This is a genomic window from Tepidamorphus gemmatus, from assembly GCF_004346195.1.
GTDB lineage: Bacteria > Pseudomonadota > Alphaproteobacteria > Rhizobiales > Tepidamorphaceae > Tepidamorphus > Tepidamorphus gemmatus.
Window position 1 is genome coordinate 1 of record NZ_SMAK01000016.1, and the last position, 54,542, is coordinate 54,542.

At 69.7% G+C, this 54,542-nt stretch carries 58 protein-coding genes; 40 read left to right on the forward strand and 18 right to left on the reverse strand.

Annotation, left to right across the window (positions count from 1 at the left end; all coding sequences use genetic code 11):
* Window positions 1–183 precede the first annotated feature (183 nt).
* Window positions 184–396: a YgaP family membrane protein gene (locus EDC22_RS16770; RefSeq protein WP_132807833.1), complete on the forward strand. Its 213-nt coding sequence runs from the start codon at window positions 184–186 to the stop codon at window positions 394–396.
* Between the two features lie 4 nt (window positions 397–400).
* Here EDC22_RS16770 and EDC22_RS16775 read toward each other — a convergent pair whose 3' ends face one another.
* Complete coding sequence (locus EDC22_RS16775) at window positions 401–1,261, reverse strand: branched-chain amino acid aminotransferase (RefSeq protein WP_132807834.1); 861 nt, start codon at window positions 1,259–1,261, stop codon at window positions 401–403.
* Between the two features lie 320 nt (window positions 1,262–1,581).
* Here EDC22_RS16775 and EDC22_RS16780 point away from each other — a divergent pair, with 320 nt between their 5' ends.
* Together EDC22_RS16780 and EDC22_RS16785 are read left to right on the forward strand one after the other, a co-directional pair.
* Entirely contained in the window at window positions 1,582–2,031 is a 450-nt protein-coding gene (locus EDC22_RS16780) for a c-type cytochrome (RefSeq protein WP_132807835.1), read from the forward strand.
* A gap of 35 nt (window positions 2,032–2,066) precedes the next feature.
* Entirely contained in the window at window positions 2,067–2,966 is a 900-nt protein-coding gene (locus EDC22_RS16785; protein WP_132807836.1) for a c-type cytochrome, read from the forward strand.
* A gap of 211 nt (window positions 2,967–3,177) precedes the next feature.
* Here EDC22_RS16785 and scpA read toward each other — a convergent pair whose 3' ends face one another.
* The 4 genes from scpA to EDC22_RS16805 form a co-directional block, all read right to left on the reverse strand.
* Window positions 3,178–5,337, reverse strand: a complete 2,160-nt coding sequence (gene scpA, locus EDC22_RS16790; RefSeq protein WP_132807837.1) for a methylmalonyl-CoA mutase — start codon at window positions 5,335–5,337, stop codon at window positions 3,178–3,180.
* Complete coding sequence (locus EDC22_RS16795) at window positions 5,337–7,322, reverse strand: methylmalonyl-CoA mutase family protein (RefSeq protein WP_132807838.1); 1,986 nt, start codon at window positions 7,320–7,322, stop codon at window positions 5,337–5,339. Before EDC22_RS16795 ends, scpA begins: the two co-directional genes overlap by 1 nt.
* A 162-nt stretch (window positions 7,323–7,484) precedes the next feature.
* Entirely contained in the window at window positions 7,485–7,892 is a 408-nt protein-coding gene (locus EDC22_RS16800) for a DUF4332 domain-containing protein (RefSeq protein WP_132807839.1), read from the reverse strand.
* 41 nt (window positions 7,893–7,933) lie between these two features.
* Entirely contained in the window at window positions 7,934–8,281 is a 348-nt protein-coding gene (locus EDC22_RS16805) for a DUF2267 domain-containing protein (protein WP_132807840.1), read from the reverse strand.
* A 209-nt stretch (window positions 8,282–8,490) separates the two neighbouring features.
* Between EDC22_RS16805 and EDC22_RS16810 the strand changes: the two genes are divergently transcribed.
* The 3 genes from EDC22_RS16810 (at window position 8,491) to EDC22_RS16820 (ending at window position 12,125) form a co-directional block, all read left to right on the forward strand.
* On the forward strand, window positions 8,491–10,125 hold the full coding sequence (locus tag EDC22_RS16810; protein WP_132807841.1) for a helicase HerA-like domain-containing protein: 1,635 nt from the start codon (window positions 8,491–8,493) through the stop codon (window positions 10,123–10,125).
* A 127-nt stretch (window positions 10,126–10,252) separates the two neighbouring features.
* Complete coding sequence (locus EDC22_RS16815; protein WP_165926953.1) at window positions 10,253–10,678, forward strand: ANTAR domain-containing protein; 426 nt, start codon at window positions 10,253–10,255, stop codon at window positions 10,676–10,678.
* A gap of 52 nt (window positions 10,679–10,730) precedes the next feature.
* A complete protein-coding gene (locus EDC22_RS16820) occupies window positions 10,731–12,125 on the forward strand; it encodes a M20/M25/M40 family metallo-hydrolase (RefSeq protein WP_132807843.1) in 1,395 nt (464 codons plus the stop codon).
* Window positions 12,126–12,144: 19 nt separating this feature from the next.
* Here the strand turns inward: EDC22_RS16820 and EDC22_RS16825 are convergent, their stop codons facing one another.
* Window positions 12,145–12,717, reverse strand: coding sequence for a hypothetical protein (locus tag EDC22_RS16825; protein ID WP_132807844.1), 573 nt, complete (start codon window positions 12,715–12,717; stop codon window positions 12,145–12,147).
* Between the two features lie 242 nt (window positions 12,718–12,959).
* Here EDC22_RS16825 and EDC22_RS16830 point away from each other — a divergent pair, with 242 nt between their 5' ends.
* The 3 genes from EDC22_RS16830 to EDC22_RS16840 all read left to right on the forward strand — a co-directional run bounded on the left by EDC22_RS16830 (window position 12,960) and on the right by EDC22_RS16840 (window position 15,309).
* Window positions 12,960–13,505: a DUF1131 family protein gene (locus EDC22_RS16830; RefSeq protein WP_165926954.1), complete on the forward strand. Its 546-nt coding sequence runs from the start codon at window positions 12,960–12,962 to the stop codon at window positions 13,503–13,505.
* Window positions 13,506–13,626: 121 nt separating this feature from the next.
* Complete coding sequence (gene meaB, locus EDC22_RS16835) at window positions 13,627–14,646, forward strand: methylmalonyl Co-A mutase-associated GTPase MeaB (protein ID WP_245499816.1); 1,020 nt, start codon at window positions 13,627–13,629, stop codon at window positions 14,644–14,646.
* 3 nt (window positions 14,647–14,649) lie between these two features.
* A complete protein-coding gene (locus tag EDC22_RS16840) occupies window positions 14,650–15,309 on the forward strand; it encodes a pyroglutamyl-peptidase I (RefSeq protein ID WP_132807846.1) in 660 nt (219 codons plus the stop codon).
* 61 nt (window positions 15,310–15,370) lie between these two features.
* Here the strand turns inward: EDC22_RS16840 and EDC22_RS16845 are convergent, their stop codons facing one another.
* The 3 genes from EDC22_RS16845 to msrB form a co-directional block, all read right to left on the reverse strand.
* A complete protein-coding gene (locus EDC22_RS16845; RefSeq protein ID WP_132807847.1) occupies window positions 15,371–16,588 on the reverse strand; it encodes an acyl-CoA dehydrogenase in 1,218 nt (405 codons plus the stop codon).
* Between the two features lie 131 nt (window positions 16,589–16,719).
* A complete protein-coding gene (locus tag EDC22_RS16850; protein WP_132807848.1) occupies window positions 16,720–18,864 on the reverse strand; it encodes a S9 family peptidase in 2,145 nt (714 codons plus the stop codon).
* Complete coding sequence (msrB, locus tag EDC22_RS16855; RefSeq protein WP_132807849.1) at window positions 18,854–19,288, reverse strand: peptide-methionine (R)-S-oxide reductase MsrB; 435 nt, start codon at window positions 19,286–19,288, stop codon at window positions 18,854–18,856. Before msrB ends, EDC22_RS16850 begins: the two co-directional genes overlap by 11 nt.
* A 201-nt stretch (window positions 19,289–19,489) precedes the next feature.
* Here msrB and EDC22_RS16860 point away from each other — a divergent pair, with 201 nt between their 5' ends.
* From EDC22_RS16860 to EDC22_RS16910, 11 genes are all read left to right on the forward strand, one after another.
* Window positions 19,490–19,996, forward strand: a complete 507-nt coding sequence (locus tag EDC22_RS16860) for a Na+/H+ antiporter subunit E (protein WP_165926955.1) — start codon at window positions 19,490–19,492, stop codon at window positions 19,994–19,996.
* The gene (locus EDC22_RS16865; RefSeq protein WP_245499817.1) at window positions 19,993–20,286 is read left to right on the forward strand and encodes an MrpF/PhaF family protein; all 294 of its coding nucleotides are present in this window, start codon (window positions 19,993–19,995) and stop codon (window positions 20,284–20,286) included. Before EDC22_RS16860 ends, EDC22_RS16865 begins: the two co-directional genes overlap by 4 nt.
* A complete protein-coding gene (gene mnhG / locus EDC22_RS16870) occupies window positions 20,283–20,735 on the forward strand; it encodes a monovalent cation/H(+) antiporter subunit G (RefSeq protein WP_207903819.1) in 453 nt (150 codons plus the stop codon). Before EDC22_RS16865 ends, mnhG begins: the two co-directional genes overlap by 4 nt.
* On the forward strand, window positions 20,735–21,283 hold the full coding sequence (locus tag EDC22_RS16875; RefSeq protein WP_245499818.1) for a DUF4040 domain-containing protein: 549 nt from the start codon (window positions 20,735–20,737) through the stop codon (window positions 21,281–21,283). Before mnhG ends, EDC22_RS16875 begins: the two co-directional genes overlap by 1 nt.
* Window positions 21,284–21,286: 3 nt before the next feature.
* Window positions 21,287–21,703: a Na(+)/H(+) antiporter subunit B gene (locus EDC22_RS16880; protein WP_132807852.1), complete on the forward strand. Its 417-nt coding sequence runs from the start codon at window positions 21,287–21,289 to the stop codon at window positions 21,701–21,703.
* Window positions 21,700–22,071, forward strand: coding sequence for a cation:proton antiporter subunit C (locus EDC22_RS16885; RefSeq protein WP_132807853.1), 372 nt, complete (start codon window positions 21,700–21,702; stop codon window positions 22,069–22,071). Before EDC22_RS16880 ends, EDC22_RS16885 begins: the two co-directional genes overlap by 4 nt.
* 73 nt (window positions 22,072–22,144) lie before the next feature.
* The gene (locus tag EDC22_RS16890) at window positions 22,145–23,626 is read left to right on the forward strand and encodes a monovalent cation/H+ antiporter subunit D family protein (protein WP_207903821.1); all 1,482 of its coding nucleotides are present in this window, start codon (window positions 22,145–22,147) and stop codon (window positions 23,624–23,626) included.
* A complete protein-coding gene (locus EDC22_RS16895) occupies window positions 23,623–25,185 on the forward strand; it encodes a proton-conducting transporter transmembrane domain-containing protein (protein WP_132807854.1) in 1,563 nt (520 codons plus the stop codon). The genes EDC22_RS16890 and EDC22_RS16895 overlap by 4 nt, the downstream gene beginning before the upstream one ends.
* The gene (locus EDC22_RS16900; RefSeq protein WP_132807855.1) at window positions 25,182–25,451 is read left to right on the forward strand and encodes a hypothetical protein; all 270 of its coding nucleotides are present in this window, start codon (window positions 25,182–25,184) and stop codon (window positions 25,449–25,451) included. The genes EDC22_RS16895 and EDC22_RS16900 overlap by 4 nt, the downstream gene beginning before the upstream one ends.
* Entirely contained in the window at window positions 25,441–27,141 is a 1,701-nt protein-coding gene (locus EDC22_RS16905; protein WP_132807856.1) for a proton-conducting transporter transmembrane domain-containing protein, read from the forward strand. Before EDC22_RS16900 ends, EDC22_RS16905 begins: the two co-directional genes overlap by 11 nt.
* A gap of 300 nt (window positions 27,142–27,441) precedes the next feature.
* Complete coding sequence (locus EDC22_RS16910; RefSeq protein WP_132807857.1) at window positions 27,442–27,855, forward strand: Ros/MucR family transcriptional regulator; 414 nt, start codon at window positions 27,442–27,444, stop codon at window positions 27,853–27,855.
* A gap of 62 nt (window positions 27,856–27,917) precedes the next feature.
* Here EDC22_RS16910 and EDC22_RS16915 read toward each other — a convergent pair whose 3' ends face one another.
* Window positions 27,918–28,295, reverse strand: coding sequence for a DUF6477 family protein (locus tag EDC22_RS16915; protein WP_132807858.1), 378 nt, complete (start codon window positions 28,293–28,295; stop codon window positions 27,918–27,920).
* 191 nt (window positions 28,296–28,486) lie between these two features.
* Between EDC22_RS16915 and EDC22_RS16920 the strand changes: the two genes are divergently transcribed.
* Complete coding sequence (locus EDC22_RS16920; RefSeq protein WP_132807859.1) at window positions 28,487–28,855, forward strand: helix-turn-helix domain-containing protein; 369 nt, start codon at window positions 28,487–28,489, stop codon at window positions 28,853–28,855.
* Window positions 28,852–29,706: a DUF6456 domain-containing protein gene (locus tag EDC22_RS16925; protein WP_132807860.1), complete on the forward strand. Its 855-nt coding sequence runs from the start codon at window positions 28,852–28,854 to the stop codon at window positions 29,704–29,706. Before EDC22_RS16920 ends, EDC22_RS16925 begins: the two co-directional genes overlap by 4 nt.
* Before the next feature lie 15 nt (window positions 29,707–29,721).
* Here the strand turns inward: EDC22_RS16925 and EDC22_RS16930 are convergent, their stop codons facing one another.
* Both EDC22_RS16930 and EDC22_RS16935 read right to left on the reverse strand, forming a co-directional pair.
* Entirely contained in the window at window positions 29,722–30,174 is a 453-nt protein-coding gene (locus tag EDC22_RS16930) for a SufE family protein (RefSeq protein WP_132807861.1), read from the reverse strand.
* 82 nt (window positions 30,175–30,256) lie between these two features.
* The gene (locus EDC22_RS16935) at window positions 30,257–30,625 is read right to left on the reverse strand and encodes a DUF5330 domain-containing protein (protein WP_132807862.1); all 369 of its coding nucleotides are present in this window, start codon (window positions 30,623–30,625) and stop codon (window positions 30,257–30,259) included.
* A gap of 280 nt (window positions 30,626–30,905) precedes the next feature.
* On the opposite strand from EDC22_RS16935, the gene EDC22_RS16940 reads away from it, so the two are divergent.
* The 3 genes from EDC22_RS16940 to EDC22_RS16950 all read left to right on the forward strand — a co-directional run bounded on the left by EDC22_RS16940 (window position 30,906) and on the right by EDC22_RS16950 (window position 34,016).
* Window positions 30,906–32,729 carry a sensor histidine kinase gene (locus EDC22_RS16940; protein ID WP_165926956.1) on the forward strand — a complete coding sequence of 608 codons (1,824 nt, stop codon included), beginning with the start codon at window positions 30,906–30,908 and terminating at the stop codon, window positions 32,727–32,729.
* A 71-nt stretch (window positions 32,730–32,800) separates the two neighbouring features.
* On the forward strand, window positions 32,801–33,646 hold the full coding sequence (locus EDC22_RS16945) for a peptidoglycan-binding domain-containing protein (protein ID WP_165926957.1): 846 nt from the start codon (window positions 32,801–32,803) through the stop codon (window positions 33,644–33,646).
* Window positions 33,647–33,668: 22 nt separating this feature from the next.
* Entirely contained in the window at window positions 33,669–34,016 is a 348-nt protein-coding gene (locus tag EDC22_RS16950; protein ID WP_132807865.1) for a DUF1491 family protein, read from the forward strand.
* Between the two features lie 51 nt (window positions 34,017–34,067).
* Here EDC22_RS16950 and EDC22_RS16955 read toward each other — a convergent pair whose 3' ends face one another.
* Window positions 34,068–35,231, reverse strand: a complete 1,164-nt coding sequence (locus EDC22_RS16955; RefSeq protein ID WP_132807866.1) for a DUF2336 domain-containing protein — start codon at window positions 35,229–35,231, stop codon at window positions 34,068–34,070.
* A 161-nt stretch (window positions 35,232–35,392) separates the two neighbouring features.
* Here EDC22_RS16955 and EDC22_RS16960 point away from each other — a divergent pair, with 161 nt between their 5' ends.
* On the forward strand, window positions 35,393–35,590 hold the full coding sequence (locus tag EDC22_RS16960; RefSeq protein ID WP_132807867.1) for a hypothetical protein: 198 nt from the start codon (window positions 35,393–35,395) through the stop codon (window positions 35,588–35,590).
* 53 nt (window positions 35,591–35,643) lie between these two features.
* A complete protein-coding gene (locus EDC22_RS16965; RefSeq protein ID WP_132807868.1) occupies window positions 35,644–36,471 on the forward strand; it encodes a hypothetical protein in 828 nt (275 codons plus the stop codon).
* A 132-nt stretch (window positions 36,472–36,603) separates the two neighbouring features.
* Here the strand turns inward: EDC22_RS16965 and EDC22_RS16970 are convergent, their stop codons facing one another.
* Window positions 36,604–37,104: a YcgN family cysteine cluster protein gene (locus tag EDC22_RS16970; protein WP_132807869.1), complete on the reverse strand. Its 501-nt coding sequence runs from the start codon at window positions 37,102–37,104 to the stop codon at window positions 36,604–36,606.
* Window positions 37,105–37,194: 90 nt separating this feature from the next.
* Between EDC22_RS16970 and EDC22_RS16975 the strand changes: the two genes are divergently transcribed.
* Window positions 37,195–39,402, forward strand: coding sequence for a transglycosylase domain-containing protein (locus EDC22_RS16975; RefSeq protein ID WP_245499819.1), 2,208 nt, complete (start codon window positions 37,195–37,197; stop codon window positions 39,400–39,402).
* 519 nt (window positions 39,403–39,921) lie between these two features.
* Here the strand turns inward: EDC22_RS16975 and EDC22_RS16980 are convergent.
* Entirely contained in the window at window positions 39,922–40,719 is a 798-nt protein-coding gene (locus tag EDC22_RS16980) for a TetR/AcrR family transcriptional regulator (protein WP_132807871.1), read from the reverse strand.
* 402 nt (window positions 40,720–41,121) lie between these two features.
* Here EDC22_RS16980 and EDC22_RS16985 point away from each other — a divergent pair, with 402 nt between their 5' ends.
* Together EDC22_RS16985 and EDC22_RS16990 are read left to right on the forward strand one after the other, a co-directional pair.
* Complete coding sequence (locus EDC22_RS16985; RefSeq protein ID WP_132807872.1) at window positions 41,122–42,426, forward strand: phenylacetate--CoA ligase family protein; 1,305 nt, start codon at window positions 41,122–41,124, stop codon at window positions 42,424–42,426.
* On the forward strand, window positions 42,423–43,178 hold the full coding sequence (locus EDC22_RS16990; RefSeq protein ID WP_132807873.1) for an enoyl-CoA hydratase/isomerase family protein: 756 nt from the start codon (window positions 42,423–42,425) through the stop codon (window positions 43,176–43,178). The genes EDC22_RS16985 and EDC22_RS16990 overlap by 4 nt, the downstream gene beginning before the upstream one ends.
* Before the next feature lie 37 nt (window positions 43,179–43,215).
* On the opposite strand, the gene EDC22_RS16995 is transcribed toward EDC22_RS16990, so the two are convergent.
* Entirely contained in the window at window positions 43,216–44,490 is a 1,275-nt protein-coding gene (locus EDC22_RS16995) for an adenylate/guanylate cyclase domain-containing protein (protein WP_132807874.1), read from the reverse strand.
* A 179-nt stretch (window positions 44,491–44,669) separates the two neighbouring features.
* Complete coding sequence (gene rpsU, locus EDC22_RS17000) at window positions 44,670–44,912, reverse strand: 30S ribosomal protein S21 (protein WP_132807875.1); 243 nt, start codon at window positions 44,910–44,912, stop codon at window positions 44,670–44,672.
* 332 nt (window positions 44,913–45,244) lie between these two features.
* Between rpsU and EDC22_RS17005 the strand changes: the two genes are divergently transcribed.
* From EDC22_RS17005 to EDC22_RS18310, 3 genes are all read left to right on the forward strand, one after another.
* Window positions 45,245–45,823 (forward strand): DUF1214 domain-containing protein, encoded by a 579-nt coding sequence (locus EDC22_RS17005; RefSeq protein WP_132807876.1) that lies wholly within the window; start codon window positions 45,245–45,247, stop codon window positions 45,821–45,823.
* Complete coding sequence (locus EDC22_RS17010) at window positions 45,820–46,440, forward strand: DUF1254 domain-containing protein (protein ID WP_132807877.1); 621 nt, start codon at window positions 45,820–45,822, stop codon at window positions 46,438–46,440. The genes EDC22_RS17005 and EDC22_RS17010 overlap by 4 nt, the downstream gene beginning before the upstream one ends.
* Window positions 46,441–46,588: 148 nt before the next feature.
* A complete protein-coding gene (locus EDC22_RS18310) occupies window positions 46,589–46,948 on the forward strand; it encodes a DUF1127 domain-containing protein (RefSeq protein ID WP_425385541.1) in 360 nt (119 codons plus the stop codon).
* Window positions 46,949–47,621: 673 nt separating this feature from the next.
* On the opposite strand, the gene parA is transcribed toward EDC22_RS18310, so the two are convergent.
* The gene (gene parA, locus EDC22_RS17020) at window positions 47,622–48,257 is read right to left on the reverse strand and encodes a ParA family partition ATPase (protein WP_132807878.1); all 636 of its coding nucleotides are present in this window, start codon (window positions 48,255–48,257) and stop codon (window positions 47,622–47,624) included.
* A 337-nt stretch (window positions 48,258–48,594) separates the two neighbouring features.
* On the opposite strand from parA, the gene EDC22_RS17025 reads away from it, so the two are divergent.
* From EDC22_RS17025 to EDC22_RS17050, 7 genes are all read left to right on the forward strand, one after another.
* On the forward strand, window positions 48,595–48,897 hold the full coding sequence (locus EDC22_RS17025; protein ID WP_132807879.1) for an Rdx family protein: 303 nt from the start codon (window positions 48,595–48,597) through the stop codon (window positions 48,895–48,897).
* A gap of 282 nt (window positions 48,898–49,179) precedes the next feature.
* Window positions 49,180–49,815: a hypothetical protein gene (locus tag EDC22_RS18155; RefSeq protein WP_245499820.1), complete on the forward strand. Its 636-nt coding sequence runs from the start codon at window positions 49,180–49,182 to the stop codon at window positions 49,813–49,815.
* 13 nt (window positions 49,816–49,828) lie between these two features.
* Window positions 49,829–51,106, forward strand: coding sequence for a DNA-packaging protein (locus tag EDC22_RS17030; protein ID WP_483754798.1), 1,278 nt, complete (start codon window positions 49,829–49,831; stop codon window positions 51,104–51,106).
* 96 nt (window positions 51,107–51,202) lie between these two features.
* A complete protein-coding gene (locus EDC22_RS17035; protein ID WP_132807889.1) occupies window positions 51,203–52,387 on the forward strand; it encodes a phage portal protein in 1,185 nt (394 codons plus the stop codon).
* 81 nt (window positions 52,388–52,468) lie between these two features.
* Complete coding sequence (locus tag EDC22_RS17040; RefSeq protein ID WP_132807881.1) at window positions 52,469–52,666, forward strand: hypothetical protein; 198 nt, start codon at window positions 52,469–52,471, stop codon at window positions 52,664–52,666.
* Between the two features lie 189 nt (window positions 52,667–52,855).
* A complete protein-coding gene (locus EDC22_RS17045; RefSeq protein ID WP_132807882.1) occupies window positions 52,856–53,437 on the forward strand; it encodes a hypothetical protein in 582 nt (193 codons plus the stop codon).
* Window positions 53,438–53,833: 396 nt separating this feature from the next.
* A complete protein-coding gene (locus EDC22_RS17050; RefSeq protein ID WP_132807883.1) occupies window positions 53,834–54,418 on the forward strand; it encodes an HK97 family phage prohead protease in 585 nt (194 codons plus the stop codon).
* Window positions 54,419–54,542: the final 124 nt, after the last annotated feature.

The following is a 54,542-nucleotide window of genomic DNA, read 5'->3' on the forward strand; positions in this document are numbered from 1 at the left end:
GTGGAGCGCCAGAGCGAGGTCGCCGGTCAGATCTCCGAGACAATGCAGCGCGCCGCCGCCGAGGCAAGCCGCATCGGCGCCGCATGATCCGGCCGCGGACGACGCCGCCCGCCTGATCCGTTCTGCGCTTGTCGAGCCCGGCGCCCGACATATAGTATGATCCATATGTCGGAGGGCCTTGCCATGACCACCAATATCGGCGGCACGGATCGTGTCGTGCGCATCGTCGTCGGGCTCGCGCTGATCGCCTTCGCGCTGTTCGGCCCGGCGGACATCGCCTGGAAATGGATCGGATGGATCGGCGTCGTGCCGATCCTGACGGCGCTGGTCGGCTGGTGCCCGGCCTACTCGCTGGTCGGCCTGTCAACCTGTCCGACGAAGCCGCGGACCGAGTGAGCCGTCAGGACCGGCTGAGCGCCCAGTCCCAGTACAGCTGACGGGCGCGGCGGTAGATCGGCCCGGGCTGCAGGTCGCGCGCGTCGATGCGGCTGATCGGCAGCAGCTTGGCATAGTTCCCTGTCGAGAACAGCTCGTCGGCCTCGGTCAGGTCGCGGTAGGAAATGACCCGCTCGCGCACTTCGATGCCGTCCGCGCGCAACAGCGCGATAACCCGCTGGCGGGTGATGCCGTTGAGGAACGTCCCGTTCGGATAGGGTGTGTGGACGATACCGTCGCGGACCATCATCAGATTGGCGGTGGCGAGTTCGGCGACGTTGCCCATCGCGTCGAGCACCACCGCATTGTCAAAGCCGCGCGCCTTGGCCTCCATCAGCGCCTTGGCCGAGTTCGGATAGAGACAGGCGGCCTTGGCGTTGACCGGCGCCTGCTCGAGGGTCGGCCGCCTGTGGCTCGACAGCGTCACCGAGAAACCGGCATCGGCCGGCATCGGCACCTCGTAGATCGACAGGCAGAATCGGGTCGATTCGGGGAGCGGCGGTACACCGAAATAGCCGCCTTCCTCGGCCCAGTACATCGGCCGGATGTAGAGCGCGGCGTCGCGGGGAAACTTCGCCAGCCCCTCGCGGCAGAGGTCCAGCATCGCGGCGACACTCATCGTCGGCGTCAGACCCAGCGCCTCGGCGGAGGCGTTGACCCTGGCGCAATGCCGGTCGAGGTCGGGGGTTACTCCCTCGAAGGCGCGCGCGCCGTCGAACACGCACGACCCCAGCCACAGCGCGTGGCTGCGCGGACCGACCAGCGGTGGATTGCCTTCAAGCCAGTCGCCGTCGACAAAGGTCCAGGTCTTCGACCACTGCGCCATGCCATCCTCCCGCGTTCTAGGCCTATCGAAGTCCCTCCGGCCGCTCGCGTCAATCCGCTGTGCCGCCCTGGACTTCCGCCAGGCGACATCGCGCCGCGCGGCGGACCGTTGCTGTCACAGCAACAGTCCGTTCTGCTGATCGGTTGCAGTGCGCCAACAGCCCGGTCTGCCGGCCGGAGAGGATGCCGACGGGCTGACCCGCGCCGGATCGGCCGTTGAGCCTCACGTGCCTGTGAATTGAAGCGTGGCCGGCCTTTCCCGAAGGTCAGCGGTGCGAGCGCCGGGATGACCCCGCCCGGACGAGGCATCAAGGAGGAGTGATGAGCAAGCGAGCAGTATTCGTCGGGACGGCCCTCGCGGTCCTGATCGCGGCGACCGCCACCTGGGCGGCCATGGATCCGATCGCCACCCGCAAGGCGGTGATGAAGAACAACGGCGCCGCCATGGGCGCGCTGGCGGCGATGGCCAAGGGCGAGGCCGAGTTCGATGCCCGCGTCGCCAACCTCGCGGTGCGCACCCTCTACAACGGGTCGGCAGATATTCCCGGTCTGTTCCCTCCGGGCACCGAGACCGGCGGTGACACCGAGGCGCTGCCGGCCATCTGGTCGGATGCGGCCGGCTTTGCGGCAAAGGCCGAGGCGATGAACGCTGCGGCAGCGAAGTTGATCGCCAATCCGATCGAGGATCTGGCCGGCGTCCAGGCCGCGCTCGGCGCGCTCGGCCAGACCTGCCAGGGTTGCCACGAGACCTACCGGATGAAGAAGGGCTGACGGCGCCCGGTTCGGTCAGATCCCGCTTCCGTCAGATGCTGCGCCGCATCGTCCTGTCGCTGCTGGTGCTCGCCCTCGCGGGGGCGGGCGCCTTCTGGCTGATGACGATGCCGCGGGGTCTTGAGGCGGCCGACCTGCCGGACCACAGACCCGACGTCGAGAACGGCCGCTACATGTTCTTCGCCGGCGGCTGCGCTTCCTGTCATGCGGCGCCGGGCGAGGACGATCCGTTTCGTCTCGCCGGCGGACTGGCGCTGAAGTCGCCGTTCGGGACCTTCCATGCTCCGAACATTTCACCCGACCCGGTGCACGGTATCGGCGGCTGGACCGATTTCGAATTCGCCAACGCGATGATGCGCGGCATCGGGCCGGGCGGCGAGCATCTCTATCCGGCCTTCCCCTATACCTCGTATCAGCGCATGCGGCTGGAGGACGTCCTCGATCTGAAGGCCTTCATCGACACGCTCGATCCGGTCGCAACGGATGCGCCCGACCACGATCTGCCGTTTCCCTTCACGATTCGCCGCGGGCTGGGGCTGTGGAAGCTTCTCTATCTCGACGGCGAGCCATTCGTGCCCGATCCGGCCGCATCCGACGAGATCAACCGTGGCGCCTATCTGGTCCGGGGACCGGGCCATTGCGGCGAGTGCCACACCCCGCGCGACTGGCTGGGCGGCATGGATCCGGCGCGTTACCTGGCCGGCGGTCCGTCGCCTGAAGGGCAGGGGCGCATCCCCAACATCACGCCGAGCGCGGAGGGCATTGGCGCCTGGTCGGCCGGCGACATCGCCTATGCGCTCGAGACGGGCTTCACCCCGGAATTCGATTCGCTCGGCGGCTCGATGGCGCGGGTGGTGCGCAACACCGCCCGGCTGACTCCGGCCGACCGCGCCGCGATCGCCGCCTACCTGAAGAGCGTGCCGCCGCTGCCCTGACGACGCTGCCGCACGGACGCATCGTGCCGGCTGCGCAGGGCCGCATGGTGCGGGACGGCATGGTGCGGCCTTGGCGTGCCATCGCCGACGGCGAAGCCGATCCGGGATCGGATGGCCAGCAGCGTGGACCCCATGCCCGTCCTTCTCCCTGCGAATCCGGGATGACGGTCTCGGCGATGGCCGACCGCCACGCCATATCGGCCGGCCGGATCTATTCCGCTGCCGCTGCCGGAGCGTGGCCGAGCCTTCGGTTCAGGTCGTCGATCAACGATATCGCGGCTTCGGCGATGACCGTGCCCGGCGGAAAGATCGCCGCCGCACCGGCCTGCTTCAGCGCCTCGAAGTCCTGCGGCGGGATGACGCCGCCGACCACGATCATGATGTCGCCGCGGCCCTGGGCCTCGAGCTCCGCCCGCAGGGCGGGGACCAGCGTCAGGTGCCCGGCCGCCAGCGAGGAGACGCCGACGATGTGCACGTCATTCTCGACTGCCTGGCGTGCTGCCTCGGCCGGGGTTGCGAACAGCGGCCCGATATCGACGTCGAAGCCGAGATCGGCGAAGGCCGAGGCGATCACCTTCTGGCCGCGGTCGTGGCCGTCCTGTCCCATCTTAGCGATCAGGATGCGCGGCCGGCGGCCTTCGGCGCGCTCGAAGGCCGCGACCTTCGCCAGAACCCGCTGCACGGTCTCGTCCATCTGCCCGACCTCCTGCCGATAGACGCCGGAGATTGCCTTGATCTCCGCCTGATGGCGGCCCCAGACCTTTTCCAGCGCGCCCGAGATCTCGCCGACGGTCGCCATCGCGCGGGCGGCATCGACGGCGAGCGCCAGCAGGTTGCCGGTGCCGGTCTCGGCCGCCTTCGTCAGCGCCGCCAGCGCGGCATCGACCGCCGCCGGATCGCGCTCGCGGCGCAGCCGCTCGAGCTTCTCGATCTGGGCCCGGCGCACCGCCGAGTTGTCGACCTTGAGGATGTCGATCGGCGGCTCCGCATCGGGTCGCCAGCGGTTGACGCCGACCACCGTCTGGCGGCCGGAGTCGATGCGCGCCTGGGTGCGGGCGGCGGCCTCCTCGATTCTGAGCTTCGGCAGACCGGCCTCGATGGCACGCGCCATGCCGCCCATCGCCTCAACCTCGGCAATATGGGTCATCGCGCGGGCGGCGAGGTCGGCGGTCAGCCGCTCGACATGGAACGAACCGCCCCACGGGTCGATAACCCGGCAGGTTCCGGCCTCCTGCTGCAAGAGGATCTGGGTGTTGCGGGCGATCCGGGCCGAGAAGTCGGTCGGCAGCGCCAGCGCCTCGTCGAGCGCGTTGGTATGCAGCGACTGGGTGTGACCCTGCGTCGCCGCCATCGCCTCGATCATGGTGCGGGTGACATTGTTGAACACGTCCTGCGCGGTCAGGCTCCAGCCGGAGGTCTGGCAGTGGGTTCTGAGCGCGAGCGATCTGTCGTCCTGCGGCGCGAAGGGGCGGACCAGATTGGCCCAGATGAGCCGCGCGGCGCGCAGCTTGGCGATCTCCATGAAGTAGTTCATTCCGATCGCGAAGAAGAAGGACAGCCGCGGGGCGAAGCTGTCGATGCTCATGCCCGCCGCGACGCCGGCGCGCAGATACTCGACCCCGTCGGCAAGCGTATAGGCGAGTTCGAGATCGGCCGTCGCGCCGGCCTCCTGCATGTGATAGCCGGAGATCGAGATCGAGTTGAACTTCGGCATCCGCTCGGCGGTGAAGGCGAAGATGTCCGAGACGATCCGCATCGAGGGCTGCGGCGGATAGATGTAGGTGTTGCGGACCATGAACTCCTTGAGGATGTCGTTCTGGATGGTCCCCGACAGCTTCTCGGGCGGCACGCCCTGCTCCTCGGCGGCGACGATGTAGAGCGCCATCACCGGCAGCACCGCGCCGTTCATGGTCATCGACACGCTCATCTCGTCGAGCGGGATGTGGTCGAACAGCGTGCGCATGTCGTAGATCGAATCGATCGCCACCCCCGCCATGCCGACATCGCCGACAACGCGGGGATTGTCGGAATCATATCCCCGGTGGGTGGCCAGATCGAAGGCGATGGACAGACCCTTCTGCCCGGCGGCCAGATTGCGGCGGTAGAAGGCGTTCGACTCCTCCGCCGTCGAGAACCCGGCATACTGACGGATCGTCCACGGCCGGGTGACATACATGGTCGGGTAGGGGCCGCGCAGATAGGGTGCGATGCCCGGCCAGGAATCGAGGAAGTCGAGGCCGTCCCGGTCCTGCTCCCCGTAAACCGCTTTGATCGCGATGCCCTCGGGCGCCATCCATGGCTCGCGATCCGCACCGCCGCCGCTGACGCCTCGGGCAAAGTCGAGGGTGGTGAAATCCGGTATCCGCGTCATCACTGCCCATCCCGACCGTCAGTCCCGCCAAGGCCTAGACGTTCCTGTCCCCGCCGCAGGAAGGACAGGATATCACAGCCCGCGAAGACGAAGTCGTCGATCCCCGCTGCCCGCCATGCCGCCTCGTGCCCGCCCGGCCGCCCGGCCAGATACACCGCCTCGGCGCCGGCCGCCCGCAGAGCCTGCGCCAGCGATGCAGCGCCCGCGGCGTAGTCGGCGTCGGCCCCGCACAGGCAGGCGAGTCGCGCGCCGCTGGCCCGGAACGCCGCGACAGCCGCCGGCTCGTCGCCGTAGACATCGGCGCCCGCCACCTCGAAGCCGCCGGCCTCGAACATGTTGCGCGTCCAGCCTGCCCGTGCGGCAAAGGCCGACCGCTGGCCGAGCGTCGCAAGGAACACCGCCGGCCGGCGGCCGTCGCGGGCCAGCGCGGCATCGCTGCGGTCGCGCAGCTGCTCGAACGGCTCGGCAAGGCGCATCGCCGGCACGGGCTCGGTCCGCAGCCACGCGTCATCGGCACTGGCCATCAGGTCGGCCATGGTCGCCCCCTCGCTCACCGCGCGCACCATCGCGGCGAAGCGGACGCCCTTCGCGGGTGCCGGCAGGTCGATCGGCTCGCCCATGATCTGAAGCCCGTTCGCTGCGACCTTCAGGGTCGCGGCCTCCGCCTCGGTGAGGAGCGGATATTCCGACACCCCGGTGATCGGCTCGCGGCGCGTGGCGATGTCGGCGGCCCGGCTGTCGCGCGTCGCCATCACGCGGCGCTGGAAGTGGCCGGCCTTCAGGGATTCGATGATGCCGCCCTCGCGCTCGATCTGCTGGAAGCCGGCCCAGGCCGCCTCGGCCAGCGCGGTGGTCAACGCCTCGACATAGCCCGAACCCGCCGCAGGGTCGTCGACCCGGCCGAGCCCCGATTCCTCGATCAGCACCAGCTGGGTATTGCGGGCGATCCGCCGCGCCAGGGCATCGGGCAGTCCCAGCGCCTGGGTGAAGGGAAGCACGGTCACGGAATCCGCCCCGCCGAGCCCGGCGGCTGCGGCGGCGACGGCATTGCGCAGGATGTTCACCCAGGGATCGCGCCGGGTCAGCATCCGCCAGGCCGTCTCCGCATGGACCCGCGCCGGGCGCGGCGTGATCCCGCAGGCCTCCTCGATGCGTGCCCAGGCGAGCCGGAACGCGCGCAGCTTGGCGATGGTCGCGAACTGATCGACATCGGCAGCGAAGGCGAAGGTGACCAGGCGGCGGGCATCCTCAAGCCCGATGCCGCCCTCATCCAGCACCCTCAGGTGGTTGAGACCATCGGCCAGGACATAGGCGAGTTCCTGCGCCTCCGATCCGCCGCCGGCATGCACCGCGCGGCCGTCTGCAACCAGCGGTGCGATCGCCAGTCCCGCATCGCGCAGCCCATGCGCGATGTCGATCATCCGCGCATTGACGGTTTCGGTCCGGGCGGTGAGCCGGCCCATCGCCAGAAGGCCGTTGGCGGGATCGGACAGTACGCTGATGTCGACGGCGGCGGGGTCGATGCCAAGCCGGCCGACGAGCGCTGCAAGAAAGACAATCGCGGGCCGGCTCTCGTAGCCGCCGTCGAGCCGCAGGCGAATTCGGGAAAGGTCGATGCCGTCGAGCACCGTCTCGAGATCGGCGAGCGACTGGATCGGCACCCCGTAGCCGAAGCCGCCCGGCGCACCCGGCAGCAACAGCTCGAGACCGTCGGCACCGCCCTCCACATCGGCGCGGGCCAAGGCGTTGGCGGTCTCGAAATCGGGATGGTCGATGCGCTGGAAGACCGCCCAGCGACCATCCCGGCGATGGACGACGCTGCCTGCCGCGCGTTGCGGATAGAGCGGTTCGACCGCAATTCCGTCCCGCGTCCGTGACACGAGCACGCGCTCGAACGGCCGCCCTGCCAGAACCTTGTCCACCAGTCGGCGCCACTGCGCCTCGTCGCCGGGCGCAAATCCGGCGGTCAGCGAAACCTCACCCATCGACACGTCCTGAACACGACAGATCGTCCGCACTGCGGAGCCGGGGACTGAGTGCCACAGACCGCCGCGTTCGGCCAGCCCCATTAGCCCGTGTCGCATTCGGGCCGCAGCTGCCGGTCAGGTGCCGGCCGGACGTCCCGGATCGGCCCGGATCGGCCCGGATCAGTAGGTCAGCGCCGGCGGCAAGGCCTTGGCCTGCGCCACCCAGTCCTCGACCCGCTTCCGGCTCGGCAGCGCCCGCACCAGCCGGCGCGCGGCATTCACCTCGGCCATCTTCGCATGAAGGTTGTCGGGACGGCGGGTGCCCAGCTCCTTGACGGTGTCGACCCCGGCGGCTTCCAGGAGCTCGGAATATTCCTCGCCGATGCCCCTGATCCGCATCAGGTCGGCCATGTTGGCCCATTTCAGGATGCGGGTCTCGTCGATGCCGGCGGCTGCCGCGAGCGTCTTGCGGTCCTTCGGGCTCCTGGCCCGCTCCAGCAGGCGGGCTGTCGTGGCGACGCCGACATCCTTGAGCAACTTCGCGTATTTGGGACCTATTCCCTCGATCCTGGCGACCGGATAGGACATGGCTTCCCCCCTCGGGCAACGGCCGCGGGCGTGCGGCCGGTTCAGACGAACTGGCCGAGTCCCGGGATCGAGCCGACCACGTCATCGACGAGCTGGCTGCCGGCATGTTGCCGAGCGAACGCCACGAGCTCGCGCGTCACGGTCTGGATCTCGCCCATGTCGAGACCGGCATTGTTCAGGGCGTTGAAGGCTGCCATCGCGCCCATCATGCCGCCGAAGCCGCCGGGGCTCTCGATCGCCTCGGCGCCAGGCAGCTTGGCGAGCAGCTCCGCCACCTTGTCTGGCGGTCCGGCGTCCTTGAGGAAGCCGATGATGATCTCGACCGCGCGCCGTGCCGTCTGCTCGGAAATGCCCGCCGCCGCAACCAGGCGACCCACCAGTTCGTCCATCGTGTCCCGTCTCCCGACCACCGCTGCGGGGCTGCCCCTGCGGCCATGATGGCGTCGCCGGCCGGGCGCGGCCGGGTCGCCGGATCGTTCGACAGCCATAGTGCATTGCCGGCCGTAGGGTGACAAGCCGAGCCGGCGGTGCGTTGCGCCCGCCTGTCCGCCTACCTATAACGGCCGGACCGGCGGATGCGGTGCTGCGGAGAGATCGCATGACGGACGAGGCGGACGGCAGGCTGTTCATCGGGCGCAGCGGCGAGCCGGAATATCTCGAGCTCAGCTTGGCCAACCGTCACGGCCTGATCACCGGCGCCACCGGCACAGGCAAGACCGTCACCCTGCAGGTTCTTGCCGAGGGCTTTTCGGCGGCGGGCGTGCCGGTCTTCTGCGCGGACGTGAAGGGCGACCTGTCCGGCATTGCCGAGGCTGGTTCGCCGAAGGATTTCCTGCTGAAGCGCGCTGCCCAGGTCGGCCTCGAGGACTATGCCTTCGCGGCACAGCCGACGATCTTCTGGGACCTGTTCGGCGAGCAGGGCCACCCGATCCGCACCACCGTCTCGCAGATGGGGCCGCTGCTGCTCGCCCGCCTGCTCGAGCTCAGCGAGGCGCAGGAAGGTGCGCTCAACATCGCCTTCCGCCTCGCCGACGAGGAGGGGTTGCTGCTGCTCGACCTGAAGGACCTGCGTGCCCTGCTCCAGTACATTGCCGAGCGCGGCAGCGAGGTCACCACCAGCTACGGCAACATCACCCGCCAGACCATCGGCGCCATACAGCGGCGGCTTCTGGTGCTCGAGAACCAGGGTGGCGCGCATTTCTTCGGCGAGCCGGAATTCGACATCGAGGACCTGATGCAGGTGAGCCGCGACGGTCGCGGTTATGTCAGCGTGCTGGCCGCCGACAGGCTGATGTCCTCGCCGCGCCTCTATGCGACCTTCCTGCTGTGGATGCTGTCGGAGCTGTTCGAGCGGCTGCCCGAGGTCGGCGACCCGGAGCGGCCGAAACTGGTCTTCTTCTTCGACGAGGCGCACCTTCTGTTCAGCGACGCGCCTGCCGCGCTCGTCGAGAAGGTGGAGCAGGTGGTGCGGCTGATCCGCTCCAAGGGCGTCGGCGTTTATTTCGTCACGCAGAACCCGCTCGACGTGCCGGAGAAGGTGCTGGCGCAGCTCGGCAACCGCATCCAGCACGCGCTGCGTGCCTATACGCCGCGCGAGCAGAAGGCGGTCAGGACCGCCGCCGACACCTTCCGGCCCAACCCGGACTTCGATACCGCCCGCGTCATCACCGAACTCGGTGTCGGCGAGGCGCTGGTCTCCACCCTGCGCGACAGGGGCGTGCCGTCGATGGTGCAGCGGACGCTGGTGCGTCCGCCGGTGTCCCGGCTCGGACCGATCACGCCGCAGGAGCGTGCCGCTCTGCTGGCGACCAGCCCGGTGCGCGGGCTCTACGACACCGCGCTCGACCGTGAATCCGCCTACGAGATGCTGGAGGCGCGTGCGCGCCAGCGGCACGCCGAGGTGGCGGCGGAAAGTGGCCGCTCCGGCGCAGGCGGGCGCTCCCGGACGGAAACCATGACCGGTCTGCCCAAGGAGGTCGAGGACATCGGGATCTCGATCCTCAAGTCGTTTGGCCGCTCGCTGGCCACGGCCCTCGGCCGCAAGATCGGCGAGAAGGCAGCCTCGAGCACGAAACGTCGCGCCACGACGACATCGGTCCGCAAGGCCGTCGAGTCGGCACCGACCGCAAGGCCGTCGTCCACCGGTGCGCGGGCGGGCGCGCCGGTCATCGGGCGCGGCGTGCTGGGCTCGCCGAGCCGCATCGGCGGCTTCGGCGCGTCGGGGAAGTCGTGAAAGTTTGCCCTCTTTGGCTGTCCCCTCGACTTGACGAACGCTTAACGATAAAAGTTCGCCGATATATTGTTTCATGCATATGCGGAATACCGCCCGGGCGTGCGCAGCCCGTCGGGCAGGGGTGGGCATGGACCTCGCGAAGCACGAATACTTCATCCTCCACCCCGATCCGACCGTCGGGAAGGTGCTCAGGATCATCCTGCGGGAGGCAGGTGCGCAGGCGATCCGGATCTTCGAGGATTTCGTCGGGGCGCTCGCCGCCGTGCGCAACGGCAAGGGCGATGTATTGCTGGTCGACGAGCGCCTGTGCGGCCCCGTCGACTGGCCGGTCGCCCGAGGCCTGCGGCAGGTCGTTCGCGAGCGGTCGGCGCCCGTTGCCATCATGATGACGTCCGCGCCCACCCGGCAGATCCTCGAGATGGCGCTGAGCGAGGGCTACGCCTCCGTGATCGCCGTGCCGTTCTCGGTGCGGACCTTCACCGCCCATGTCGAAAGGGCGTTCAGCGGCCCGCCCCGTCCGGGGGATCTTGCGGACAAGTTCCTGGTGGACTAGCCGTTGCCCCGGGACCGCGGGCCGCCGGCCCGCCACAACGGGGAGTTTCGACATGGCGACGATCGACAAGGTGCTGGCGGCGATTGACGCCGATCTCGATGCGAGCCTGGCGAGGTTGTTCGAGCTCGTCCGCATCCCGAGCGTTTCCACCGATCCCGCCCATGATGCCGATTGCCGCCGCGCGGCGCAGTGGGTGGTCGACCAGCTCGCCGGGCTCGGATTCGAAGCCTCGGCCCGCGACACCGGCGGCCAGCCGATGGTGGTCGCCCATGGCGGCGCCGCGCGCGGACCCGGCGTGCCGCATGTGCTGTTCTACGGTCACTACGACGTGCAGCCGGCCGACCCGCTCGACCTGTGGGAGACGCCGCCCTTCGAGCCGCGTCTCGTCGAAACTGCCACCGGCCGCCAGATCGTCGGGCGCGGCGCCTCCGACGACAAGGGCCAGTTCATGACCTTCGTCGAGGCCTGCCGCGCCTGGATCTCGGCCACAGGCAACCTGCCGATCGCTGTCACCGTGCTCATCGAGGGCGAGGAGGAATCCGGCAGCCGCAGTCTCGGCCCGTTCCTCGAGGCCCACAAGGACGAGCTGCGGGCCGACCTGGCGCTGGTCTGCGACACCGGCATGTGGAACCGCGAGACGCCGGCGATCACGACGATGCTGCGTGGCCTGCTGCTCGAGGAGGTGATCGTCACCGCCGCCAGCCGCGACCTCCATTCGGGCATGTTCGGCGGCCCGGCCCGCAATCCGATCCGGGTGCTGGCGCGCATCATCGCCGATCTGCACGATGAGACCGGTCGCATCCAGGTGCCGGACTTCTACGATGGCGTGTCGGAGCTCGACGAGGACGTGCGTCGGCAATGGCAGGAGCTCGGCTTCGACGCCGGCGGTTTTCTCGCCGATGTCGGCCTGTCGATCCCGGCGGGCGAGGCCGGGCGCAGTGTGCTCGAGCAGATCTGGTCGCGCCCGACCTGCGACGTCAACGGCATCATCGGCGGCTACACCGGCGAGGGCACCAAGACGGTGATCCCGTCGCGGGCATCCGCCAAGATCTCCTTCCGGCTGGTCGGCGACCAGGACCCGCTGCGAATCCGTGAATCGTTCCGCGGCTTCGTGCGCGACCGTATCCCGGCCGACTGTTCGGTCGAGTTCATCGGCCACGGGGCGAGCCCGGCGCTGACGGTGGACATGTCGCGGCCCGAGTTCGCCCGCTGTGCCGAGGCTCTGGCGGCGGAGTTCGGCCGGCCGGCGGTGATGATGGGCTGCGGCGGGTCGATCCCGATCGTCGGCGATTTCAAGCGCACGCTCGGCATGGAGTCGGTGCTGATCGGGTTCGGCCTCGACGATGACCGTGTGCACAGCCCGAACGAGAAGTACGAGCTGTCGAGCTATCATCACGGCACCCGCGCCTGGGCGCGGGTGATCGGGGCCCTGGCAGGATCCGTCTGACGGACGCCTGTCCGGAAGGTCAGAACGGCAGGCCGCCGCCCGGCTTCATCTCGCCCATGCCGGGCAGGTTGGCCGGCATGTCCATGACCGTCAGATTCGCCGGGATCTCGAAATGTGCAGGATCCTGCGCGACCCTCTCGATGTTGGTCAGGCGGGAGAAAAAGCCCTCGCCGGAGACCTCGAGCGGGATGTTGTCGTCGGTCAGGCAGGCCCTGGCCGTCTGCACCAGCCAGATGGTGCAGGTCTCACCGTCGATCGCGCGGCTGGTGCCCGTATCGGTCGCATGGAAGCTGTCGTCGCGGATGCTCGGCAGCCGCATCGCCATGCCCGGCATCTGGCTCGACCACATGATCATGTCGCCTTCGGGCATCGAGCGCACCGAGCTCATTTCCATGCCCATCTGGGTCATGTCGAGCCGCATCTTCTTCAGAGAAGCGGAATAGCGCATCTTCGCCCGGACCTGAGTGCCGGTGCCGTCCTCCAGCACCCAGTCGCCGCTGAAGTCGACCTTGGGATAGGGCTGCTCGGCGGCGGCCGGCAGGGACAGGGCGAGCGCGGCGACCATCATCAGGATCGACATCGGGCGGATCATCGGAGCCTCCTTGCGGCTGTCATGCGGTCGTTCTGCCGCAGCCGGACGAGCTTCGCCAGCCGGATGCGACGATCGGACCGTCGATTCCGGCGAAGCTGACGCAACGGCGCCACGATCGCGGCGGAGAAGCTTTTGCTTGCGGCTGTCGCCGGCCTTGTGTACCGGACTGTGCCGTTCCGATCGATTGCCGAGGCGAACTGCCGATGTTGCGTAGACTGGTTGTTGCCGGAGCTCTCCTTGGGATGCTGCCGCTGCTGGCCGCCTGCGGCGGCGAGGAGGCGCCAGCGGTGGCCTCCGTCATCCCCGTCTCGCACCGGATCAGTGCGGATCAGGCCGGACCGATCACCGCCGGAACGCCCTATTCGGCGGCGGCGCTGCGCCAACTCTTTCCCGACCATCGCATCGACGTGATCGCCACCGCCGACGAGGACGGCGTGGTCAACGCCCTGACCGTCTTCGATGACGGCCTGCAGGTGATGATGGCGATCCCGGCGCCGGGCGGCCGCACCATCAAGGCCGTGCACGGCTCTGGGCTCGCGGTGGCCGGACCGAACGGCGAGCGGCTCGGCATGAGCTTCCGCCAGATCGGCGTCGACCGCTCCGCCTGCCGGGTCGGCACCAACGCCTGGGCGGGCATGGCCGTCTGTCAGGCACGCGGGACCCGCAATGTCTTCCTGGTCTTCGACAATGGCGGCTGGAACGGCCCGCCGAACGAGCTTGCGCCGGCCGCCTCGCTTGCCCAGGGCCAGCTGCAGCGCATCGTCTGGGTGCCGCCATCCGGCGCCTGACGGCCATAGTCGAGGCCGCGGCCGTCGCCGTGGCTGCACGGCACCCGGCTCGCGCTTCGCTTGGCCGGGATGACGCGCTATATGCTCATCGCCTCGTGACGTCGACCGGATGCCATCCGACATGCAGCTATCGCCGCCCCGTGCCGGGGACGAGCCGCCGATCCTCGGCCTGCCGCTCGATACGGCGGTCGCGCGCCTGCGCGCCGGCGACAGGGCAATCCTGGCGCGGGCGATAACGCTGGTCGAATCGCGCCGTCCGGATCACCGGCAGATCGCGGCGCGGCTGCTGCAGGCGGTGCTGCCCTTCACCGGCGAGGCGATACGGGTCGGCATCACCGGCGTGCCGGGCGTCGGCAAGTCCACCACCATCGACCAGCTGGGCATCCGGCTCACCGCCGCCGGCCACAGGGTCGCCGTGCTGGCCGTCGATCCGTCCTCGCAGCGGACCGGCGGCTCGATCCTCGGTGACAAGACGCGCATGGCCCGGCTTTCTGCCGAGGCCAACGCCTTCATCCGCCCCTCGCCGACCGCCGGCACGCTGGGCGGCGTTGCCGCACGCACGCGCGAGTCGATGCTGATCTGCGAGGCAGCCGGCTTCGATGTCGTCCTCGTCGAGACGGTCGGCACCGGCCAGTCGGAGACCGCCGTTGCCGACATGGTCGATGTCTTCGTGGTGCTGGCGCTGCCCGGGGCCGGCGACGAGTTGCAGGGCATCAAGAAGGGCGTGCTGGAAATCGCCGACATCATTGCTGTCAACAAGGCCGATGGCGACAACGCCGAGCGCGCCCGCCGGGCGGCGGCCGAATACCGCGCTGCGCTTCACATCCTCACCCCGGCCAGCGCCGGCTGGTCGCCGCCGGTGCTGACGATTTCCGGGCTCGCCGGTACCGGTCTCGATACGCTCTGGACGACCATCGGCGAGCATCGTGCCGCGATGCGCGCGAGCGGCGAATTCCATGCCCGTCGCCGTCGTCAGCAGGTGCGCTGGATGTGGACGATGCTCGAGGAGCGCCTTCTCGCGCGCCTGCGATCCGATCCGGCGGTGGCGGCGCGGATCGACGAACTGGAGCGCGAGGTCGGGGCCGGCCGCATGGCTCCGGCCGCCGCCGTCGAGGACATCGCCGAACGGCTCGGGGTGTAGCCGATGGCGCTTGCGCCGCGCATCCTCGTCACCGGCTTTTCCGCCTTTCCCGGCGCTCGCAGCAATCCGAGCGAGGGGCTGGTCGCCGGGCTTGCCGTCGAGGCGCTGTCGAGCCGGCTCGGCATCGCGCTTGCGACGGCCGTCCTGCCGACCGAATACGACGGCGTAGGCGAGCAGCTGCCGCGGCTCTGGCGTGACCTCGCGCCCGACGCGGTGATTCATTTCGGTCTGGCCGGGCGGGCACGTCACGTGCGGCTCGAGACATGCGGCCGCAATGCCTGTGCACCGTTCCGCCCGGATGCGGCGGGGCGCCTGCCGCGCGGGCATGTCATCGAGCCCGGCGGACCGATCCTGCGCCGCGTGACGCTGCCCGTCGCATGGATCGCCGCCGCATTCGCCCGGCAGGGCATTCCGGCGACGATCTCCGTCGATGCCGGCCGTTATCTGTGCAACGTCGCGACCTATCTGTCGCTGGCGATCGCGGCGCAGGCGCCCGGGCCGAAGCCGCTTGTCGGCTTCGTCCATCTGCCCTGGCCGCGCGAGGAGCGCATTGCCCGTGCGCCGTCAGATCGCCCCGGCTGGTCGCAGCTGGCGCAGGCGGTGGAGACGGCGATTGCCGTGACCGCGCTGAAGGCGCGGCGGCGGACGGCGCCACTCCCGTAACCGCAATCGGCGGGCGGTGAGGGGCCTGCCCAGGCGACGGACCCGCCGGAAGGCCATGCCCTCAGAAGAAGGCCTGCAGCCCGGTCTGCGCGCGGCCGAGGATCAGCGCGTGGATGTCGTGCGTGCCCTCGTAGGTATTGACCGTCTCGAGGTTGGCAAGGTGGCGCATGACGTGGAACTCGTCGGCGATGCCGTTGCCGCCGTGCATGTCGCGGGCCATGCGGGCGATGTCGAGCGCCTTGCCGCAATTGTTGCGCTTGACGATGGAGATCATCTCCGGCGCCATCTTTCCCTCGTCCATCAGCCGGCCGACGCGCAACGAGCCCTGAAGACCGAGTGCGATTTCGGTCTGCATGTCGGCGAGCTTCTTCTGGACGAGCTGGGTTGCGGCGAGCGGCTTGCCGAACTGCTTGCGGTCGAGCGTGTACTGGCGGGCGGCGTGCCAGCAGAACTCGGCCGCCCCCATCGCGCCCCACGAGATGCCGTAGCGCGCCCGGTTGAGGCAGCCGAACGGACCCTTCAGGCCGGAAACGTTGGGAAGCAGTGCCTCCTCACCGACCTCCACCCCATCCATGACGATCTCGCCGGTGATCGAGGTGCGCAGGCTGAGCTTGCCCTCGATCTTCGGGGCCGACAGGCCCTTCATCCCCTTCTCCAGAATGAAGCCGCGGATCTGGTCGCCATGCGCGGCCGACTTTGCCCAGACCACCATGACGTCGGCGATCGGCGAATTGGAGATCCACATCTTCGAGCCGATGAGGCGGTAGCCGTTGGCCGTCTTCTCGGCGCGCGTCTTCATGCTGCCGGGGTCCGAGCCGGCATCGGGTTCGGTCAGGCCGAAGCAGCCGACATATTCGCCGGTGGCGAGCTTCGGGAGGTACTTCCTGCGCTGCGCCTCGTCGCCATAGGCATAGATCGGATACATTACCAGCGAGGACTGCACGCTCATCATCGAGCGGTAACCGGAATCGACGCGTTCGACCTCGCGCGCCACCAGCCCGTAGGAGACATAGCCGGCGCCGACGCCGCCATATTCCTCTGGGATCGTCACGCCGAGCAGGCCGAGCGCGCCCATCTCGCTGAAGATCGCCCTGTCGGTCTTCTCCTCGCGATAGGCCTCCAGCACCCGCGGCATCAGCCGGTCCTGCGCATAGGCGCGGGCGGTGTCGCGGATCATCCGTTCGTCCTCGGTCAGCTGATCCTCGAGCAGGAACGGATCCTCCCAGACGAAGGCGGCGTAGCCGGCTGCGGCGGGCTTGGACTGTGCGGCGACGGACATGATCGGGACCTCGCGACAAGTGTGGGCGCAACATTGCCTGTTCGTTGCGCGAACACTTAGCCCAACGATTCGGCGATGTCGAGACCGCAGTGCGCATGAGCCCCATTCGGAGCATGATGGCCAGGGCGACGTCAGCCTGAGGATGCGGTTCGGCGATTCCGGGCGGGCGCGCCGGCCTTACCTGTCACCTTCAGCACGAAGGCATAGATCAGCGCGATCTCCTTCAGCCGGTCGAAGCGGCCGGCGGCGCCGGCGTGACCGGCATCCATGTTCGTCCGCAGCAGGATCATGTTGTCGCTGGTGGATCGTTCCCGCAGCCGTGCCACCCACTTGGCCGGCTCCCAGTAGGTGACCCTCGGATCGGTCAATCCGGCGAGCGCCAGGATGTGGGGGTAGGGTAGCGGGGCAACGTTATCGTAGGGGCTGTAGCTGGCGATGGTGTCGTAGGCCTCGGCACTCTCGATCGGATTGCCCCATTCGGGCCATTCCGGCGGCGTCAGCGGCAGGCTGTCGTCGAGCATGGTGGCAAGCACGTCGACGAATGGCACCTCGGCGACGATGCCGAGGAACAATTCCGGCGCCATGTTGGCGACCGCTCCCATCAGCATCCCGCCGGCCGATCCCCCCTGCGCGACGATCCGCCCGCGGGCGGTGTAGCCGGTTGCGGCGAGATGTTCGGCGACGGCGATGAAGTCGGTGAACGTGTTGGTCTTCCTGGCCGCCTTGCCGTCCCTGTACCAGTGGTAGCCCTTCTCCTTGCCGCCGCGGACATGGGCGATGGCGAACACCAGACCGCGGTCGACGATCGACAGCCAGTTGGTATTGAAGGCGGCGGGTACCGATATCCCGTAGGCACCATAGCCGTAGAGCAGGCAGGGCGCGGTCCCGTCGATCGGCGTATCGCGATGATGCAGTACCGAGACCGGCACGCTTTCGCCGTCCGGTGCAGGTGCATGCAGCCGGCGAACGATATAATCGTCCGGGTCGTGGCCGCTCGGCACCTCCTGCCGCTTGCGCAGCCTCCGCGCGCGGCTCTCCATGTCGTAGTCGAACACCTGCGCCGGTGTGCGCATCGAGGAATAGGAGAAGCGGATCGTTGTCGTGTCGAACTCGTAGCCGTGCTGCAGGCTCAGCGAATAGGCCTCCTCGTCGAAGGCGATGGCATGTTCCGCACCATCGGCGAACCGGTGGATGACGATCCGCGGCAGCCCGTCCTCGCGCTCCAGCCTGACCAGATGTCCGGCATAGACCGCCACCTCGAGGATCAGCCGGCCGCGGCGGTGGGATACGAGATCGCGCCAGGCCCCGGGCGTCGGGTCCGCGAGCGGCGCCGTGACGATCCTGAAGTCCTCCGCCCCGCCGTCATTGGTCAGGATGATCAGCGCGTCGCCGTGATGCTCGACGCTGTACTCGACGCCTCTCCGTCGTGCGGCGATCAACCTCGGAGCGGCTTCCGGGGCGGCCGCCTCGATCAGACGGATCTCCGAGGTCTCGTGGTCGTGCGCGTCGATGACGATGAAGCGGCGCGACTGCGTCCTGCCGACGCTTACGAAGAAACCCGGGTCATGTTCCTCGTAGACCACCGTGTCCGCCTCGACCGGCGTCCCGATCCTGTGCCGCATCACCCGGCGCGGCCGGTGATTGTCATCGAGCCAAGTGTAGAACAGGTGGCGTCCGTCCGCCGACCAGACCGCGCTGCCGGTGGTGCCGGGCACGACGTCCTCGAGATCCTGGCCGGAGGCAAGATCGCGGATGCGCAGCGTGAAATACTCCGAGCCCGTCTCGTCGCTGCCGTACCACATCAGCCGGTGGTCGGGACTGTGTCCGGCGCCGGACAGCCGGAAATAGGCCTTGTCGGCGGCGAGGTAGTCGGCGTCGATCAGAACCTCTTCGTCGCCGCCGTCGCGTGGCGTGCGGACGATCAAGGGATGCTGGCCGCCGGCAACATAGCGGGTGGCGTAGGCATAGGGGCCGTCCGGCGCGGGAACGCTCGAATCGTCCTCCCGGATGCGGCCGCGCATCTCGGTGAACAGCTCCTCCTGCAGGTGCTCGGTGCCGTGCAGCGCCTGTGCCGCCCAGGCGTTCTCGGCCTCCAGATGGGCGCGGATCGCCGGATCGAGCCGGGCCGGATCGCGCATCACCTCCTGCCAGTTGTCGGCCCTGAGCCAGGCATAGTCGTCGATGCGCTCGCGTCCGTGGTGGATCGAGCGGACCGGCCGCCGCTCGGCGCGGGGCGGCACAGCCCGCGACGCCGGCCGTTCCGTGTCAATCGCCATGACCGCCGCCAACCGGATCGGTGACCTTGTTCAGGGCGGTGCCGTTCATGCAGTAGCGCAGGCCGGTCGGTGGCGGTCCGTCCGGGAAGACGTGGCCCAGATGCGCATCGCAGCTCGCGCAACGCACCTCGGTGCGGCGCATGAACAGCGAGCGATCCTCGTGCAGGCTGACCGCGTCCGCCGAGACCGGCGCATAGAAGCTTGGCCAGCCGGTGCCGCTGTCATACTTGGTGGCGGCGTCGAACAGAGCCGCCCCGCAGCACACGCAGGTATACAGACCGGGCGTCTTGTCGTTCCAGTAGGGGCCGGTAAAGGCGCGCTCGGTGCCGTGTCTGCGCGTGATGCGGTACTGTTCGGGTGTCAGTTCGGCACGCCACTCGGCGTCCGACTTCTCGACGCGCGGTCGGTTGCCCGTCTCGGCCATGGCAGATCTCCGGTGCGGTGGGGCGGTTGCGCAACAGATAGGCCTTCGCAGCGACGCCGCATAGGCCCGGCGTCCGGTTTTCGTTGACCTTCAACGCGCGCCAATTATGTTGCGGTCGAACCGATTCCCGCTGCCCGGAGTCTGCTCCGGGCCTGCCAACACCAACGACGAGAGATCGGGCCGGTCGCGATGGACCGTCCGGTGACGAGGGGGCTTAGACCGAAGGCGATGCGGCTGCTGGGTTTGGCGATCCCGCTGCTCCTGTTCTGGCTGCTGCTGTCGGGCCACCACGACACGCTGCTGATCTCGATCGGCATCGTCTGCGTGCTGCTCACCGTCTGGTTCTCCGCCAGGCTGGCGATCGTCGATGGCGAGAGCCTGCCGCTGCATCTGCTGTTCCGCGGCTTGCGCTACTGGCCGTGGCTGCTGGTCCAGATCTTCAAGTCGGCGATCGGCGTGACCCGCCTCATCCTGTCGCGGCCGCTCGCCATCTCGCCGACGCTGGTGCGCGTCACCGCGCATCAGTCGGGTCCGGTCGGCATCACCACCTTCGCCAATTCCATCACCCTGACGCCGGGCACGATCTCGGCGGTGGTTCTCGAACAGCGCCACGAGATCCTCGTCCACGCGCTCACCGAGGAGGGGGCTAAGGATCTTGCGGGCGGCGAGATGGATCGCCGCGTCGCCGTGTTCGAGGGCGGCTCATGATCACCGTGATGTTCGCCGTCGCCATGGTCGCGGTGCTGGTGACGCTGGCCCTCGCGGTGGTGCGGGCGCTTGTCGGCCCGACGGTGTTCGACCGGCTGGTCGCCGCCAATGCCATCGGCAATGCCGCGATCCTGCTGGTCGCGGTGTACGGCTTCCTCACCGAGCGACCGCAGTTTCTCGACATGGGCATCCTTTACGCACTGCTGAACATCGTCGGCACGATCGCCGTCCTGAAGTACTTCCGCTTCGGCGACCTTAGCCATCCCGGTGGAGAGGAGCCGACGAAGTGACGCTTGATCTCGTCGCCGACATCGCCAGCGCCATGCTCCTGGCGGCCGGGTCGTTCTTCCTGGTCGTCGGCGCCTTCGGCCTGATTCGCATGCCGGACGTGTTCACCCGTCTGCACGCCACCTCGGTCAGCGACACGCTGGGCGCCGGTCTGCTGATTCTCGCCATGGTCATCCAGGCCGGCTTGAGCCTGGTCACGGTCAAGCTGCTGGTCATCCTGGCGGTGTTCTTCTTCACCTCGCCGCTGGCCAGCCATGCGCTCGCCCGCGCGGCGCTGTCGGTCGGCATCGAGCCGCAGCTCACCGACCCGCAGGGCCACCGCCGCCGCAAGGAGCTCGGCCTGATCGGCGAGTTCATCGGCAACCAGGCCAGGGAGCCGGGCGCGAGCAGGCCAAGCCGCCGGGGCGCCGGCGGGCCCCGCAAGCCTGCCCGCAAGCCGGGGAAGCGCTGATGGAACTGCTGGTCAACATGGTGCTGCTGACGCTGATGGCGGTGGTCGTCATCGCCATCGTGCGGCTGCGCAACCTGTTCGCGGTGATCATCCTGTCGAGCGTCTATTCGTTCCTGATGGCCAGCGTCCTGCTCGTCCTCGATGCCGCCGACGTCGCCACCACCGAGGCTGCGGTCGGCGCTGGCATCTCGACCGTGCTGATGCTTGCAGCGCTCTATCTGACCAAGACCGAGGAGATGGCGCCCTCGCACACGCCGCTGCTGCCGCTGTTCGTGGCGGTGGTGATCGGCGCCGCACTCGTCTACGGCTCGGTCGACATGCCCTCGTTCGGGGCCGCCGACACGCCTGTGAACCAGCATGTCGGCATGCAGTACATCGACCGTGCGATGGAGGAGACGGGCGTGCCCAACGTCGTCTCCGCCGTGCTGGCCAGCTACCGCGGCTACGATACGCTGGGCGAGGTGGTCGTGGTGTTCACCGCCGGCATCGGCGTGCTGCTGTTGCTGCGCCGCAACCGCCGCGAAGCCGGCGCGAAGCGGGGACGCTGACCGATGCGCCTCGACGTCGTCCTCAGGGTCGTCACCAAGCTGCTGCTGCCGTTCATGGTGATGTTCGGCTTCTACATCCACTTCCATGGCGACTACATTCCGGGCGGCGGCTTCCAGGGTGGCGTCGTCATCGCCGCTGCGGTGATCCTGTACGCCATCATGTTCGGCCTCGACCGCGCAACGCGGGTGCTGCCGGTCGTGGTGGTGGAGAAGATGGTCTCGCTCGGCGTGGTCATCTTTGCCGGCACCGGCGTTGCTACCATGCTGCTGGGCGGCAATTTCCTCGACTACGACATGCTGGCCGCCGATCCGGTCAAGGGTCAGCACATGGGCATCCTGATCATCGAACTCGGGGTGCTGATCAGCGTCACCGGCACGATGCTTGCGATCTTCTACGCCTTTGCGGGGCGCGGCCGATGAACATCGTGCTCGAGGAAGTCATCGCCCACTACAACCAGTGGGTCACCATCTTCCTGATGGTGGCCGGGCTGTATATCGTTGTCGCGCGCGGCAACATGATCAAGAAGCTCGTCGGCGTCTCGATCTTCCAGACCTCGGTCTACCTGCTCTACATCTCGCCCGGCAAGGTGCTCGGCGGCACGGTGCCGCATCTCGGCGAGGGCTACGAGGTCTTCTCCAACCCGCTGCCGCACGTCCTGATCCTGACCGCGATCGTCGTCGGCGTGGCGACACTGGCCCTCGGTCTCGGACTGGTCGTGCGCATCAACGAGGCGTTCGGCTCGATCGAGGAAGACGAGATCTTCAAGCGCGGAGGCACCGACGAATGACGGTCTGCATCGCGCCGGGGCCGCGCCGCGCCGCCGACCGGCCGGGATCCGCCAGATCCGGTAACCCTGCACCATGATCCGCGAACAGCTTCCGGCCCTGCAGGTGGTGCTGCCGCTCTGCGGCGCGGCGCTGTGCGCCTTCATCGACGAGCGGCGCACCGCGTGGCTGATCGCCACGCTGACCAGCTTCGCGATGCCGGTCATTGCCGTGCTGCTGCTGATCCAGGTCCTGCACGGCGGACCGGTCTCCTATGCCTTCGGCGGCTGGGAGCCGCCATTCGGCATCGAATACCGGGTGGACGTGGTCAACGCCTTCCTGCTGGTGCTCGTCTCGCTCATCGCCGCCGTGGTGATGCCCTATGCGCGCCAGAGCGTCGCGGCGGAAATCCCCGAGAACAAGCAGGCCTGGTTCTACTGCATGTATCTGCTGTGCCTGTGCGGCCTGCTCGGCATGGCGATCACCGCGGACGCGTTCAACGCCTTCGTGTTCATGGAGATCTCCTCGCTCTCCACCTACGTGCTGATTGCCATGGGATCCGACCGTCGCGCGCTGGTGGCATCCTATCAGTACCTGATCCTCGGCACGATCGGCGCGACCTTCTACGTGATCGGGGTCGGGCTGCTGTTCTCGATGACGGGCACGCTCAATTTCGGCGACCTGGCCGAGCGCATCGCCACGGTCGAGGCGACTCGGCCGATCCTTGCCGCGCTCGCGTTCATCACCGTCGGGCTCTGCCTCAAGCTGGCGCTGTTTCCGCTGCATGTCTGGTTGCCGAACGCCTATGCCCTGGCGCCGTCGGTCGCCACCGCCTTCATTGCTGCCAGCGCCACCAAGGTTGCGATCTACCTCCTGCTCAGGTTCTTCTTCTCGATCTATGGTGCGCATTTCGTCTTCGACACGCTGCCGGTGACGCCGATCCTGCTGGTGCTGTCGATAGCGGCGATGTTCGCGGCCTCGGCGGTCGCCATCTACCAGGACAACGTCAAGCGGATGCTCGCCTATTCCTCGGTGGCGCAGGTCGGCTACATCACGCTGGGCATCGCGCTGGCCAGCCAGACTGGGCTTACCGGCGGCATCGCCCATCTCTTCAACCACGCCCTCATGAAGGGGGCGCTGTTCCTCGCACTCGGCAGCATCGCCTACCGTGTCGGCAACTGCGGGATGTCGGAGATGGCCGGCATCGGCCGCCGCATGCCGGTCACCATGGCCGCCTTCGTCATCGGCGGCATGTCGCTGGTCGGCGTCCCCGGCACGGTCGGCTTCGTCTCCAAGTGGTATCTGGCGCTCGGGGCGATCGAGCAGGGCTGGTGGTGGCTCGCCTTCCTGATCGTGGCAAGCTCGCTGCTTGCCGTCGTCTACATCGGCAAGGTGGTTGAGGTCGCCTGGTTCCGCGAGCCCTCGGCCAAGGCCGCCAGGATCGGCGAGGCGCCGGTGACGATGATCGTCTGCACCTGGGTGCTGGCGGCGGCCTGTATCGTCTTCGGCATCGACGCCGAACTCACCGCCGGCGTCGCCGGCCGCGCCGCCGAAGCTCTACTGGCAGGTCTGCGATGACTCCGGAAGAGCTTGTCCTGCTCGCACTCGCCATCCCGTTCCTCGGGGCGCTGGCGATTCCGCTCGCCCACCGGGCGCCGAACGTGCGCGAGACCATCACGCTGGTCACCGCCGGCGCGCTGTTCACGACGGTGCTGCTGCTGTTGCGCGCCTTCCTCGATGGCGCCCGGCCGGCGACGGCAGGCGTCGAGGTGGTGCCGGGGCTCGCCATCGCCTTCGCGGTCGAGCCGCTCGGCATGGTCTTCGCGTGTGTCGCCTCGACGTTGTGGATCCTCAATTCGATCTATTCGATCGGCTACATGCGCGGCAACGACGAGCCGCGCCAGACCTCGTTCTACGTCTGCTTCGCCGTGGCGCTGGCGGCGACCATGGGCATCGCCTTCGCCGGCAATCTGTTCACGCTGTTCCTGTTCTACGAGATGCTGACGCTCTCGACCTATCCGCTGGTCGTCCACAAGGGCGACGAGAAGGCGAAGAAGGCCGGTCGCGTCTACCTTCTGCTGCTGGTCGGAACGTCGATGCTGCTGATGCTGCCGGGCATCGTCTGGACGGCGTGGGTCGCGGGAACGCTGGACTTCACGCCGGGCGGCATCCTGGCCGGAAAGGCCTCGCCGCTGCTGACCGGCATCCTGCTCGCGCTGTTTGCCTTCGGCATCGGCAAGGCGGCGCTGATGCCGATCCATTACTGGCTGCCCACCGCGATGGTGGCACCGACGCCCGTCAGCGCGCTCCTGCACGCGGTCGCGGTCGTCAAGGCCGGCGTGTTCTCGGTCACCAAGGTGGTCGTCTACATCTTCGGCGTCGATTTCCTTGCCGAGACCGGATCGAGCCAGTGGCTGATCTTCGTCGCCGCCTTCACGCTGGTGATGGCCTCGGTCGTCGCGATGTCGAAGGACAACCTGAAGGCCCGGCTCGCCTATTCGACGGTGAGCCAACTTGCCTATGTGGTGCTGGCCGCCGCCCTCGTGGTGCCGGCCGGGATCATGGCGGCGGGCACCCAGATCGCCATGCATGCGGTCGGCAAGATCACCCTGTTCTTCTGTGCCGGCGCGATCTACACCGCCGCCCACAAGACCGAGATCAGCGACATGGTTGGCATCGGCCGGAAGATGCCGGTTACCATGTTCGCGTTCCTGATCGGCTCGTTGTCGATCATCGGCCTGCCGCCGCTCGGGGGGGCCTGGACGAAGTGGTACCTGATGCTCGCCGCGATCGACTCCGAGCATCTGTTCGTTGCCGTCGTGCTGCTGGTCTCCTCGCTGCTCAATGTCGCCTATCTGCTGCCGATCGTCGCGCGCGGCTATTTTCTGCGGCCCAGCGACGCCAAGGGCGGCAAGGTGGCAATCGAGGAGGCACCGCTTGCCTGCCTCATCCCGCTGTGCGTCACCGCGGCGCTGTGCGTCGTGCTGTTCTTCGCGGTGGCGCCGCTGGAATCGATCCTCGGCGAACTGGTGGCCGCTGGCGGCGCCGGCATCGAGGCGCCGGCCGAAGTACCGCAAGCCGCGCCGCAGGCATCGGCAGGCGGCGAGCTTCCGGTCGAGGTGGAGGAGGCCGAATGAGCGCCGACCGGCAGGACAATGGCGGCCGCCCGGCCTGGCGGCTGGGCGACAGGGCGACGCTGAAGCGGCTGATCACCGCACTCACCGTCGCCTCGCTGGCGCTGCTGGCGACCGATCTGGTCGTGCCGCGCCACGGCAAGCTCGCCATGGAGAGCGTGTTCGGGTTCTATGCGGCGCTGGCGCTGATCGGCGTCGGCCTCGTCTGGGTCGGCGGCACGTTCGTGCAGGCGGTGCTGGACCGGCCGGAGGACTACTATGATCGCTGAGGTCTCGCCGGGGCTGGTGCTGATCCTCGGTGCGTTGGTCGTGCCGGTGCTGCGTGGCCATCTGCGCTCGGTCTGGATGCTGGCGCTGCCGGCAGTCGCGTTCCTGATGGTCGCAAGCCTCTCCGACGGCGCGTTCGGCCGCATCGAGCTGATGCGCATGACCTTCGTCACGCTCAAGGTCGATCCGCTCAGCCGCATCTTCGGCTACGTGTTCACGCTTGCCGCCTTTGCCGGCATGCTCTACGCGCTGCACGTCAAGGACACCGTTCAGCATGTCGCCGCCCTGATCTATGCGGGGGCCGCTCTCGCGGCGGTATTCGCCGGCGATCTCGTCACCTTGTTCGTGTTCTGGGAGCTGACCGCGCTGTCCTCGGTGTTCCTGGTGTGGGCGCGCCGCGACGAGGCGGCGATCCGCGCGGGGCTTCGCTATCTGGTCTTCCAGATCGGCTCGGGAGTCTTCCTCATCGCCGGCACCGCACTCATCTATCGCCAGACCGGTTCGATCGACTTCGGGCCGATCGGCCTCGGCAGCCTTGCCGGCGTGCTGATCTTCCTCGCCTTCGGCATCAAGTGCGCCTTCCCGCTGCTGCATGCCTGGCTGCAGGAATCCTATCCCGCCGCGACGCCGACCGGCATGGTGTTCCTGTCGGCCTTCACCACCAAGATGGCGGTCTACGCACTGATCCGCGGCTATGCCGGTACCGAGATCCTGGTCCCGATCGGCATCATCATGGTGCTGTTTCCGCTGGCCTATGCGGCGGTCGAGAACGACATCCGCGCCGTGCTGGTGCGCGTCCTCAACAGCCAGCTCGGCTTCATGGTGATCGGCATCGGGATCGGCTCGGATCTTGCGATCGCCGGCGTCGCGGCGCATGCGGCCGGCCATGTCGCCTACAACACGCTGCTGGTGATGGTCGCCGGCGCCGTGCTGACCATGACCGGCACCGCCCGCCTGACCGATCTCGGCGGGCTGGCACGGACGATGCCACAGACCGCGATCTACGCGGTGATCGGGACGCTTGCCATCGCCACGCCGCTGTTCTGCGGCTTCACCATGAAGTCGCTGATCATCTCGAGCGCCGAATATGGCGGCTATGGCTTCACCTGGGTCGTGCTGATCATCGGTTCGGTCGGCGCGTTCCTCTTGGCGGGTCTGAGGGCGCAGGGCATGGCCTTCTTCCGCGCCGCACCCACCGGCGCGGAATCGGCCGCGGCCGGCGAGCCGCCGGCCAACATGCGCCTGGCGATGGGGCTGGTGGTCGTCGCCTGTGCTGGCCTTGGCCTCGTGCCCTCCGCGGTCTATGAACTGCTGCCCGGCGCGCCCGTCTACGAGGTCTACACGCTCGATCACGTGCTGACCCAGTTGCAGCTGCTCGGCTTCACCGCGCTCGGCTTCGTCGTGCTCCTCTATTACGGCTTCTATCCGGCCGCGCGCCGCACGATCGCACTCGATGTCGATGCGATCTACCGTATCGCACTGCCGCGCCTGGTCCATGCCGTCTGGGCGGTTGCCAGGGCCGGACGCACCGCCGCGCTCGAGGCGGGACTACGCCGGCTCGGTGCCGTCGTCGACGGAATCTATCGCCACTACGGACCCGAAGGTGTGTTCGCGCGCGCCTGGCCGACCGGGGCGATGGCGCTCTGGGCGACGCTGCTGCTGGCCGCCTGGTTGCTCGTCTACTACTTGTAGACGCACGTCCGCCTCTATTTGCCGATCGGCCGGATGATCACACCGGTGTGCCGGCGTCTGTGGGCAAGACTTTCTGACGCCCAGTCTAGGCAGGCCCGGCAGGGCGGATTACACCAGCTCAAGTCCCGAAGAGCTTGAAACAACGGTATGGATAGAATATGTCTCGTTCCGCCCGGCGAAGCGCCAAGCGAATCGCTTGGAACCTGCGGTCCAGATCGGCGTCCCAGATCTTCGAAGGAGGACTTGGGCGCATGTCGGCCGCCATGCAACCGAGTACAAGCCGAGAGAGACGCCTAAGCCATGGATCAGGCTCGCGACAATTCTGCGCTCATTGAGCTCGCTGCCGACATCGTTTCGGCCTATGTCAGCAACAATACTGTTCCGACAGCCGATCTCGGCGCATTGATCAACGATGTGCACCAGGCATTGCTGCGCGCCACTACAGGCTCGGCCGAGCCGGTGAGGGAGGAGCTGAAACCGGCGGTCCCGGTGCGCAAGTCCGTTACGCCAGAATACATCGTCTGCCTGGAAGACGGCAAGAAGTTCAAGTCGCTCAAGCGGCATTTGCGCACCCACTACAACCTGTCGCCCGAGGAATACCGCGAGAAGTGGGGACTGCCGGCGGACTATCCGATGGTCGCGCCCAACTATGCTGCGGCGCGTTCGGCGCTGGCCAAGAAGATGGGGCTCGGACAGCGGCGCAAACGCGGCTGATCCGACGCCGGGTCGTCGTCTGCCATCCGGACCGCTGCATCCGGGTGGCGCGGCGCGACGGATCACCGCCCGTTGGCCGTCGGCCGCTCTTCGCCTGCATGGCGTGCAGCCGTAGCGTCGTCGAGTGCCATGAGGCGCGCCCGCTCGGCGGCGATCGCCTGCATCAGGGCTATGTGCCGGTTGAGGTCGTAGCTCCAGTGCCCTGCCCGTCCGCGCCGGCGTTCGCTGCGCAGCGCCCGCATCAGGCGCGCGAGAAGGATCCGGCCCACGGCGCGGTCGCCGCTGGCGATTTCCTGCGGTGTCGCCCGCGCCAACCTGGGCAGATGCCGCGCGCGGTCGTATAGCTCCGCGCCGGCGCGGACCACCCGTTCGCAATCCGCTCGCGCCGCCTGCCCGTGACGTTTCGTCGGGCCCGGTCTGGTCTTGCGATCCCGTGCCATCGCCGTCCTCGCCTCCATAGCCGGAGGAGACTACGGCCGGCATCGGCTGTGTGAAAAAATACCTACTGCCTGTGGTTGTATCCCGTTGATCGGCAACGGAAATTGCCGAGACTCGCGCGTCCTGTTTGCACAAACCGACGACATTGCGGTAGGAATAGGTACAAATTCCTAGAACCGACAGGAGAGGCGAGATGTCCGACACGGTTGCAGCCGAGCCTGCGCAACGCGGCGGGCCAGGCCGACGCCCGTGGCCCGGTCCGGGCGATCCCTATGTTCGCGTCACGACCGAGGTCGCCAGATGCTTTCGCGTCATGCCGCGGGCGCTGACCTCGCCGGAGCGGCGCGGTGCGCGCGAGACCCTGGCGCGCCACGTGGCGATGTATCTGCTCAATGTCGTGCACGCGCGCCCCTACCGCGAGATCGGCGAACGGTTCGGCCGCCACCGCACCAGCGTGCTGTATGCCTGCGCGCGCATCGAGGACCGCCGCGACGACCCGGCCTTCGACCGCAAGCTGCTGCGGCTGGAATGCAGCCTCGCGGACTCCGGGAGAGGCCAATGACCCGCGCCCCGCGCCGGCGCACCGAGGCGCGTCTGCTCGCCGGTCTCGAGGCGCTTGCCATGCCGGATGCCCGGCTGAGGCGGCGCGACGACGGCGGTGCGGATATTGTACGCGGCCACGCAGGGGACCGGCTGCGGTCCCTCTCGCCGCAGGACGTCGACCGGCTGCTCGCCGACGGTCTGCTCGAAGGCGGCCCGGACGGATGGCGGCTTGCCGAGACCGGACGTGCCCGCCTTCGGCGGGCGTCACGCCTCGACGATCCCTGGCGTGCCCAGCATCTCGACATGATCGATACCGTGCTCGAGGACGGCGCGGGCCGCCGCGTTGTTACCACCGTCGCCAACGAGAGTCCGCTCGCCTGGCTGCGCCGCCGGCGCGGTGCGGACGGCGCGCCGCTGGTCAGCGAAACCCGCTACCTCGCCGGCGAGCGCCTGCGCGCCGATTTCGAGCGGGCCGGGCTGATGGCGCGGGTGACCGCCGACTGGAGCCGCCCGGCCGGCCGGCAGCGGCGCGGCGCCACCAACCTGGCTGCCGATGTCGTCGATTCCGCCATTGCCGCGCGCCAGCGGGTCAATGCCGTCTTCCGCGCACTCGGGCCGGAGCTCGCCGCCCTGCTGATCGATGTCTGCTGCCTGCTGATCGGACTGGAGGACGCAGAGCGCCGTCGCGGCTGGCCGCGCCGTTCGGCCAAGGTCGTGCTCGGCATCGGCCTCGACCGGCTTGCCGCCCACTATGGCCTGTCCGAATCCGCCACCGGGCCGGAGCGCGTGCCGACGCGGCACTGGGGCGCGGCCGATTACCGGCCGCAGGCCGATCCGCAGGCCGATCCGGCTGCGGCGGAGCCGGGCTGATCGTGCCGCCGGCGCTCAGCCGACCGGCTGGGCGCTTGCCAGCCGGGCGTCGCGACGGATCCGCTCGACCATCGCGTTCAACCCGTTCGAGCGCTGCGGCGTGAGGTGCTCGCGCAGCCCCAGCCGCTCGAACACGGCCCCCGGTTCGATGGCAAGGATCTCGCTCGCCCGGCGTCCGGAATAGAGCGACAGGAGGATGGCGATCAGCCCACGCACGATATGCGCGTCGCTGTCGCCGAGGAAGGTCAGTCGCGGATCCGCCGTGCCGTCGCTCCGGGTCGACAGCCAGACCTGGCTGGCGCAGCCCTCGACCTTGTTGGCTGAGGTGCGGTCGGCATCCGGCAGCGGCGCCAGCGAGCGGCCGAGTTCGATGACGTAACGGTAGCGGTCCTCCCAGTCGTCGAGCAGGGCGAAATCCTCGACGATGTCGTCGATGGCGGGTACGGACGGGGGGAGGGGCGCGGTCATGGCCCCGATATAGCGCGCCCCGGCCGGACTGCCAAACCGGAGGAGGAGCTGGCCGGCGCCGGCTGCGGGCGGTCAGCCGGGCTCAGCTCTCGCCGCCCGGGCCGCGCCACGGCACGTGACGATCCTCCAGGCTCAGCGTGTCGACCGCATGGCGGACATCCTGTCGCCCGCTGCCGTCTTCGGAAGCTTCGGCCAGGTATTCGTACACCATCAGCGCGCCGGCCTGCGCCTTCTGGCCGAGCACCCGGACCACCGCCGAACCGGTGCGGCAGGTGTCGGGATTGCGGTCGCAGAAGCCGGCGAGATCGGAAACCGTATGGCGGGCCGCCTCGAAGGCGTCGACCGGCGAGATCTCCGGTCCGGCGGCCTCGCCGCTGCTGCCGTCATGTCCACTGACCGGAATCAGCAGGATGACGAGCGTGAGCCAGAACGCGGTGCGGATGAGAAACATGGCTGCCCTTGATCCGAGTGCCAGGATTCGATGCCAACACCGGCAATCTACCTGCGAACATTTGCAGCCATGTTGTCGCATTCCTGAAAATTCGAACGAAAAGCCAAATATTGGTGTCGCTCGGCGAAACATTTACATGATGTATATGGGGCCTGTAGGACTGCACCGGATTCGTTCAAGTCTTGTTAACCTTGTTGTCATCCGCGAAATAGCCGCGCGGCTGCGGCGCGGATTTAGCTTTCCCTTAATCGGCCTCTGCGACGATCCGATGGACATCGCGTTGAGTCAGTCCCGCCAGCGGCGGTCGGGGTGTAGAGTGCACATCCAGTTTTCCCTGTCTCCCTTTGCCGGGGTCGTCGCCTCCTTGGTGCATCCGTCGGTGCGCCCGGACCCGGCGGGATGCAGCTATCATGCCGCCTTCATTGCCACGCGTCTGGCCGGCGGCGGACTCGCGGTGCTGGCGCTGCCGGTCTATCTCGCCCTGTGGGGAGCGCCGAGCCTGATTGCCGCCCTGTGCTTCGCGCTGCTGGTCTCTCCGCTCCCCATCGCCCTCTTCGTCTCGCGCACCGGCCGGCTCGGCATCGGCCATCTGTTGTCGGCGGGCAGCCTGTCGAGCCTGGTCGGGATCGTCGCCTCAGCCACCGGCGGTGTCCAGTCGGCGCTTCTGGCCTGGCTGGTTGTGGTCCCTGTCGAGGCGGCGCTGTCCGGATCGGTCAGCATCGTCGTCGCCGCTGCCGCGATCGCGGCGACGACGGTGCTGGCGATTGTCGGCGCCGATCTTGCCGGGCTGGTTGCCCCGGCGCCCGCCGGTATCGCCGACTGGCTGTGGCCGCTGGTCGGCGCACTGCCTGCGGCGCTCTTTGCCGGCATGCTCGCCGCCCAGGCCGCGATCACTGCCCGCCGCGCCGCCGAGAGTGCCAGCGCCGCCGGCCGCCGCTTCGCCACGCTTGCAGAGGCGTTCGGCGACCCGGTGCTCGCCCTGCGCCGCAATGGCAACGTCGTCTGGGCGCCGGCCGCGGCGGGTGCCTTCGCCGGCTGCGACAGCGACCAGCTTGCCGGCGACGGACTGTTCGCGCGCATCCTCGTCACCGATCGTCCGGCCTATCTCCGGGCACTCGATCGTGCCGCGGAGACCGGTGCCGGCGTTGCCGAGATCCGTCTGAGACGCGGGCCGGGCGAGGCGTCCGATGCGACGGTATGGACGGAAGTGCGGGCGCGCCGCCTGCCGGCCGAGGAAACCAGTCTCGCCGAGGCCGGCGCCGAACTCGTCGCCATGCTCACCGACATCGGATCGCGCAAGGCCCAGGAGGCAGAAGTCCACCGCCTGCTCGAACAGGCAGAGCGCTCCAGCATCGCCAAGGGGCGGTTCCTCGCCAATATGAGCCATGAGCTGCGCACGCCGCTCAACGCCATCATCGGGTTCTCGGAAATGCTCGCCGACGAGACGGTCAGCCGGCTCGAGCCCGACCAGCAGCGCGAATATGCCGGGCTGATCCGCGACAGCGGCCGCCATCTTCTCGACGTGGTCAACGATATCCTCGACATGTCGAAGATCGAGACCGGCAAGTTCGAGATCTTCCCGGAGCTGTTCGACATCGTCGGGCTGGTCAGGAAATGCGCGCAGATGATGGAGATCCAGGCCAGGCGGGCAGGGTTGCGGCTGGAGGTGGATCTGCCGGACAATTTCCCCGAGCTGAATGCGGACCGGCGCGCCTGCAAGCAGATCCTGCTCAACCTGCTGTCCAACGCGGTCAAGTTCTCGCGGCCTGGCGGCCGGGTGGTGGTCGGCCTCTACCGCGAACCGCAGAGCGTCGTGCTGTATGTGGCGGACGAGGGTATCGGCATCCCGCGCGCCGATCTGCCGCGCCTCGGCGATCCGTTCGTGCAGCTTCACACCTCCTATGACCGGCGCTACGAAGGCACCGGACTGGGCCTGTCGGTGGTGAAGGGCCTCGCCGCCCTGCACGGCGGCAGCGTCTCCATCGACAGCGAGATCGGGCGTGGCACCCGCGTCACGGTGCGGATCCCGGCCCGTCGCGAGGGCGACATCCGGCCCGCGCGGCAATTCGCCGACGCCGGCGAGCCGATGCGACGCAGCGCCTGACGGGTGAGACATGAACGGCCGGCGGGGAATGAGCGGGTAGACCGGGAATGTTGGGGCGACTGGCGCGAGTGATGATCCGCAGGCCGCTCGGCACCCTGGCGGTGCTGACGGTGGCCGGTGCCTGGGGCGCGATATCGGTCAACGCACTGCTTCTGCAGGAGGGTCCGCACCCTGCGCCGCTGCTCGGCCGCGACCAGCGGCAGGCGCTCACCGTCCTGCCGCAGCCGAGCCCGGCCCACCGCGTCGCCGCCGTCGATCCGGTCGATCATGCCGCCGAGCTCGATCGCCGCGCCGCTGCCGAGCGGGCGGCGCTCATCGTCGACATCCAGTCGGCGCTGGCAAGGCGCAACTTCTATCATGGTGCGCTCGACGGCGTGTTCGGGCCGCGCACCGAGGCGGCGATCCGCGACTACGAGCTCGCGGCGGGTCTCGCGCCGACCGGCCAGCCGAGTGCCGAACTGCTCGCCCATGTCCGGTTGTCAACGCTGACCGCACCGCCGGTACCGCCGCCCCATCCGCTGCGCCAGACCGCCGTCGCGGCGCCGGAGATGGAGGCACCGCCGCCGACCGATGCCGCCGCGCCACCGCCCCGGCAGGCCGCCGGCGCCGCCGCGGAAGCGGCGCCCGCGCCGATCCCGGTGCGGACCGTGACGATCGCCGGGGCCGGCGATCCGGTTGCAGAGTTGCTGGCGCAGAATCCGCTGCCGCCCGCCCCGCTCGTCGACGGTCGCATCCAATCGGTGCAGCGCGTGCTCGCCGAGCTCGGTTATGCGCCGGGTTCGATCGACGGCCAGCTCAGTTCCGCCACCCGCCGGGCAATCGAGGACTTCCAGATCGACCGCGGCCTGCCGGTCACCGGCGAGATCAGTCCGCGCTTCCTCGACGAACTGTCGGCGGTCAGCGGCGTGCGGCTGTAGCGGTGGTTGGCGCGGATCGGCCATGCGCCTGAAATCGGGAATCTGGGTCGCCGCCTTCGTGCGGCGCTGCTCCGTCGAGGGAATTCCGGTGGCCGTGGTGCGCCGCGGTGCGGAGGAGGCGGGCGCGATCTTCGTCCTGGTCAACCGGCTCGACGGCACCGTGGATGTCTATGGACCGGCGCCGCAGACCGCCTTCGACGCGGCGGCACCGGCCGAGCGGCTGTGGATGCGTGCCCATGGCGAGGGGCCCGTCCCGGAGGCGGACGCCGCCGCCTTCATCGCCCGTCAGCATCGCTTCGACCCGGACATCTGGGTGGTCGAGATCGAGGAGCGCTCCGGCCGCCACTTGCTCGAGCCGCTGGTCGGCTGAGCGGCCGCCAGCGTGCCGGGACCGAGGCCGGCGTCGCCGCCTCGGAGCGTCTCAGGATCGGGATCGACGCATGGCGTCGGCGATGACGTCCTCGAGCCGGCGCGGCGGCTGCGCGGGGCGTACGGCGCGCGCCGCGGGCCGGGCGATCGCCGGCTCGTGGCGCACCGTCCGGCGCACCTCCTGTCCGGCGCCGCTCCACAGGGTGACCATCGTGGTTGCGACCTCGCGCTCCAGCCAGTCGGCAAGCTCGACCAGGCGCCGCAGCCCGTCGAGGGATGTTCCGGCCTCCGTCACGGTCAGCAGCACGATGCCGGTGATCCTGTCGGTCGGCAGGTCCGCCGCCCGCGCGGCCACCGCCAGCGGCTCGCCGCCCGGATCGTCGACAATGCGCCGGGCGATCTCGCGCGGCAGGTCGAGGGCATCGCCGAGCCGCGCGGCGAGTTCCAGCCGCTCGCCGGCCGCCGCCAGTGCGAACAGGCTGCTTGCAAGCGTCTCGGCGGCCGGGTCGCGCCGGGTCGGCGGCGTCGGCGCGAGGCGTGCTGCGCCGCCGTTCCGATCGCGCAGGCGGCTGCGCATCTGGTCGATGATGGCGCGCCGGGTCGCGGTGTCGGCCGGCCAGAACAGCGCGGCCAGCGCCGCCTCCGACAGCTGCGCCCGCTCGACGAGGCGCTGCGCGGCGGTGCGGCCGAGGCCCGGTGTCAGCGCCAACCGTTCGGCCCGCGCGGCATCGAGCCGGCCCGGCGCCATCGCCAGCGCAGCCGCGATGCCGGGATCGCCGCGGGCGATCAGCGCATCGATCAACTCGCCATCGAGGTCGGCGCGGCCGGCGACGGCGCGGGCCTTCTCGTCGCAGTCGCCGGTCGCCGCCGCATCGAGATCCTCGCGCGACAGCACCGGGCTCTGCCGCAGCATCGGGCCCGCCACCTCCGGCAGGTCCCGGGCCAGCAGACGCGCGACCTCCGGCGGCACCAGATCGCAATGGGCGAGGCGGCGGGACACCTCGCGGCGGGTGGCCAGTTCGACCCGCGGCAGCAGTGCCAGCATCAGCGCGCTGAAGTGCTCGGGCAGGTCGCGGTTGCCGATCCGCGCAGAATCGAGCAGCAGCTCGGCCAGCGTCGTCACCGCCGTCGCCCGGACGTCGCCGCTCACCGGTGCGCGGCGCTCGGCCAGGCTGTTCAGCGCCTGCTGGAACCGCGATTCGAATTCCCCGACCATGCTTGCCGTTCCCGCTGCACTGTCCGATCCCGCATCCGTCAGCGACGATACGGCCGGACCGTTAGCGGATTGTTAACCTCAACGAAGTCCTAATGACAGGCGTCCGGCCGACCGGCGTCGGCTTGCCGCGCCCCGGCCTCACGCTCTCGAGGAGATGGGCGATGGCTGCCCTGCTGCAGTTTCCTCTGGACCCGGCGCGGCGGGGCCGCCCTGCCGGCACATCGACCGGGTCCGGCCTCGGACGCACCGCGACCGTGGTCATCTTTCCCGGCATCCGCATCGAGCGGGGAGGGGACCGCGGCACGATCCGTGCGGCACGGCCCGACGGCGCGGCGACGGGCCCCGGCGAGCAGCACTGATCTCGCAGGGTCGTACGGGACCGAGCCAGCCCCCATCCATGCGGGAGACCTGCGTGCCTGAGCCGACCTGTGCGGTTGCTGCTTCCGGGCTGGCCGCGGCCGCCATCCCCGCCCTGCGCGCCGGCGTGATCGCCGGGCTGCTGGCGCTCGCCGGTTGCGCCGCTCAGCAGGGCGACTTCGACCGGCCGGTGAAGAACTACGTCAACGACACGATGCTGCCGGCCATCGGCGACCGCTTGGCGAAGGCGCGCGGCGAGCCGGTGTCGGGCTTCATGCTGACCGATGACGAGCAGGAGCTTCGCCGGCGCGCCTATCGGATGATCATGCCGATCCATCGCGGCGCCTTCTTCGCCCGCAACGAGACCGAATGGGTGCGCACCCGCATCTGGCCCGATTCTCGGTGGCAACCGGACCCGCACCTCTATCTCGACATGCTGCGCGATGATGGCTTCGTGTCGAGCGAGGCGCGCTGGAATGCCGTCGTCACGGCCATCATCACCGACATTCCGCTGGTGCCGCCGTTCGGTCAGGTCTGGCAGCGGGTGTGCCTCGCGGATCTGAGCCGGATGTCCGCGCTGCCGCAGACCGCGCTGCTGACGCCGGCCGAGACGAAGGACGCCGAGGCGCGCGTGTTCGAGAACAGGCGGGTGGCGGTCTGGGGGCTGTCGGCGATGCGCTGGCGTGTCGAATCCTATGCCTACGCGATCCAGCGCAGCCGGCTGGAAATCCCCTCGGCGAAGGACGTCAATGCCGACCTCGCCCTGAACCGCCTGCGCGCGACGGTCGATGACCTGGAGCGGCTGCTGTCGAGCCCCAACTGCGGCACCGCCCCGGTGCCAGCGGTGCTCGGCCCGGCCGACCGGCCGGTCTACAAGGGCTAGCGATGTCCGCAACGCCGGGGCCGCGCCGGTGCTGCGCGCCGTCGGGGCGCCGATCGTATCGCCCGATGATGGCGCGACCCCGCGCGGCCGCAGATGCGACAGGTCAGCACAAGGCTGGCCGCGATCACGGCGTCAGCCCGTCCCCGGCCAATCGACGATCCGGTCCTCCAGATCCTCCTCCGCCACTTCGTCCTCACCCAGCACCCGCCCGCGCACCGAGATGCCGGCCATATGCACGGTTGCGGGATCGCCGGAGACGAGCGGATGCCACCAGTCAAGGTCGCGGCCTTCGGCCACCAGTCGGTAGGCGCAGGTCGGCGGCAGCCAGGCGAGGCCACCGATATTGTCCGGGGCGAGCGGCACGCAGCCCGGCACGCGGGCGGCCCGGTTGGCATAGTCGGTGCAGCGGCATGTCGCAGCGTCAAGCAGCCGGCAGGCGACGTCGGTGTACCAGATCTCGGCCGTATCCTCGTCCTCGAGCTTGATCAGGCAGCAACGCGCGCAGCCGTCGCACAGCGATTCCCATTGGGCCGGCGTCATCGCCGACAGCGGGGTGTTGCGCCAGAACGGTTCCGCGCTGCCGTCTGGCTGCGGCGGCGGCTCCGCGCGCTCAACTCTGCCCGTGCTGCTCATCGTCACGCCTCTTGCACTTGGCGGGGAAAACGGTCAACAAGAATGCTCGGGGCGAGCCTGTGACGCGACGGACGGACGGAGACTATCGAAGTGCGTGACCCGTTCGGCAACAGCCCGCGCAGCCGGTTCTGGACGAGGCTGCGCCGCAAGCTGCTCCAGATCGACTCCTACATCGACGACTTCTTCTATGCGGTGCTGGACGGCACCAAGCGCGGCTTCGAGGCCTATTCCGCGCGCCTGGAGCGATTCAACGTCAAGGGCTGGCGGCGCGGCCTGGTCGAACTCGGCTCGGATGGCATGACGCTGGGGGCGGGTGGCGCGGTGCTGATGCTGGCGCTGGCCATCCCCGCCTTCGACGAGACCCACGACGACTGGATGTCCACCCAGCAGTATTCGGTGGTGTTCCTCGACCGTTACGGCAACGAGATCGGCAAGCGCGGCATCCTGCACAACGACACCGTGCCGCTCGACGAGATTCCAGACCATCTGATCAAGGCCACGCTGGCCACCGAGGACCGCCGCTTCTACCAGCATTTCGGCATCGACATCAGCGGCACCTTTCGCGCCCTGATCGAGAACATGCGGGCGAAGAACGTCGTGCAGGGCGGCTCGTCGATCACCCAGCAGCTTGCCAAGAACCTGTTCCTGTCGAACGAGCGCACCATCGAGCGCAAGATCAAGGAAGCCTTCCTGGCGCTGTGGCTCGAGACGCATCTGACCAAGAACGAGATCCTGAAGCTCTATCTCGACCGCGCCTATCTCGGCGGCGGCACCTTCGGCGTCGATGCGGCGGCCGAGTTCTACTTCGGCAAGTCGGTGCGTGACATCAACCTGGCGGAAGCCGCAATGATCGCCGGCCTGTTCAAGGCACCGAGCAATTTCGCCCCGCACATCGACCTGCCGGCGGCGCGCGGCCGCGCCAACATCGTCCTGCAGAACATGGTCGAGGCCGGCTTCATGACGGAAGGGCAGGTGTATGCGGCGCGCCGCAATCCGGCCGAGCCGGTGGACCGCAGCGGCACCAACGCGCCCGACTATTTCCTCGACTGGGCCTTTGACGAGGTCAAGCGCATCGTCGGCGGCCGCGCCTACGTGCTGACCGTGAAGACCACCATCGACCCGACCTTGCAGAAGGTCGGCGAGGAAGCGGTGGTCTCCAACCTGCGCCAGTACGGCCAGCAGTATGGGGCCAGCCAGATGGCCATGGCGATGGCGGATCTCGACGGCGCGGTGCGCGTCATGGTCGGCGGGCGTGACTATGGCGAGAGCCAGTTCAACCGCGCCACCTCGGCGCTGCGCCAGCCGGGCTCGTCGTTCAAGCCCTATGTCTACATGGCGGCACTGATGAACGGCTACACCGAGCGCTCGATCGTCGCCGATGCGCCGATCACCATCGCCGGCTGGTCGCCGCAGAACTACGGCCGCAGCTACCGCGGCAACGTCACGCTGACCACCGCGCTGCAGTATTCGATCAATACGGTGGCGGTGCGCGTCGCCCATGCGATCGGTCGCGAGAAGGTGGTCGAGACGGCGGCTGCGATGGGCGTCCGCACGCCGATCGTCAACTCCAAGTCGATGCCGCTCGGCGCTTCCGAAGTGACAGTGCTCGATCAGCTTGCCGGCTTCGGCACGATGGCCTCCGGCGGCCGCCGGATGACACCCTACGGCATTCTCGAGATCCGCGACGGCGCCGGCAATGTCATCTATCGCCACGACCGCGACGGCCCGCCCCGGCCGCAGGTGGTTCCGGCCGCGCAGGTCGAGGCGCTGAACCGCATGCTGTTCGAGGCGGCCAACAACGGTACCGGCCGCCGTGCGCTGATTCCCGGTGTTCCTGTCGCCGGCAAGACCGGCACGACCAACGCCTATCGGGATGCCTGGTTCTGCGGCTTTACCGGCAACTACGTCGCAGCGGTGTGGGCCGGCAACGACAACTTCCGACCGACCAAGCGGATGACCGGCGGCAGCCTGCCGGCGATGACCTGGAACAGCCTGATGTCGATCGCCCATCAGGGCGTCGAGATCAAGCCGATCCCCGGCCTGGGCGCGACCGGCCCGGCGCTGGTCGCCTCCGGCCCAGATGGCAAGGGCTCCCCCGGGCTCGCCGCCCCGCTCAGCCTGTCGCGCCAGTCGACCAGCCTGCTGTTCGCCATCGAGCGGCTGATGCGCGAGGCGCCGCGCCTCACTCCTGTCGACCCCGGCCCGACCGCCGAAGCCCCCGCCCCCACGCCGGCCAGCGCAAGCAGGATCGCCGACGAGCCGGGCCGGGTGGTGGACATCACCATCCGAGGGAACTGAGGGGCATCGCGCCGGTCGCGACGCCCGCCCGTCCACGCTACCGGACGCACCCGACGCGCGCATCGTGCCGGAGGCTGCCCGCGACCGGGACGCCCCCTGCGACCTTGCGGCCTGCCGCCGTCGCTTGCCCGGGACAGCGCCGCGCACCCCGCTCGATCCGTCCGCCGATTGCGCCCGCTGCGACGCGCTCGGCCATCGGCTGCGCGATCCGATCATCGAACATCCCGATCGGGCGATCGAGAGGATGGGTGCCGGGGCCGGGGATGGCTCGGCACCGCCAGCGTCGGCTGCCGCCTCGATCGCGATACGGCGATCTGGGACCTCCACGGCCTTGTGGTCGTGGCCGACTGGAGCCGCGACGTCCGCGAGCCGCCCGGCCAGCTGTTCGCCGCCGCGCCATTCGGCACGTCGGGGCGCCGTGGACGTTCCGGAAGCTGCTCGAGGTCGATCGCCGCCTCACCTCGCTCGGGCGGGGGCGGACGGCGGGATCTGCGTACTCGCCATCGAGACCTTCGGTCCCTATGGCGAGGCCGGCGAGACGTGCCGGCCGGTGCGGCGAACGGCAGAGTGAGCCGGCTCGGCGGAGGCCGGCGGCGCATCGGCGGCGGCGGCCGGCCGGCCACCATCGGCGCCGGCGCACCACAGATCGGTGAGCAGGTCGGCGACCGCCTCGTCGTCGTCCCGCAGATGCTGAAGCTCGGGATCGCCGCGCAGATGCAGCTCGGTCAGGAAGGCGTCGATCATCCCGCCGAGCGCTGAGGCCACCGGCAGGAACGTTTCCGCGGGCAGCACCGGCCCGTCGCCGGCCCGCCGGCGGGCGATCGCCGCGGCCATGCGCAGGTTCCAGGCGCGATTGAGCTCCCGCCACGCCAGGCCGGATGCGGTGCCGTCGCCTGCCAGCCCGATCAGGCAGCGCATCAGCGCCGCATTGGCCCGGAACAGCCGTGCATAGGCGAGGGTCGCGGCATGGACGCGAACGCGCGATCCCGGCTCGCCGGCGCGGGCGGCGGCGAGTGTGTCGCGAACATGGGCAGCGAAGGCGGCGATCAGCGCCTCGAGCGCGCTGTCCATGTCGGTGAAGTAGCGGTAGAACGTGCCGTGCGCCAGCCCGGCCCGCGCGGTGACCGAGGCGACCCTGAGTCCGGACGGGCCGGCCCGCTCGGCAAGCTCCGCGGCCAGCGCCGCCATCAGCCGCAGCCGCGTGCGATCGGTCTTCTTCGTGGCGTCCGCTGCCGCGCGCTCGAGCACGGCGGCGAAGCCGGTCTCTGCCGACGGTGCGGCCGGATCGGCGTGGGCAGCGGCGGTGGATCGAACCATGTCGGAACTCCCTGTGCGACCGAGCTGCAGGCCGCACGTCCGAGGCCTGCCGGCAATGGTCACGCACACCGTTCGCCGACCGGTCCCGCGCCAGCCATCGCCTGCCGACCGGCTGCGCCGAACCGGTCGAAGGGCACGACCGGGCGCGGTCCGCCGGGCAGATCGCCGGCTGTCGATTGCAGCGCGTTGACTCGCTCGGCTCGCTCATCAATAATGACAATGATATCATAATCAGTTCTGGGATAGAGCCAATGGCCTCGTGGTGTCGAAACCTTTGCCGGCCGTCCGGTTCGCCGAGGCTTGCCCATGCGCTGCGCCTGGCCGGTTTGCCCTGCCGCGCCCGCAGGGCCGATCCGGGTGGTTCCGCAGACGCGGCGGCGCCATCTGCAGGACCCGCGCGCCATGCTGGTTGACCGCGCCGATTTCGCCGACCTTGCTGATCTTTCGGCGCATCGCCAGCGCCTGTGGGAGCGCCAGCGCGAATATGTCGCCGCCCGCTCGGCCCTGCATCGACGCGTCTGGGGGCGCCGGCCGCCGCCGCGCCTGCTCGAGGGCCTGGCCGACATTCCGCTTGTTGACAAGGAGATGCTGCGGGCGAGCCAGCGCGACCATCCACCCTTCGGCGACTACCTCGCCGCCGATCCCGACCGGGTGATCCGCATCCACCGCACCTCCGGCACGACCGGCACGGCGATGAACCTTGCCCTGTCCGCCCGCGACGCGCACGAGACGGCAATGGTCGGCGCCCGCGCCCAGGCCGCCGGCGGCCTCGGCCCCGGCCACCGCGTCGTCCACTGTCTCAACTACCGGCTGTGGATGGGCGGCTTCACCGATCACGCCACGCTGGAGGCGACCGGCGCCGCCGTCGTGCCGTTCGGCGTCGGCGACACCGAGCTTCTGGTGCGCACGATCCGCGAACTCGGCATCACCGCGATCTCCTGCACGCCCTCCTATCCGGCGGTGCTCGAGCGGGTGATCGCCGAGCGGTTTCCCGGCCTGAAGCCCCGCGACCTCGGGCTCAGGCTCGGCCTGTTCGGCGGCGAGGCCGGGCTGGACGATCCGGCATTCCGCCGCCGGCTCGAGGACATCTGGGGCTTCGCCGTCCGCAACGCCAACTACGGCGTCTCCGACGTGTTCTGCAACTTCGCCGGCCAGAGCGAGGTCTCGGACGATCTCCACTTCATGGCGCTCGACGTGCTGCATCCCGAGCTGATCGACCCGGCCACGGCAGCCCCGCTGCCCTGGGCCGAAGGCAGCCGGGGCGAACTGGTGCTGACCCATGTCAGCCGCGAATGCCAGCCGCTGGTGCGCTTCCGCACCGGCGATATCGTCGTGCTGACCGGCACCGGCCGCGCCGCCTGCGGGCGTAGTGCGCCGCGCTTCCGGGTCGTCGGGCGCGCCGACGACATGGTGGTCGTGCGCGGCCTCAATGTCTTTCCGACGCAGATCGCCGCCCTTCTCAATCTGGTTCCGGAACTGTCGGGCGAATATCGCATCGTGCTGGAGGGGCCGGGACCCTACGACGTGCTGCCGATCGAGGCGGAGACGGCGGCCGGCACCGAGCCGGACGCAGGTCTTGCCAGTCAGGTGGAGGCCGGCATCAAGCGCGAGATCGGCGTCACCGCGCGGCTTGAGCTCCTGCCCTTCGGCAGCCTGCCGCGCACCGAGGGCAAGACCCGCCGCGTGATCAGGAAGGACAGGCCATGACCGGGACCGTTCTCACCGCCGATCTCGGCGAGGGCGTCAGGCAGATCTCGCTCAACCGGCCCCATCGGCTCAACGCCATCGTGCCGGAGCTGCTCGACGATCTGGTCGCAGCGCTGCGCGCCGCCGATGCCGACGCGGCCGTGCGCGCCATCGTGCTCACCGGCGAGGGCAGGGCGTTCTGCTCGGGCGACGATCTGAAGGACTTCGCGCAGCAGGTCGGCGACGTTGCGACCACCACCGCCTATATCGAGCGCATCCAGGACGTCACCCGGGCGATCGTGCTGGGCGATACGCCGGTTGTCGGTGCGATCCATGGCTGGGCAGTCGGCGGCGGTCTCGAATGGGTCATCAACTGCGACTTCGCCATCGCGGCCGAAGGCACCCGCTTCTTCTTCCCGGAAGTCTCCTGGGGCCTGTTCGTCACCGGCGGCGTGACGGAGATCCTGCCGCGTCTCGTCGGCCTGCAGCGCGCCCGCGAGCTGATCCTGTTCGGCGAGAGGTTCGACGCCGGGCAGGCGCGCGACTGGGGCCTGATCCGCGAGGTCGTCCCGGCAGATGACCTTCGCGCCCGCGCCGCCGCGCTGGCAGCCCGCATCGCCGCCCTGCCGCCCGGCCCGGTCAGCGATCTGAAGCGCATCCTCGCCCGCCGTCATGGCGCCGGCCTCGACGCCGCGCTCGCCGCCGAGACGGAGGCGACCGTGCGCGGCTTCCTCGATCCGCAGACCGCCCGGCGCATCGCCACCTTCGACTGATCGGGAGCGGCCGTCCCCGGCCCGCGGTCGTTCGCCGTCAATCCGCCGGCACGAGATGGACCCGCACCGGTGCGGCGCGGCCACGCACGGCAAGGGTTTCGCTGCCCCAGCTCTGCGGCACGGCGACCCCCGACTGCTCGACGAGCTCCGCGGCCAGCGCAGCCCCGGCGCCGCGCTGCTTGGCGAGGCCTTCGAGCCGCGAGGCGAGATTCACCGCATCGCCGACCACCGTGAATTCGCGCCGTTCGCCGCTGCCGACGATGCCGACGAACACCGGTCCGAGTGCCGCCCCGGCCACTGCCCGGAACGTCGGCACGGCCGGATCGTCCGCCTGCCAGGCGGCCATCATCGCCGGCAGGTCTGCGACCGTGGCCAGCGCCTGCCGCGCGCCGCGGCGCAGCTGGTCGTCCGCCGCCCCGGCATAGCCGAAGATCGCCAGCACGCCGTCGCCGATGAACTTGTCGACAAAGCCGCCCTTCGCCCGCACCAGCGCGGCGATGCGCTCGCGGAAGCCGGCGAGCCAGCGCGCCACCTCACCGGGCGCCACCCCCTCGCTGGCCGCGGTGAAACCGATCAGATCGATGAACACGATGGCGAGCGTCTGCTGGCCGGCGGGGGCACCGGCGCCGTCGGCGCGGGCCAGCGCCCGCGACACCTCGTCCGGCAGGAACCGCTTCAGCTCCGCCTCGCGCCGGGCGGTGCCGAGGCCGCGCACCAGGATGTCGCGCTTGCTGCGCACCGAGATGGCGAGGACCGCCGCCGCGACCGCCAGCATCAGGACCCGCATCACGTCGGGCGGCCATGACAGCAGGCCGGTCAGCCTGTCGTTCTGCGACGCGACCGGATCCCGGTCTGCGCCGCCGAAGGCCATCAGCCCGAGCACCACGAGCAGCAGCAGCGCGCCGGCGAACACGACCGGGCCGGAGCGGAAGCGCACCGACTGGATGGCGATGATGATCGGCATCAGCCAGGTTGCCGGTTCGGCATATACCCACGGGCCGGGATGGCCGGCGAGCTGGAGCCCCTGCTGGAGGGCGAAGCCGATCAGCAGGGCATCGCAGGCGACGAACAGATAGGCGACCCAGGGACGGTAGACCGAGGATCTCGACACCAGCCATGACAGGCCGGCGAGCGCCAGGAAGCCGACCACGGTCGCCAGACCGAGCGCGAGCCGGGGCAACAGATAGCCCGCCTCGGCCTCCGGCACGATCGCCGCGGCGGCCAGCAGGCCGCCGCCGAGAATCAGCGCCCCTGCGGCGCGGGCGAGCGCGGCGATCCGCTCGGCGTCGCGCTCGGCAGCCTCGACGCTCATCGGAAGGGCGGGCGGATCGCCGGAAACGTCGTCCTGGATGGATATGGCCGGCTCCCGATCGGGTGACGGCAATCATCTAGCGCGCGAATCGGTCCGAAACAAACCGCGGCGGCCCGGACGGGATCGCGCCCGCGCGCGGTGATCGCGGGCGGCCAGCGCGGTCTGTCGAGGGCAGGTCGTCAGCGGCGGCCGCCGGCGGCGCGCTTCTTCGCCTTCGGGGCGAGGCCCTCGCGCTGGGCGAGCTTGCGGGCCGCCTTGCGGGCGCGGCGGATCGCCTCGCCCTTCTCGCGGGCGCGGCGCTCGGACGGCTTCTCGTACGCCTTGCGGCGCTTCATCTCGCGGAACAGTCCCTCGCGCTGCAGCTTGCGCTTGAGGACCTTCAGGGCCTGATCGACATTGTTGTCGCGGACGAGGACTTGCAGGGGAACTCTCCTTCGTGGTCGGACCGGGGCCGGGTATGTTCGGGCGGCCAGCGACGCGCAAACGGTGTCGCTGCCGCGTTGCGCGGCACCCGAGGCGTCGGCAGCATGGCGATTGAGGCCTCTGATGTAGGCCGTTTGCCGCGCGAGGGCAAGTCCGCAGCGGCATTTCGGGTGGCACGGCGCCGATCCGGGCTCGCCACAGCCGCATGGCTCTGCACCCCGTTACCGGCTATAACGGCGCGCCAGAACCGCGCCGGAGACGGCACTTGCGTCCCGCCCACGCCGCCACAACGATCGTCGGGTCCGATTTTCGAGCAGGCTTCTCCGCCAAGATGTCGCCCATCAGGATCCTCGTCGTCATTGCGACCGCGGCCGTTCTCGGCATCGGCTCGGCCTGGCTCGCGGTGGTCGGCGGATTCGGGTTCGAGGCGATCCGCTCCGGCCCATGGACCGCCTGGCCGACGGCGGGTTCGCCCGATGCCGACCCCTATGTGCGGGCGCGGATCGCCCGATCCGGCGAGATTCCGATGCCGGCGGGCGAGGGGATCGTGTTCGTCGCCCGCGAGGACAGCGACGGCGAGGCGCTGACGGCGGACTGCGACTACCATGTGCGCGGCCAGACGCCCGCGGCGCAATGGTGGACGCTGACCGTCTACCGCGACGACGACCTGACCCTCATGGCCAATCCGGCCCAGCGCTATGGCTTCGTTTCGACGGGCATCCTGCGCGCCGGCGATGGCCGCTTCGACATCACGCTCAGCTCCCGCGCCCGGCCGGGCAACTGGCTGCCGGTCGATCCCCATGCGGGGCGCCTCAGGCTGGTGTTCCGATTCTACGACACGCCGATCGCCACCGGCGGCAGCGTTGCCGACATCGCCATGCCGGCGATCGTCAAGGGGGCGTGCCGGTGAAGCGCCTCCCGATCGGCCAGATCGCCTTCCTGGCGGCGGTGACGCTGGTGCTGGCGGCGATCCTGCACATCCTCACCATCCTCGCCATTCCGCATTTCGCCACGCGCGACGCCTGGTCGCGGATCACCGAGATTGCCGATCCGGCCGGCATCACCCTGCTGCCGCGGCCTCTGCCCGGTGACGAGCCGCTGCCCGGCCTCGATCCGTCGATGGTCTATGGCGTCTGTCGCTACGACCTGACCGAGGGGCCGCTGGCGATCGTTGCGCCGATGCCGGACCATTACTGGTCGGTTGCCTTCCACACGCGCGACGGCGCCATCTTCTATGCCGTCAACGACGAGGCGGCGGTGGCGCGGCGCTTCGACATCGAACTGCGCGACGCCCGGCAGATGCGCCAGTACCGCGTCGAGCATCCGGAAGCCGACGAGACGGTGCTGACCATCGAGGCGCCGTCGCAGACCGGCTTCGCGCTGTTCCGCGCCCTCGTCGCCGCGCCCAGCCTGCGCGCCGAGGTCGAGGCCGCCGTCGCCGCGATCGGCTGCACCACCCTGCTGCCCACCCAGCCCGCCCCGGTGCCCGAGGGGCCGCCGCTGCCACTGCCCAACCCGCTGCGCTGACTTGCCGTCCACGCGCCGGAAGAGCCATGCGTCAAACGCATTGCTGCGCTGCAAAAGGAAATCTGGCAACGGCTTGCGAACAGGCCCAAATAGCTGTCATCAAAAAGCTCTACAGGGATGTTGCGTCGCAGCATCAAGGACGTTTCAGATGACCAGCAAGACCACCCATTCCGCCGTCGACATCCGCAAGGTCGAGATGGAGGCTGCCCGCCTGCGGGCCGAGGCCATCGCCGATGCCATCGTTGCGGTCGGGCGGCTCGTCGCGCGGGCCTGGGCCGCCGTGTCAGCCCGCATCGCCGCCGCCCGTGAAGCGGCCCGCGTCAGACGCGAGCTCGGCGCGCTCAGCGATCGCGAGCTGGCCGATATCGGTATCATGCGTGCCGACATTCCGGCGATCGCCGCCGGTATCTATCAGCGGCAGCCTGCCGATACCCTGGCCGAGGAGGCCCGCACGCCGAAGCAGGCCGTGATCGAGGCGCCGACGCCCGCGTTCCGGAAGGCCGCCTGAGGCCCGACAGGGCCCGCAGGGGTCGGAACGCAATATCCGGGACTGTATCGAGGCTCCGGGCGCTGAGGCGTCCGGAGCCTTTTGCTGCCGCAACGGGGCCGGGCGGCACACGCAACCCGTCCGGTAAGCGGGGGTTAATCCCGATATGGCAGGCTCGAAGGATCGCAGCCTGTGGATCGGGACGTACGGGCGGCCCGTCCGACCCGCGTAGGGAGACGCAGATGGCGCTCTTGCTGCTTGCTGTCACGCTTGTCGTGGCAATCGGCCTCGGCTCCGGCCTGCTCGCGCTGTTCGGCGATCCGGCCGAGGACGCGGTCCGCCGCTGAGCGTTCCGCCCGGTCGCCCGATCAGAGCACGCCGCCTTTCCGCATCGTCCGCCTGCCGCATTCCCGAGCCTCATCGAGGGCGGCCTTCCCGTCAGCCCGATCACGCGCCCCCTCTGCCCGTTCCGCGTCATCGCGGAGGCCGAGACCGATCCGGGATCGGCAGGGCAGCACAGCAGATCGCTCCGCCTCCGGATCCGCGCGCGATGGTCGTGACGACGGGCTCGATCCCGGGCTGACGGTGCCCGCCTGCGGCCGCGATGCGGCGAGGGACACGGACAGCAGCCGGCCCCCGGTGCCGCGCTGCGGGCGGGAGGCGGCGCCATGTGTCGGCGCGGACGGAATGGTCGTCAGGCCCCCGCCGCCGTCAGCACCTCCGCGGCGAGCGCGGCCATCTCGTCGGCGCCGGCGCTGCGGCCGGCTTCCAGCACGCTGGCCCCGGCTTCCATCGAGGCGGCAAAGGCGACGCGGCTGGCGATCTCGGTGGCGGCGACGGGGCCGAGCGCGGCGATCGCCTCGCGCATGCGCGCCGTCAATGTCGTGCGCGGCTGGGCGCGGTTGATGACCATCAGCGCGGGAACGCCGGCCTTGGCGGCGCTGTCCAGCGTCGCCTGCGTCGCCCACAGATCGACCGGGCTCGGCTGCACCGGGACGACGACCAGGCTCGCCGTCTCGATCGCCGGGCGGCACTCGAGGTCGGATTTCGGCGGCGTGTCGATCACAACCACGTCGTGATCGCGGGCGAGGCCGCGCGCCTCGCGCCGGGCGCCCCAGCCGGAGGCGGTGCGGAACGCGATGCCCGCCGCGTCCTCGCCAAGCCGCCGTTCGCGCGCCTCGAACCATTGCCCGAGCGAACCTTGCGGATCGCAGTCGAGCAGCGCCACCGACAGGCCGCGCAGCGCCGCCGCGACCGCCAGATGCGCGGCCAGTGTCGTCTTGCCGGAACCGCCCTTCTGCTGGGCGATCGTCAATATGCGGCCGGTCATGGCGTCGGCGCCCCCGCAAAGCCCCCGGGGTCCAGAGCGGGGGCCTTTGCTCACAGGGTTGCACCGCCGGTGGTGCAGCGCAACAGGATTCGGCGTGCCGGCCGGCCTCTTGGCGCCCGGCAAGGCGACCGCAGATCCCGCCGCCGAGATGGCCGACAGCGCCGACCGGACGTCGGGCTGGCAGTGCGGTCTGGATGACGGGCCACGCCGCGGGTAACATGGCGCCCTGCGCCGGGCGCGGGCACTGTCCGCATCGACGCGATCATCAGCCGATCGTTCCGCAATGGCCTCTTCACCGTCGTCGCCATCCATCACGTCTGACCCTGTGCAGCCGAGCATGGCGGCCGATACCGGCGCGGCGGCGGCGCGGCGACCGCGCGTGACCATCACCTATTGCCGCCAGTGCAACTGGATGCTGCGGGCCGCCTGGCTCGCCCAGGAGCTGTTGTCGAGCTTTCCGGAGGACCTCGCCGCCGTCACGCTGGTGCCCGGCACCGGCGGCGTCTTCGTGATCGAGTGCGACGGCACGCGGCTCTGGGATCGCGTTGCCGATGGCGGCTTCCCGGAGGCGAAGCTGCTGAAGCGCCGGCTCAGGGACCAGATCGCACCCGGACGCGACCTCGGCCATTCCGACCGCTGAGGCACGACCGCGCAGCCGTTTCCGCGCGGCTCGTCGAGCCTGTCCTGGATGTAGGAAAAAAGTCGTTGACAGCGTGACGCTGCTTCGGTAGGGTTCCGTCAGGCTCGACAAGTGCGCCCGGCATCGCCGCTGCGCATCGGCGTCCACCGACGGATCGGCTTTCCAGAATCCGGAAGCATCCCGGGTCTCATCGGCATCGTCGCGAATATCGGCAGCGAGGTCGCGTCCCGGCCGCGGCACGGCCGGCAGATCCTGAGCCGTCCCCATCCAGCGGAGCAGAGCATGACCGCGGGCCGCGCACTCACCCCGGCGGAGCTCGCCAGGCTCCGCGAACTCTACGAGACCTGTCCGTGGATGACGGTCGCCGACATCGCCGCGCTGGCGCAGGTGGTGCCGGGTTCGGTCACCCGCCGGGCCCGGCGGCATGGCTGGCGCCGCGCCGCGCCGTTGCAGGACATGTTCCCTGCGGCGAGGGCGGACGTCGCTCCGCCCGCAGCGGGCGCCGCGGCCCACCTTGGCAGGGCGGCCGGCTGCACTGCCACGCAGGAGGCCGATGACGGCGGACCCGGCCAGGCGCCCGATCGGCGGGCGCTGATCGCCGCGCTGTGGCGGGCGGTGCGCATGCATGTGGCCGACCTGTCGGCGAAGGCCGGCGCTGGCGAGGCCGATGCGGGCCGCGCCGCGCAGACGCTGATGACGATTGCCCGGACGGTCGAGAAACTGATCGAGATGGAGCGCGCCGATGCCGCCGCCCGGACCGGAGCCCCTTGCGACGACGGCACGGCGGCCGCCGGCCCTGGCGGTGCCGACGCCGGCCGCGCGGCGCTTGCTGCACGTCTTGAAGCGCTGCTGCGCGAGCGGCTCGCCCGCGACGACCTTGCCGACGCTGCCTGCGACGATCTGCCCTGCGTCGGTTGATCTGCGGCAGACGATTGACCGCCTCACAACGAACGAGATCGTCCGTCTCATCGACGATTTCGCGCTGTGGGCGCGGCCGGCGCAGCTTCCGCCGCCCGACGGCTGGACGGTATGGCTGCTGCTCGGCGGCCGCGGTGCGGGCAAGACGCGAGCCGGCGCCGAATGGGTGCGCGGCCTGGCGCTCGGACTTGCCCCGTGGTCCGACCGCCCGCTCAGCCCGATCGCGCTGGTCGCCGAGACGTTGCAGGATGCCCGCGAGGTGATGGTCGAGGGAGTATCCGGGCTGCTCGCCGCAGGCGCGGCCGGAGCGCCCGGCGGGCGCCCTGCCTGGAGCCCGGCGCGGCGGCGTCTGGAATGGCCGAACGGCGCGGTGGCGCAGGCCTTCTCCGCGGAGGATCCGGACTCCCTGCGCGGGCCGCAATTCGCTGCCGCCTGGGCCGACGAGTTGGCCAAGTGGCGCCATGCCGAGGCTGCCTGGGACATGCTGCAGTTCGCCCTGAGGCTCGGCGACAGGCCGCGCCAGCTCATCACCACGACACCGAGGTCGATCCCCCTTCTCAGGCGGCTCGTCGCCGATCCGGCGGTCGCCGTCACCCGCATGGCAACCGCCGAGAACGCCGCCAATCTCGCGCCCGCCTTCCTCGATGCGGTGGTCGGGCGCTATCGCGGTACCCGGCTCGGGCGGCAGGAGCTCGAGGCGGAGCTGATCGCCGATCGCGCCGACGCCCTGTTCCGCCGCGAGACGATCGAGGCAAGCCGGGTCAACGCCGCCCCTGCGCTCGCGCGGATCGTCGTTGCCGTCGATCCGCCGGCGGGAACCACGGGCGCCGCCTGCGGCATCGTCGCGGCCGGGATCGGCGAGGGTCCGCGCGACGCGGCGCTGCTCTATGTGCTCGCCGACGCCACCATCGAAGCCGCGCAGCCCGCCGCCTGGGCCGCCCGCGCGGTCGGCCTCTTCCATGCGCTCGCCGCGGATCGGCTCGTCGCCGAGGCCAACCAGGGCGGCGAGATGGTCGCCGCGGTCATCGGCCAGGTCGATCCGGCCGTTCCGGTCAGGCTGGTCCACGCCCGGCGCGGCAAGCGGCTCAGGGCCGAACCGGTCGCCGCCCTCTACGAACAGGGGCGGGTTCGCCATGTCGGCGCGCTGCCCCGCCTCGAGGACGAGATGTGCGACTTCGGGCTGGACGGGCTCTCCGACGGTCGCAGCCCCGATCGCCTCGACGCGCTGGTCTGGGCACTCTCGGAGCTGGCGCTTTCGCCGGCTCGCGAGCCGCGGATCAGGCGGCTGTGAGCGCGAGCGTTCCTCGCTGTGCCGCCGGCGCCGCGACGGCCGGTCGCGGACATGGCCTTGCCTCGATGAACCGATGGAGATCTGCCCGTGCCGAGCATTCCGAGCTTCACCGCCCTGCTGACCCGCTTCCTTGGCCGCACGCCCGCCCCTGCGGCGCGCCCGAGCCAGACCAAGGCGTCGGCTGCCGGCCGGCTGATCGCCCTGCATGCCCACGGGCGGCCGGTGTGGAGCCCGCGCGACTATGCGGCGCTGGCGCGCGAGGGCTACGAGCGCAACCCCGTCGCCCACCGGGCGGTGCGCCTGGTGGCGGAGGCGGCGGCGGGCATCCCGTGGATCGCCATGCAGGGCGGTCGCGAGGTCGACTGGCATCCGGTCCTCGATCTTCTCGCCCGGCCGAACCCACGCCAGTCCGGCCCGGAGCTGATGGAGGCGGTCTGCGCCTACCTGCTGATCGCCGGCAACGCCTATCTGGAGGCGGCGATGATCGACGGCGCGGTGCGCGAGATCCATGCGCTGCGGCCCGACCGGATGAAGGTGGTGCCCGGCCCCGACGGCTGGCCCGAGGCCTTCGAGTACACGGTCGCCGGCCGCACCGTCAGCTTCGACCAGACCGGCCGCCAGCCGCCGATCCTGCATATTGCGCTGTTCCACCCGACCGACGACCACTACGGCTTCGGCCCGCTCGCCGCCGCCGGCGCCGCGCTCGACCTCGCCAACGCCTCGGCGGCCTGGAACAAGGCGCTGATCGACAATGCCGCGAGGCCATCCGGCGCGCTGGTCTACGAGGGCGAGGGGACGATGGCGCTCGACCAGTTCGAGCGGCTGAAGCGCGAGCTTCAGGAGAATTTTCAGGGAGCGGCCAATGCCGGTCGGCCGCTGCTACTCGAGGGCGGGCTGACCTGGCAGGCGATGGGCATCAGCCCGAAGGAGATGGATTTCCTCGAGGCGCGCAACCAGGCCGCCCGCGACATCGCGCTGGCGCTGGGTGTCCCGCCGATGCTGCTCGGCATCCCCGGCGACAACACCTATTCCAACTACCAGGAGGCGAACCGGGCGCTGTACCGTGAGACGGTGCTGCCGCTGCTGCGCCGCATCATGGCGGCGATCGCCCAGTGGCTTGCGCCATCCTTCGGCGAGGATATCCGCTTCGAGCCCGATCTCGACGCGATCGAGGCGCTGTCGGCCGACCGTGCCGCCCTGTGGGCCCGGGTGAGCGCGGCCGACTTCCTCACCGACGACGAGAAACGGCTGGCGGTCGGCTACGGGGTCCGGCAGGGTTAGGTTCGGACTGCCCCGTTCCGCCCGATCCCCGGTCCGATCCCCGGCCCGAATACCGGCTGACCCGCCGCGACGGAGACTGCCATGTCCGACACCTTCGCGACCGTGGTCGACAGCGTCATCGCCCGCGGCGATCTCGCCCATCTGGCGCTGTTCCTGTGGGCCGGCGCGGCGACAGGGCTGGCCTGGCTCACGCTGCGCGAACTTGCCCGCTCCAACCGCCGGTTCGAGGAGTTCGTTGCCACTATCGCCCGGATCGACCGGATCTTGCGGGGGAAATAGATGTCCGCGACGCCGACCGGATCGCTGTTCGGCCGGCCGCCAGGCGCTCGGTGCGCGGGAACGAAGTGCCGGTCACGGCGTTGAAACGCCGCGGCGTTGTACCGGCAGGTCCGCCAGGTCGAACCCATAGGTCGAGCCGGCGGCGGTGGACCAGTGCCTGCGGCCGCGCCGAAGCAGGGGAGACGAGCCATGGATTTCTCGCGATTGCTCTGTACCGGGTTCCTTGTCATCGGCCTTGTCGGCGCGACCGTGCCCGCCGGCGCCCAGAGCGGCGGCCGCAGCGTGGTACCGGCCGCCACCGAGGCCGGCACACCCGATCGCGGTCGCGAGGCGGCGAACCGCACGCCCGAGGCGGCAACCGGCCAGTGCGCCACCCAGCGCATCACGATCAGAACCAACCCGGAAGGCGACCAGGTCTCGACCGCGTCGACGGTGTTCGTCAACGTGCCGCGCTCCGGGCTGACCTTCACCCAGGGCGGTACGGCGCCATCCTGTGTGATGGTGCGCTTCTCCGCCGTCACCTTTGCGCCGGACAAGCGCGTGCTCGACGTGCGCGTGCTTGTCGACGGGCGCGTCGCGCAGCCCGGACCGGTGCTGTTCTCCGGCGATGATGACGAGGATTTCGACGGCCGCTGGGCACGGGCCCATTCCTTCGACTTCCTCGTGCCCAACGTCGCCCCCGGACAGCACAATGTCAGGGTCCAGGCACGCAGCTTCACCGGCGGGCCGGTCTACCTCAACACCCGCTCGACGGTCGTGCATCACCGCTGACGCGCGTCCCGGAGGAGCCTAACCGGGTCTCCGTCACCATGTGCGACGAAGCAGGGCATTGGAGCGGAGCATCGGGTCCGTGAGGCGATGACCCGCTCCGGCCTTCGGCCGGCATCTTACCCGAACCCCCGATCGCCGGCCCGCCGCCGGACCCCGGAGCCCCCCGGGTCCGGCGGCTGCATCTTGTCCCGCACCGCCGCCCGGCTGCGGCCGTGCGACCCAGGTCAAGGGAGATCCCCGCATGTCCGACCCGCTTCCTCCGCCGGCCGCTGCGTCGACGGTACCCTCGCAGCTGGCCGATCGCCACCGCCACACCGCCGTCTTTGCTGCCTTCGCCGAAACGCTGGCGGCAATGCTCGTCCGTTCGCAGCGCCGCCGGCGCCATCGGAGGTCGCGATGACGCGCCCGCCTGCGCCTCGCCGTCCGGTGCCGTGCCGCCGCACTGCCCGTCGCGACCCTCCTCGATGCGAACGCAAGTTCGCGCCGGCCCGGTTCGACGACCTTTCGGCCGACGGCGTCTTCTGCGGCTGTGCCTCGATCTTCGGCGCCGCCGATCTCGGCGGCGATCTGGTCGAGCCCGGCGCCTTTGCTGGAAGCCTTGCCCGGCGCGGCGCCGCCGGCGTCAAGCTCCTGTTCCAGCACGATCCGGCCGAGCCGATCGGCGTCTGGGACGAGATCGTCGAGGACGCCCGCGGCCTGCGCGTGCGCGGCCGGCTGATGCCGGAGGTGGCGCGCGCCCGCGAGGTGCTGGCGCTGATGCGGGCAGGGGCGCTCGACGGTCTGTCGATCGGCTTCCGCCCGGTCAAGGCGCGCACCGATCCCAGGACCGGCATTCGCCGGCTGATCGAGGTCGATCTGTGGGAGATCTCGATCGTCACCTTCCCGATGCTGCCCGAGGCCCGCATCGGCGAGGTCAAGCGCCTCGAACAGGCCGCCCTCGCCGCCATCCGCCGCGCCACCGCGCTGGTTCGGGCGGGGTAGGCGCCGGACGTACTCACTGCCCGCACTGCCTTGTAACACTTCCACTCATCGGTGCGATCCTCGGCTAAGGTGAAGCACCGGTTGCTGGGAGAGGGTCGCCGCAGCGTGGTCGGGGGTTGTTCCC

Coding starts and splice junctions, on each gene's coding strand:
- EDC22_RS16770 (WP_132807833.1), top strand. CDS start 184: ATGACCACCAATATCGGCGGCACGGATCGTGTCGTGCGCATCGTCGTC.
- EDC22_RS16775 (WP_132807834.1), bottom strand. CDS start 1,261: ATGGCGCAGTGGTCGAAGACCTGGACCTTTGTCGACGGCGACTGGCTT.
- EDC22_RS16780 (WP_132807835.1), top strand. CDS start 1,582: ATGAGCAAGCGAGCAGTATTCGTCGGGACGGCCCTCGCGGTCCTGATC.
- EDC22_RS16785 (WP_132807836.1), top strand. CDS start 2,067: ATGCTGCGCCGCATCGTCCTGTCGCTGCTGGTGCTCGCCCTCGCGGGG.
- scpA (WP_132807837.1), bottom strand. CDS start 5,337: ATGACGCGGATACCGGATTTCACCACCCTCGACTTTGCCCGAGGCGTC.
- EDC22_RS16795 (WP_132807838.1), bottom strand. CDS start 7,322: ATGGGTGAGGTTTCGCTGACCGCCGGATTTGCGCCCGGCGACGAGGCG.
- EDC22_RS16800 (WP_132807839.1), bottom strand. CDS start 7,892: ATGTCCTATCCGGTCGCCAGGATCGAGGGAATAGGTCCCAAATACGCG.
- EDC22_RS16805 (WP_132807840.1), bottom strand. CDS start 8,281: ATGGACGAACTGGTGGGTCGCCTGGTTGCGGCGGCGGGCATTTCCGAG.
- EDC22_RS16810 (WP_132807841.1), top strand. CDS start 8,491: ATGACGGACGAGGCGGACGGCAGGCTGTTCATCGGGCGCAGCGGCGAG.
- EDC22_RS16815 (WP_165926953.1), top strand. CDS start 10,253: ATGGACCTCGCGAAGCACGAATACTTCATCCTCCACCCCGATCCGACC.
- EDC22_RS16820 (WP_132807843.1), top strand. CDS start 10,731: ATGGCGACGATCGACAAGGTGCTGGCGGCGATTGACGCCGATCTCGAT.
- EDC22_RS16825 (WP_132807844.1), bottom strand. CDS start 12,717: ATGATCCGCCCGATGTCGATCCTGATGATGGTCGCCGCGCTCGCCCTG.
- EDC22_RS16830 (WP_165926954.1), top strand. CDS start 12,960: ATGCTGCCGCTGCTGGCCGCCTGCGGCGGCGAGGAGGCGCCAGCGGTG.
- meaB (WP_245499816.1), top strand. CDS start 13,627: ATGCAGCTATCGCCGCCCCGTGCCGGGGACGAGCCGCCGATCCTCGGC.
- EDC22_RS16840 (WP_132807846.1), top strand. CDS start 14,650: ATGGCGCTTGCGCCGCGCATCCTCGTCACCGGCTTTTCCGCCTTTCCC.
- EDC22_RS16845 (WP_132807847.1), bottom strand. CDS start 16,588: ATGTCCGTCGCCGCACAGTCCAAGCCCGCCGCAGCCGGCTACGCCGCC.
- EDC22_RS16850 (WP_132807848.1), bottom strand. CDS start 18,864: ATGGCGATTGACACGGAACGGCCGGCGTCGCGGGCTGTGCCGCCCCGC.
- msrB (WP_132807849.1), bottom strand. CDS start 19,288: ATGGCCGAGACGGGCAACCGACCGCGCGTCGAGAAGTCGGACGCCGAG.
- EDC22_RS16865 (WP_245499817.1), top strand. CDS start 19,993: ATGATCACCGTGATGTTCGCCGTCGCCATGGTCGCGGTGCTGGTGACG.
- EDC22_RS16875 (WP_245499818.1), top strand. CDS start 20,735: ATGGAACTGCTGGTCAACATGGTGCTGCTGACGCTGATGGCGGTGGTC.
- EDC22_RS16880 (WP_132807852.1), top strand. CDS start 21,287: ATGCGCCTCGACGTCGTCCTCAGGGTCGTCACCAAGCTGCTGCTGCCG.
- EDC22_RS16885 (WP_132807853.1), top strand. CDS start 21,700: ATGAACATCGTGCTCGAGGAAGTCATCGCCCACTACAACCAGTGGGTC.
- EDC22_RS16890 (WP_207903821.1), top strand. CDS start 22,145: ATGATCCGCGAACAGCTTCCGGCCCTGCAGGTGGTGCTGCCGCTCTGC.
- EDC22_RS16895 (WP_132807854.1), top strand. CDS start 23,623: ATGACTCCGGAAGAGCTTGTCCTGCTCGCACTCGCCATCCCGTTCCTC.
- EDC22_RS16900 (WP_132807855.1), top strand. CDS start 25,182: ATGAGCGCCGACCGGCAGGACAATGGCGGCCGCCCGGCCTGGCGGCTG.
- EDC22_RS16905 (WP_132807856.1), top strand. CDS start 25,441: ATGATCGCTGAGGTCTCGCCGGGGCTGGTGCTGATCCTCGGTGCGTTG.
- EDC22_RS16910 (WP_132807857.1), top strand. CDS start 27,442: ATGGATCAGGCTCGCGACAATTCTGCGCTCATTGAGCTCGCTGCCGAC.
- EDC22_RS16915 (WP_132807858.1), bottom strand. CDS start 28,295: ATGGCACGGGATCGCAAGACCAGACCGGGCCCGACGAAACGTCACGGG.
- EDC22_RS16920 (WP_132807859.1), top strand. CDS start 28,487: ATGTCCGACACGGTTGCAGCCGAGCCTGCGCAACGCGGCGGGCCAGGC.
- EDC22_RS16925 (WP_132807860.1), top strand. CDS start 28,852: ATGACCCGCGCCCCGCGCCGGCGCACCGAGGCGCGTCTGCTCGCCGGT.
- EDC22_RS16930 (WP_132807861.1), bottom strand. CDS start 30,174: ATGACCGCGCCCCTCCCCCCGTCCGTACCCGCCATCGACGACATCGTC.
- EDC22_RS16935 (WP_132807862.1), bottom strand. CDS start 30,625: ATGTTTCTCATCCGCACCGCGTTCTGGCTCACGCTCGTCATCCTGCTG.
- EDC22_RS16945 (WP_165926957.1), top strand. CDS start 32,801: ATGATCCGCAGGCCGCTCGGCACCCTGGCGGTGCTGACGGTGGCCGGT.
- EDC22_RS16950 (WP_132807865.1), top strand. CDS start 33,669: ATGCGCCTGAAATCGGGAATCTGGGTCGCCGCCTTCGTGCGGCGCTGC.
- EDC22_RS16955 (WP_132807866.1), bottom strand. CDS start 35,231: ATGGTCGGGGAATTCGAATCGCGGTTCCAGCAGGCGCTGAACAGCCTG.
- EDC22_RS16960 (WP_132807867.1), top strand. CDS start 35,393: ATGGCTGCCCTGCTGCAGTTTCCTCTGGACCCGGCGCGGCGGGGCCGC.
- EDC22_RS16970 (WP_132807869.1), bottom strand. CDS start 37,104: ATGAGCAGCACGGGCAGAGTTGAGCGCGCGGAGCCGCCGCCGCAGCCA.
- EDC22_RS16980 (WP_132807871.1), bottom strand. CDS start 40,719: ATGGTTCGATCCACCGCCGCTGCCCACGCCGATCCGGCCGCACCGTCG.
- EDC22_RS16985 (WP_132807872.1), top strand. CDS start 41,122: ATGCTGGTTGACCGCGCCGATTTCGCCGACCTTGCTGATCTTTCGGCG.
- EDC22_RS16990 (WP_132807873.1), top strand. CDS start 42,423: ATGACCGGGACCGTTCTCACCGCCGATCTCGGCGAGGGCGTCAGGCAG.
- EDC22_RS16995 (WP_132807874.1), bottom strand. CDS start 44,490: ATGAGCGTCGAGGCTGCCGAGCGCGACGCCGAGCGGATCGCCGCGCTC.
- EDC22_RS17005 (WP_132807876.1), top strand. CDS start 45,245: ATGTCGCCCATCAGGATCCTCGTCGTCATTGCGACCGCGGCCGTTCTC.
- EDC22_RS18310 (WP_425385541.1), top strand. CDS start 46,589: ATGACCAGCAAGACCACCCATTCCGCCGTCGACATCCGCAAGGTCGAG.
- parA (WP_132807878.1), bottom strand. CDS start 48,257: ATGACCGGCCGCATATTGACGATCGCCCAGCAGAAGGGCGGTTCCGGC.
- EDC22_RS17025 (WP_132807879.1), top strand. CDS start 48,595: ATGGCGGCCGATACCGGCGCGGCGGCGGCGCGGCGACCGCGCGTGACC.
- EDC22_RS18155 (WP_245499820.1), top strand. CDS start 49,180: ATGACCGCGGGCCGCGCACTCACCCCGGCGGAGCTCGCCAGGCTCCGC.
- EDC22_RS17040 (WP_132807881.1), top strand. CDS start 52,469: ATGTCCGACACCTTCGCGACCGTGGTCGACAGCGTCATCGCCCGCGGC.
- EDC22_RS17045 (WP_132807882.1), top strand. CDS start 52,856: ATGGATTTCTCGCGATTGCTCTGTACCGGGTTCCTTGTCATCGGCCTT.
- EDC22_RS17050 (WP_132807883.1), top strand. CDS start 53,834: ATGACGCGCCCGCCTGCGCCTCGCCGTCCGGTGCCGTGCCGCCGCACT.